Origin of the sequence: Flavobacterium channae (assembly GCF_021172165.1) — a bacterium.
Taxonomy (GTDB): domain Bacteria; phylum Bacteroidota; class Bacteroidia; order Flavobacteriales; family Flavobacteriaceae; genus Flavobacterium; species Flavobacterium channae.
In genome coordinates this window covers 288,357-346,027 of sequence record NZ_CP089096.1, presented here as the reverse complement: position 1 = coordinate 346,027, position 57,671 = coordinate 288,357, and the positions used below count along the sequence as shown (strand labels likewise).

Sequence of the window (57,671 nt, the reverse complement as noted above, 5' to 3'; positions counted from 1 at the left end):
AATTACACCTGCCTTTTTATAAACCGCACCTTCCTCATATAATTCTTTAAGCATCTTAATTGCCAATCCACTTATTGAAAAAGCAGTATTACTAGGAAACGACAATGTTTGCAAACGATAAAAACTATATTTTTCGCCATTAGCACGAAACCTATCTTTACTTAAATACAAAATAACACCGTAGCAACATGAATTTTGCTTTCGCAATTTTTCTGAACAAACACTAGCAAATGTAACTACGCGTTCTTTTAGTTCATCAAAATCACTAATATCCTTTTCAAAACTTCGAGTAACTGCAATATTCTTCTTTGCTTTTGGCTCTTCCATTTCCAAAACAGATTTACCTTCTAATTCGTATTTCAAACGCATTCCCACAACTCCCATTTCTTTTCTAATATACCATTCATTCTTTGGCAAAGTAAAATCGTAAGCAGTTATAATACCTTTGGCATGCATTTTCTTGGTTAAGCGATAGCCAATTCCCCAAACATCACCAATTTTAGTCCATTTAAGAGCTTTTATACGTTTTTCATCGGTATCAATAACATAGACACCTTGAGTACGCTCAGGGAACTTCTTAGCAATATGATTGGCCATTTTAGACAAAGCTTTCGAAGGTGCAAATCCAATTCCCGTTGGAATACTCAACCATTTTAAAATTCGCTTACGTATTTGCAAACCATATTCATGATAATCTGGTATGGTTTGTCCAGTAAAATTTAGGAAAGCTTCATCAATACTATACACCTCAACATTTGGTGTAAAATGCGCTAAAGTTGCCATTACACGATGACTTAAATCACCATACAAAGCATAATTCGATGAAAAAACATGTATGTCGTGTTGCTTAATCTCATCACGGACTTTAAACTCGGGAGCTCCCATAGGAACACCAAGTGCTTTAGCTTCATTACTACGCGAAATTACACAACCATCATTGTTAGATAAAACCACAACAGGTTTACCATTCAAATGAGGTTGAAAAACACGTTCGCACGAAACGTAAAAATTATTACAATCAACTAAAGCATACATAATGTAAAGTTACTTCAACTTTTACAAAAAGAAAATTGGTCAATTGTTAATGTTAATAAGTTATCTTTTTAAAGAAAAATGCGCTTTAAATATTCGCTTAGCAGTCGCGTTTTGTGGTAAGTATTCAACTGTAAACCAATAATCGGTTGATGGTAATTTCTCTCCATTATAAGTACCATCCCAACCTGAGCTAGTGGGCGACATTTGTTTTAGAAATTTACCGTAACGATCAAAAATATTAATCACAGCATCAGGCTGATGACTTAAATCCCAAATATTCCAATTATCATTAACACCATCATCATTTGGTGTAAAATAATTTGGATAATTAATAATATAAATTGGACCAACAATAGTTGGCGAACAATTTCCTAAAATATCATAAATATTCACATAGTATTCTCCTGTAGGCAAATTAGTAAATACATTACTTGATTGATATCCAGATAAACTACCACCTGGGTAAACTAATTGATAGAGATAATCACCAAAACCACCAGTTAAATTAACCGTTATAAAAGTGTTATTTTCAAAAGGAGTACTTACAGTAAAATCAGCAACGGCCGGTCCAGATTGAACAATAGTCACGGTAGTAGTATTGTAATTACAATTTGCTCCAACATCAGGAATAAGTTTTATAAATTCAACCGTATAAACACCAGCTAATGAAGCTTCATAGCTTGGACCAGTTCCCATCAAAGTTCCATTCAAATACCAATTCACCGTAAAAAAGGCAGGATTCAAGCCTGAATTCATAGTAAATGTTCTTAAGGGTTCATTTGTTTCAGAATCCACACAAATAATTCCTCCTTGAATTGTAATATCAAGTAGTGGATGAACTGTGAATGTAAATGAAATTTCATCATTACAGTTTGGATTACCAATAGCCGAAGCATACACAAAATAGGTATACGTCCCAGGTGTTGAAATATTCAAATTCGTAATTAAATCAGCCGCATTTCCACCAGATTGTGAATAATAACCAATATTATAAGTTGTTGTTGGTAGCGTTGGCAACACATAAGTTCCACATTCCTCATTGTCAAACACCAATCCTAAAGCGGCTAAGTTGGGTGTTTCTGAAACTACAATATCAAAACTATCTTCTTGTGTACAAATAATTCGGTCTCCATTTACTGCATAAACATAAATTGTTGTAGTAGTATTTGGAACATTAAAAACAGTTCCGTTTGGCAAAGGGTTTACTCCATTTGGATCATAAAAATAGCCAATAGTGTAATCAAAAGGTGTTGGAGCTACATGTGTTAATGCAGGCAATTGATAGTTTTCATACTCACAAACATTCACATTTTGATAATCTGGCAAGTTGATTCCATTATAAGTTACTGTAAATGGACGATTAATTTCACACCCTGTTGTAGTATCAATATTATACAAATAGAAAGTTTGAGTTGAATCAAAAGATTGTGTTGAAGAAACTACAGAACCTCCACCCGCAGGACCACCTGGAGCTGTATAAATTGTACCGTTGGTTGGTGCAGGAATAGTGTAAGGCAAACATTCTGTTCTACTGAAAACATTATCTGTTGGAGGGAATGGATTCAAATTAATTGTAAAACTTGACTCATTTTCGCAATTATTAGCATCTAAACCGTTATAAATATAATATGTTCCTGGTGCTAAATTTACTCCCGACAAATCAATTCTTTGTCCAGCACTTAAAGGTACTTGCCCTAGAACCGTTGGACCTCCTGGTAAAGTATAATAACTACCATTTGCTAAAACAGGTAAAACAAATTCACCACAATGCGTACCACTCGGAATTGTATCAACTAATGGTAATGGATTAATAGTGATATTATAATTTAAATTAGAAGTACAATTTGGCAAAGTCGTCGTATTTGTAAAATAATAAACAACTTGAGAAGAAGTTATATTCAAATCTGTAATTTGAGTTCCGCCACCATTTGGAGCAGTAAAATAACCTCCAAAAGGAACAGCAGGTAATGTATAAAATCCACAACCAGAAACAGCTGAAAACACAGATGTATCAACTAAATCAATTACAATATCATTAAAGTCTGTACATGTTCCAGGCTGTCCTTGACTATTTGTGTGACCTAGAGAATTAAAAACATAATAAGTACCTGGAAAATTAGGTCCATTAACACTTATTACATCTCCTGGATTTAAAGTTGTTCCACTTCCATCCGAAGAAGTATTATAAACTCCATTAATTAAAGCTGGTAATACATAAGAATCACAAGTGGTAACATCTGCCGGATCATCTACAAGTGGCAACGGGTGAACGTAAAAAACAAATTGCTCATCCCTACACAATATTCCATTTATTTCAGCATAGTAATACAATGTCTCTGTAAAAGTAGCTGCTGTGGTATTAACATATTCCGTTCCTGCAGGCACTACAACTCCAGTTCCAGAAGGACCTCCTGGCTGTGTATAAAAATTACCAATATTTTCTGGAGGCGTTGGCACAATAAAAGTACCACAATGATCTAATTGAGGAGTATATTCATCTATTAAAGTTAAATTAAAACTTGATTCATTTGTACAACCATTTGCATCAGGACCAGCAAAAATATAATAGGTACCACCATCTACTAAAATATCTCCTATATTGTACTGTACTTGCCCTGGAGTAGTTGGACCACCTGGTAAAAGATAATATGTCCCATTGGCAATTGTTGGTAAAGTATATTGACTACATTCAACTGGATCTGGTATATCATCAACAACAGGTAAAGGATTAACAGTAATTGTAACTGAAGTAACATCAAAACAGCTAGGATTTGAATTATCTTGCATTCTTATACCAACAGTAACTGTTGTCGTTCCGTTTGGAATAGACACCGACAACACAGGATTTGTACCTGAAGTTGCTTCACCAACAGAATTGTAATACGTAACCGTATAATTTGCTGGTGATTGCCCATTTAAAACTTCATTTGTAGTAACAGCACCAAAGGTATAACCCGTACTTCCTTGACCTTCACATACAGAAATTGGATTTGGTGGTGTTGCCACAACAGCATTAGTAACAATTAAATCAAAAGAGTAAACAGCATCACAAAAATTACCTGTAACAGTGTTTAGTATTTTTATATAAATTGTTTGTCCTCCAGAACTTGAATAAGAAGATAAATTTCCATTAGGAATTGGATTATTTGCAACAATATCTGCAGGAGATTCATAATATAAAACATCATAAATTGCTGTATCTATTCCTAATGCAGTTTCATCATTACTAGTTAAATTAAAACTATAAGTTCCAGCACCAGTATTACAAGTCAGTAAATCTTGAGGGGTATTCACAGCTAAATCAGTGAACTCAATTGTATCTGTAATCAAACAAGAACCTCTTACGGCTTCCACTGTATAAATTCCAGGATGAGTAACAGTGTAAGAAGAATTAACTTCTCCCGGAATTGGATTACCATTTTCGTACCAAGTATAGGTAAAAGTATTATCTAAGTCGGTTTCCAGAAAAAAAGTATCACCGGTACAAATAATCTGATCTGGTCCTAAATCTAAAGTAGTGGTAAAACTTCCTGCTGATAAAAAGACTGCTGAATCAAATCCTGAATTTGCATAATCACCAATAACCAAACGAATTCTATATGGTGTATTTGGAACAACAACTGAAGAAGCATTCATAACCACTGTTTGCCCTCTCATATTTAATGCAGAAGTAGGATTTCCAACATTATATGTTCCAAAAAAACTTGGATTTATAGAGGCACAACTGTTATTTGGACTTGATGGATCATTGTAAATGCTATTTCTAATTGTAGTTACGGAAACTGGTGTATTTGTTCCTGGAATAACCGCTAAATTAGTAGAAACTCCGGAAGATAAATCGGTTAATACAAAGGCAAAAACATCACTAAATTCACATTGATAAAATCCATATTCATTTGAAGCAAACAAAAAATTAAAGCTAAAACTATTTGAAAGCGGAATAAAATCAAATTCTAAAAACTCTGCATTTACAATTGGACTATTCCCTCCATTATTATCACTTAAATTTTGCAAAAAAGCATCTCCAGTTGGCGTTACCGAACTACTTAAGTTATTGCCTGTATAGGGTCCTTGAGTGTGTGTTGCAATACCGTTTCTAATAATAATTCCTTCTGCTATTGGAAATGAAGAACCATTTTGATTAAAATAAGCAACCGCTTGATTTGAAGAAACCGAAATATTAGAAACTTCAACACAAGAATTTCCAAGCAACAAATCAACTAATTGCGCAGGTGAATTTGAAGTGTTATCAACAGTTATTGCTTGTGAAAACAAAAAACCAGAATAAAAACAAGCAAATATTAACAGTATTTTTTTCATGATCCGTTTGGGGTTAAAATCATTGATATAAAAATAGTAAAAAAAGAAAAACCGAAATTAATCAGAATTAAAAAAGTTTGAATATTAAAAAATATTCAAACTTTTTGTTAATTATTTAATTTTTCTCTAATCGTTTAATTTCAAAACAGCCATAAATGCTTCTTGAGGAATTTCTACGTTTCCAACTTGACGCATACGTTTTTTACCTTTTTTCTGTTTTTCTAAAAGTTTACGTTTACGCGAAATATCTCCTCCGTAACATTTAGCAGTTACATCTTTTCTTAAAGCTTTGATAGTCTCACGAGCAATAACTTTAGCTCCAATTGCTGCTTGAATAGGAATATCAAATTGTTGTCTTGGTATTAATTCTTTTAGTTTTTCGCACATTTTTTTACCAATGTTGTAAGCGTTACTCTCATGAATTAATGCTGAAAGTGCATCTACTGGTTGCGCATTTAATAAAACGTCTAAACGAACTAATTTTGATTCGCGCATTCCTATTGGATGATAATCAAAAGAAGCATAACCCTTAGAAACCGTTTTTAATCTATCATAAAAATCAAATACGATTTCCGCTAATGGCATATCGAAATTCAATTCAACACGTTCTGGTGTTAAATACGTTTGATTTGTTATTAAACCACGTTTTTCGATACACAAACTCATTACGTTTCCAACGAAATCTGATTTTGTAATGATAGTCGCTTTGATATAAGGCTCTTCTACTCTATCTAATTTTGAAGGTTCTGGTAAATCTGACGGATTGTTTACGATTAAAACAGTATCAGGCTCTTTTTTTGTGAACGCATGATACGAAACGTTAGGAACCGTAGTAATTACAGTCATATCAAACTCACGCTCTAAACGTTCTTGGATAATTTCCATGTGTAACATTCCTAAGAATCCACAACGGAAACCAAATCCTAATGCAGCCGAACTTTCCGCTTGGAAAACTAATGACGCATCGTTCAATTGCAATTTTTCCATCGAAGCACGTAAATCTTCGTAATCTTCAGTATCTACAGGATAAATTCCAGCGAAAACCATTGGTTTTACATCTTCAAATCCTTGAATGGCATTTTGAGTTGGTTCTTTCGCATCGGTAATCGTATCCCCAACTTTTACTTCTTTTGCTTCTTTAATTCCAGAAACCAAATAGCCTACATCTCCAGCAGAAATGACATTTTTAGGCACTTGATTTAATTTCAAAGTTCCTACTTCATCAGCAAAATATTCATTTCCAGTTGCCATGAATTTAATTTTCTGACCTTTTTTCATTTCCCCGTTGACAACACGGAAAATTACTTCAATTCCTCTAAATGGATTGTAGTGCGAATCAAAAATCAAAGCTTGAAGTGGCTCATCTTTATTTCCTTTAGGAGCTGGAATTTTCTCAATAATTGCCGCTAAAATATTTTCTACACCAAAACCTGTTTTTCCAGAAGCGTGAATGATATCTTCTAAATCACATCCTAATAAATCGATAATATCATCACTAACTTCTTCAGGATTAGCACTTGGTAAATCTACCTTATTTAAAACCGGAATAATTTCCAAGTCATTCTCTAAAGCCAAATATAAATTTGAAATGGTTTGTGCCTGAATACTTTGCGCTGCATCAACAATCAACAAAGCACCTTCACAAGCCGCAATCGAACGAGAAACCTCATACGAGAAATCCACGTGACCTGGAGTGTCAATTAAGTTTAAGATATAATCTTCTCCTTTGTATTTGTACTCCATTTGAATGGCGTGACTTTTTATGGTAATCCCACGTTCGCGCTCTAAGTCCATGTTATCTAGCAACTGGGCTTTTTCTTCGCGAGCCGAAACGGTTTGTGTAGCACTCAACAATCTGTCGGCTAACGTACTTTTTCCGTGGTCAATGTGTGCAATTATGCAAAAATTTCTAATGTGTTTCATCTTTGAATGTAAAGTTCAAGTACAAGAGCCATTTTCATCTTCAAAACCCTTGTCGTTTAATCTGCAAATATAAACTAAAGTTTTGGATTTTAAACGTATGAAGACTATGTAAACCAATACGATTTAAAAAATTCATATCTTTGCAAAAAATTGATGCACAATGCCTAAAATTGGTAACATTATACTACCCGATTTTCCTTTATTATTAGCTCCAATGGAAGATGTAAGCGACCCACCATTTCGTCGTTTATGTAAATTGCATGGTGCTGACTTAATGTATTCTGAATTTATCTCATCGGAAGGATTGATTCGTGATGCTATGAAAAGCAAACAAAAACTAGATATTTTTGATTACGAACGCCCTGTTGGTATTCAGATTTTTGGTGGCGATGAAGAAGCAATGGAAATGTCGGCAAAAATTGTAGACACTGTTCAACCTGATTTGGTCGACATCAATTTTGGTTGCCCAGTTAAAAAAGTTGTTTGTAAAGGAGCTGGAGCAGGTGTTTTAAAAGATGTTGATTTGATGATTCGTCTAACAAAAGCAGTTATTAAAGGAACGAGTTTGCCAGTTACCGTAAAAACGCGTTTGGGTTGGGATGAAAATTCAATAAATATTGATGAAGTAGCCGAACGTTTACAAGATATTGGCGTGCAAGCTTTAACCATTCATGCAAGAACACGTGCGCAAATGTATAAAGGGCATTCAGATTGGTCGCACATTCAACGCGTGAAGGAAAATCCTAGAATTACAATGCCTATTTTTGGAAATGGTGATATTGATTCTCCTGAAAAAGCATTGGAATACAAAAACAAATACGGTTTAGATGGTATGATGATTGGTCGTGCTGCGATTGGTTATCCTTGGATTTTTAATGAAATTAAACATTATTTTGCTACAGGAGAAAAATTAGCTCCGCCAAGCATGAGAGACCGAATTGAAGCCGCAAGAAATCACTTAATTTGGAGTGTTGAATGGAAAGGCGAACGTTTAGGAATCAACGAAATGCGTCGTCATTACACCAATTATTTCAAAGGCATTCACGGTTTTAAAGAATACAAACAAAAATTGGTTACCACAGATGGAATCAATCAATTGTTAGATGTGTTTACTGAGATTGAGCAGGTTTATGCGGATTATGTTTTTGAGGGGTAACTAAATGTAAGTAAACAAAAATGAAAAATATCATTGATTATCTTACAATTAAATCTACAATTAATGAGTTAGCAAAAACTGAAAATATTGCTTTAGTAGATAAATTACTCGACATTTTGAATAACAACAAAATTGCTAAACCTGAAAAGCACAATAGAGAGGAAGACATAGAAACCAATCATTACAATATAGATTTATCAAAAAATCAATTAAACGATATAATTGATTTACTAATAGACTTAGAAGTTGAAAGTCTAACAATAGATGGAAAATCTACTCCACAAACAAGTCATTTCGCGTCTTTAGTTGATAAATGGTCATCTATAAAAGTTTAACATTATGTGATTTCTCCTTACGTCGAAATGACAAAAAAAGAATATCATTACCCATGATAAACCCTAGAAAACACAATTTTCCCATCTTTAATTTCTAAAACTTCGGCTACTAACATATCTGCTTCACCTGCTACTTGACGTGTGTATTCCATGAAAACTCGGTCGGTGTTGGCGGTTAACGAAGTTACTTTGTAATGTAACGTTGGTAATCTATCAAAAGCGTCTTGCCACCAAACGCGCATAGCTTCTTTTCCGATTATTAAACCATTGGTTTCGGGTTGACGAATTTTTAATTTCGGACTGAAATGTTGGGCTTCTTCGTCGTATAATTCTAATAATTTTTCTAAGTTTTTTGTATTGAAAGCATCGAACCATCGAATGGCGATTTGTTGTAGTTGATTTGGCATAGATTATTTTATTTTTTATTTGAAACACATAGGCATATAGGTTCCATAGTTTTAAAAAAAGTCGTTTCACTGCGCATAGAAAACATAGCGTTGTGAAAAATTCATAAAAAAAGACACATAAAATAATCTATGTGCCTATGTGTTTCAAAAAATACGTTTAAGCATTTTTAAGGTTGATGATTTCTTGCTCTGTTAAGAATCTCCAATCGCCTCTAGGTAAATTTTTCTTAGTTAAACCTGCGAATGTTACGCGGTCTACTTTTAAAACATCATATTTTAAATGTTCGAAAATTCTACGAACGATTTTTACGTTTGAAGTTTTCATTTTTAAACCGATTTCACTTTTCGGTTCATTTTCAATGTATGAAATTTCCTCAACGTAAACACGGTGTTCATCAATAGTTAATCCTTTTTGGATACGCTCTAAATCTTCAAACTTCAAATTTTTATCTAATGTTACTTGATACACTTTAGATGAACGTTGATTTGGCGCCGTGAATTTTTGAATGATTTCGTTATCATTAGTAAACAACAACAAACCGGTTGTGGTTTTGTCCATTCTTCCTACAGGTTGTAATTTGGCTTTAGTTGCATTTCGAACTAAGTCCAAAACATTAGCTGAGCCTTGCGAATCGTCTCCTGCTGTAGAGAAGTTTTTAGGTTTATTCAACAAGATATATTCTTTCTTTTCTGGTGTAATATTCACACCGTCGAACTGAACTGAATCGGTTAATTTTACTTTGTAACCCATTTCGGTAATTACCACACCATTTACCTTTACATTCCCACTTTGAATGTAAATATCCGCATCTCTACGGCTACACATTCCCGAATTAGAAATATAACGATTTAGACGAATTTCATCTGGATTAGATGGTTTTTTTGGAGATTTTGGCCCTTTAGCTGCAGCTGGTTTCGTTGCGTCAGGTTTTGATGCAAATTTAGATGGTGATTTACGAATTGGCGCATTACCTCTTGAATTACTATCTTTCTTGTACCCTCCTTGTCTTCCTGAACCCGGACGACTTTTATCGCTATCTTGATGACGTGACATATTCTAAACAATTTTTGCAAAGATATAACTAATATGTTGAAATCAATTTTTTGCCATGAATTAAAACAGAAGGTTCTATTAAAACTATACAAAAAACTCCTGAAACAATAATAAATTTCAATAAAAAATGAAGTTTTAAATAATCGGTTTTTGATGAAGATTTCCACAATAACAATGTAAAAAACAGCAAACCAATTAAACTTAGATAGAAGTAAATATCCATGTAACCTACATCATAAACTTCAATCAAAAAATAAACTGGAATTAAAGTTGAAATTGTTAAAACCGTCATTATTGTTTTTGCCATTTTTTCACCAAAAACTACCGGAATAGTTTTATAATCGGCAACCAAATCACCTTCAATATTTTCCAAATCTTTGATTAATTCGCGAATTAAAATCAACGACAACAAGAAAATCGCATGCGCAAAAATAACATTGTAAAAATTCTTGTAATACATTAAAATTCCAAAGAATGGTAATACTGCTAAAACTGCCGCCGTGATGTTTCCTATTAAAAACATTTTCTTCAACTTATGCGAATAAAACCAAATTAGAAAAATGTAAGTTGAAAAAAACAAAACCGCTCGCCAAGAAATAAAAAACATCAAAAAAGCGACCACGAAATTAATTCCAAAATAAACTTTTAATTTCGTTTCCTGACTCACCAAACGGTCTATCATGGCTTTTTTTGGACGATTAATTAAATCCTTTTTAGCATCGTAAAAATTATTGATAATATAACCCGAAGCAATTGTAAGTGTAGAAGCTAAAACGATTAGAAACAAACGCCAATCTAAAATAATATCTAAAGCTCTTTTTTCGGGAGCCAAGATGAATATAGCAGAAAGATATTGTGCTAATGCCACGACCCAAATATTATAACCTCTAATCACAGAAAAGAAGCTGAAGATTTTTGTAAGGACTAATTTGGATTTGCGTGTAAGCATTTCTTTAATGGTTTTAGGTTATGGGTGATTGGTAATTGGTATGAAAATATAAAACCCCATTACCTATTACCAATAACCTATTACCTATCTAAAAATTATAAACTACTTCCAATTTATAGTCTTTTAGTGATTCTTTCGCTTTATCTAAATCTTGCGTAAATCCTAAAATATAACCGCCACCGCCAGAACCACATAATTTTAAATAGTAATCGTTTGTGTCGATTCCTTTTTGCCAAACTTGATGGAATTGTTCAGGAATCATTGGTTTAAAGTTATTTAAAACCACTTTTGATAATTGCTTGGTATTTTCAAGTAACGATTTTACGTCGCCATGTAAGAAGTTTTCCACACAAGCATCTGTATATTTTATGAATTGTGATTTTAACATCGTACGGAAACCATTGTCTTTTAAGTTTTCCATAAAAATAGAAACCATTGGAGCTGTTTCACCTACGATTCCAGAATCAATTAAAAAAACAGCACCTTTTCCTTGTGTACTTTGCGTTGGAATTCCAGTTGGTTCAATGTTATCTTTCGAATTGATTAAAATTGGAATACTCAAATAACTGTTCAACGGATCTAAACCAGAACTTTTTCCGTGGAAAAACGATTCCATTTGAGAGAAAATCGTTTTTAATTGCAATAATTTTTCACGCGTTAAATTTTCTAAAACCGTGATTTTATCATTGGCATATTTATCGTAAATCGCTGCTACTAAAGCACCACTACTTCCTACTCCATATCCTTGCGGAATACTAGAATCAAAATACATTCCACTAGTAACATCTTGCTTTAAAGCACCTAAATTAAAAGTTACTAATTCAGGTTGATTTACTTGTAATTGCTCCAAATAATCAACGAATTTTTTTAAACTTTCATTAGATTTAATAGCGCTTTCAGATGTATTTCCATCATTTTTCAAAGCACCATTATAGAAATTATAAGGAATTGAAAGTCCTTTCGAATCTTGGATAATTCCATACTCTCCGAAAAGTAATATTTTTGAATAAAAAAGTGGTCCTTTCATAGTTTTTAATTGACAATTAATAATGAATAATTGATAATTATTTATTTTTTTGAAGTATTGATTATACTTGTAAGTAATTTCAATATCTCTATATTTTTATTTTTTACATTAAGAAACTCTTCTTCTGACAGATAATTTGTTTCATACAACAAATCTAACCAATATTCCGTTTCATTTGCTTCTTTAAGCGAAATTGACAATTTATGAACAAAGTCAGCTTTACTTTGAGCATGCTCAGATTCTCTAACATTAGCTCCAATTGAAGTTCCTGAACGTAATAATTGTTTTGATAAAACAAATTCTTTTTTATCTGCTAAAACCTCATAAAGGTACACAATTTCTTTAGCGAATTCAAAAGATTTTTCTTTTATAACATTTTTCTTCTCCATTATCAATTGTTAATTATCAATTATCAATTGACTTCCATTACCAATTTGGTCGCAAATATACTGACCATTTTGACAATAGCCAACTAATTCATATTGAATAAATTGCAACACATTTTCTTTTACATTTTCAGGATACAAAACATGCACATTTGCACCCGCATCTAATGTAAAACAAACCGGTATTTTAGTCTCGTTTCTGAACTTCCAAATTTTATTAATAATCTCCAATGTATTAGGTTTCATTAAAATAAAATACGGCATTGAAGTCATCATCATAGCATGCAAAGTTAAAGCTTCACTTTCTACAACTTTAATAAACTTTTCAATATTTCCAGAAGTTAAAATGGCTTTTATATTTGACAAATTTTCATGCGCTTGAGCAAATCTTCTTTCTGCATAAGGATGATTGTGCATTAAATCGTGTCCAACCGTACTCGAAACTTGTTTTTCACCTTTATCTACTAATAAAATCGTGTCTTGATAGTTTTTAAAGTTAGAATGCATTTCCGAAAATTCAGCTCCAAATAAATCCGAACTTTCACTAATTTCGGCATGATTACCCCAAACCACCACTTCTCCTTTGACACTTCTACAAGCGCTACCACTACCTAATCTTGCTAAAAAAGAAGCTTTTGAGTAGAAATAATCATCTGAAATAGTTGAATTGATTGCTTTTTCTAAACTCATAATATTCATTGCTAAAGCCGCCATTCCAGATGCAGATGAGGCAATACCTGAACTATGAGGAAAGGTGTTTTGTGTGTCGATTTTAAAATGATATTCTTTTAAAAACGGACAATATTTTTCAATTCTTTCGAAGAATTTTTGAATTTTTGGCTTGAAATCTTCTTTTGGTTGACCTTCAAAAAGTAAATCGAATGAAAAACTAGTGTTTTCCGATTTTTTGACTACTTCTAATTTTGTGATTGTTTTACAATTGTTTAATGTAAAACTGATTGAAGGGTTTGCAGGAATTTGATTTTCTTTTTTTCCCCAATATTTTACTAATGCAATATTGCTAGGCGCACTCCACTCGAAACTTGCCGATTCAATGGAATTATAGGATGTTGCTATAAAATCTTTTTCAGTAAGCATAGCTTAAAATTTTGACAAAAATACCGATTTTGATTGATTTGTTCCCTTGATATTTCGTTAATTTGCCTATAAAATTGAAAATATGAGCAAATATCTTAAAATAGTATATTGTGTTGCCATTTGTTTGGCCGTAGGTTACTTGTCAAGCAACGTAACGCAATCAAGCATAACCACTTGGTATCCATTAATTAAAAAGCCAATTTTCAATCCTCCAAATTCAGTTTTTGCACCAGTTTGGACAATCCTTTTCATCCTGATGGGAATAGCAGCTGGAATGGTTTGGAACAAATTAGAAAGCAACAAAGAATTGGTTAAAAAAGGTTTGTTGTTTTTTACCATTCAATTACTTTTAAACGCTTTATGGTCGTATTTGTTTTTTGGATTAAACAATATCCTATTAGCCTTAATCGAAATTATTTTGCTTTGGTTAGTTATTTATGAAACATATTATATTTTCAAGCAAATTGATAAAAGAGCTGGGTATTTATTAATTCCATACTTAGCATGGGTTGGATTTGCTACAATTTTAACGGGAAGTATTTATTGGTTGAACCGATAATTAATTTGCTTCAGAAATAGAATTTGCTACAATAAAACCACCTGTCCAAGCATTTTGAAAGTTGAATCCGCCGGTAATGGCATCGATATTTAAAATTTCTCCTGCAAAATACAGGTTTGGTAAAATTTTACTTTCCATTGTTTTGAAGTTCACTTCTTTCAAGTCGATTCCGCCAGCAGTTACGAATTCTTCTTTAAACGTACTTTTTCCGTTTACTTGAAATTCGGCATTGGTTAGTTGTTCAACTAAAGCATTCAATTGCTTTTTGTTGACATCAGCCCATTTGGTTTCATCTGAAATTCCTGAGGCTTTTACTGAAATTCCTGAGGCTTTTACCAGGTTTTCCCAAAGTCGCTTTGGCAAATCGAATTGGGCATATTTCGCAACTAATTTTTTAGAATTTTCTTCCTTAATTTCTTTCAACAAATCGATAGCTTCTTCAAAAGAAACTTCGTTTAACCAATTGACTTGGATTGCAAACTGATATTTTTTAACCGCTAATTCTCGAGCTCCCCATGCCGAAAGGCGTAAAATTCCAGGTCCACTCATTCCCCAATGAGTAATTAACAAAGGTCCAGATGCTTGCAATTTCGATTTCTTCACTTTTACCGAAGCCAAAGCCGAAAGTCCCATCAAATCTTTGATTCGAGAATCTTTAATATTAAATGTAAATAGCGATGGAACAGGTTGAATAATAGAATGCCCAAGATTTTGTAGCAGTTCCCACATTTTCGGATTACTACCGGTTGCCACTATCACTTTTTGACAACTAAAAACCTCTTGATTTGTAGATATTTTCCAATAATCACCTCCTTGATACAATTCCTGAACACTATGACTCGTTAAAACATCGATTTTAAGTTTTTGAGACGCTTTTAAAAAACAATCAATTATTGTTTGAGACGAATTAGAAACGGGAAACATTCTACCATCATCTTCAATTTTTAGTTCAACTCCATGTTTCTCAAACCATTCAATCGTATCGCCAGAACAAAATTGATGAAACGGACCTTTTAATTCCTTTTCGCCTCTTGGATAAAATTTCACTAAATCATTCGGCACAAAACACGCATGTGTCACATTACAACGACCACCACCAGAAATACGTACTTTTTCTAAAACGCTTTTTCCTCGTTCTAAAATAGCTACTTTCAGTTTTAAATTTTTCTCTACAATATTAATTGCAGTGAAAAATCCAGCTGCGCCTCCGCCAATGATGATAATATCGTATTTTGAGTTCAAATGATTTATTTTTTGCAAAGTTATAATTATTTAAATTGTTTAAATTTAATAATCGAACATAAAAAAACTACTATTTATTTTTTTATAAATAGTAGTTCAAGGCAATTATATTTTGTTTAAAAAATAAATTTAATCCAGTTTTCCTTTTCATTAGAAGTAACTCTAGCAAAGTAAATTCCTCTATCTGATAGCTGCAAGTTCAGTTCATTACCCGATAAAACCAATACCGATTTTATTTTTTGACCCGTAATTGAATAAATATCAAGATGAATGTCATTAGCAGATAAATTTAAAACATTTCCTTTTACGACGCTCACTTTTACCTCTTGTTGAAAATCAACTGAAGATAAGGTGCCCGGGGTAAATCCATAATTGGTTCCAATCAAATTCGCGGATTGTCTGCTACCATTAAAATTTCTTATGATAAAATACCAATTATTCACATAAGTAGACTGAGGAATTAATCCACTAGTTTGAGTAAACTCACTAAAATAATTTCTAGTTGCTAAATTTAAAGTTGCTACATATGCACCAACAGAGCTATTCCAAGTTAATGGAATTAAAGTTCCTGGATCAGTCCAAATATCATGATAATCCCATGTTGATGAAACCCCGTCTGTTTCTAAACCTGTATAGAGATATAAATTAAGGTTTCCTAATGGATCAAATAAAGAATAATCTCCTGTTGAACCATACGTTACAGTTAAAGTGCCACTATTCATTCCAAAAGGATTCGGAGTAACTATCAACTGAGATTGAACAAACTGAAAAAACAAGATAAGACTAATAAGTAATGTTTTTTTCATAATGATAATTAATTAAGTTAATAAATATTTAAACCAAAAAAGAAAACTTTAAAAATTACTAATTTACCAATACAAAGTATTGCCAAGGCAAAATTGTGTAAACTTGTTTTTCGTTTAGCCCCATCATTTTACCTGTCATATAATTTATAAATTCACCTGTAATCGCAATTTTTGTATTTATTGGATTGTTTGAAAAATTCGCAATATAAACTACTTTTTTACCATTTTTTTCACGAACAAAAGCTAAAACATTGGCATCATCATCCGTTTTAATTCTAGTATAGTTTGCTTTGCTTTTTCCACCATTTAAAGCCAGAGTTTCTGATTTTAATTTTCCTAATTTTGCTCTTAATTCCCAATCTTTTCCTTTTGTTTTTGGAATAGAATCTTTTTCAAAAAACTTCAAACTGTGATTCAAACCGTATTCATTTCCACTGTAAATTAATGGCATTCCAGGCATCACATAAGATAAAGCAGTCATTGCTTCTTCTGCTTTCCCTAATCTCCCTTTGATAGTACCGTTCCAAGAATTTTCATCGTGGTTATCTACAAAATTCATTAGGATATCATCAGAACTATATTTACTTTCATTTTCCGTCATGAATTTATCCCAATCTTTCACGGTATTTTTCCCTTGAGCGATTCTATTCATGGTATGATGTGCTTCCCAACCGTAAGCCATATCAAACAAACCCTCTTTTAATAATTCCGGTTCCCAAGCCTCGGCCAACATGAAAATATTTTTTTCTTTTCGTAATTGTGGGATAGCTTGTTGCCAAAAATCCGTTGGAACATTACTTGCCACATCGCAACGGAAACCATCGATGTTTTCGTTTTTGATCCAATGCAACATATCAGAAGTCATTTCCTTGCGAAGCTCTTTATTATCATAATTCAAATCGGCAACATCTGTCCAACCCCAAGATTCTCCAGTCTCTGGATTAATAGGATCGATAATTTCACCTTTTGCATTTTTTGTATAAAATTCCGGGTGTTCTTTAATCCAAACATGATCCCAACCTGTGTGATTTGGAACCCAATCTAAAATAACATAAATCCCATTTTCATGAGCTGTTTTAACTAAATTTCTAAAGTCTTCAATTGTTCCAAATTCAGGATTTACTTTTTTGAAATCGGAAACTGCATAATAACTTCCTAAGTATTTCTGTTGTTCCGCTTCAGGCATTTCAGAAGCAAATTTGCTATCATCGCCACCTGTTGCTTTTCTTTTGGTTTGAGAAATTGGAAAAATTGGCATTACCCAAATAATTTTCACTCCTAATTCTTTCAATTGCGGAATGTCTTTTGTAAAGGCATTAAAAGTTCCTTCAGGCGAATACTGACGAATGTTTACTTCGTAAATAACCGCGTTTTCTTCTACTTCAGGAGAAAATGCAACAATACTTTCTTCTTGTTTTTCTACTTCTTGTTTTTCTTCATTTTTACAACTGAATAAAGTTAAAACAGCTAATGCAGTAACAATTGTCTTTTTCATTTTGTTTTATTTTAATTCTAAAATTAAACTTGATTTTCCTTCAATTAAAATATCTTGTTTTAAATCGATTTTTCTACCAGAAATAACATCTATACCTGAATTGTATTTTTTTAAATTTTCTTCAAAATGACTGTTCTTAATTTGATGTTTATTTACATCATTATTAATTACAACCATCACGCTTTCTTTATCGTTGTGACGGAAATATACATACACGTTATTTTCCGGAATGTAATGCGTTAATTTCCCCGAATGAATTACTTCTTTATTCTTTCTCCAATTCAATACTTTTTTGGTGAAATCAAAAAATTTCTTTTGCATTTCAGTTCGTCCAGAATTGGTAAAAGCGTTATTAGTATCACCTTTCCAACCACCAGGGAAATCTTGACGAATATCAGCATCGCCTTTTCCTTTATCACCAGCCATTCCTATTTCGGAACCATAGTATAATTGTGGAATTCCACGAGTGGTTGCCAACAACGTAATTCCTAATTGGTATTTCGCAAAATCATTTTTATAAATCTGATTAAAACGACCTGTATCGTGATTCTCTAAAAATATCAACAAATTATTCGGATTTGCATACAAGAAATCATTGGTGAAATTCTCGTAAAATTTAATCATTCCGTTGCTCCAATCGGCTCTATCTTCATTGAAAACATTCCCAAAAACATCATGTAACGTAAAATCCATTACACTTGGTAAATACGAATTATAACTTTGAATTTTTGAAATAGGGCTATCTTTTTGCCAATATGAAATTTGGGCTTGATCGTGCATCCAAACTTCCCCAACAATATTAAAATAAGGATATTCGTCAGTAATCGCTTTTGTCCATTTTGCAATTCCGTCTTTATCGTTATACGAATACGTATCTACTCTATAACCATCTAAATCGGCATATTCTATCCACCAAATCGCATTTTGAATTAAGTAATTCAACACTAATGGATTCGACTGATTTAAATCGGGCATACTTGGTACAAACCATCCGTCCATGCAATATTTCGCATCGCGGTCAGAAGCGTTCGGATCAAACTGCGTAGTCATGCGATAATTGCTTTGAGCGTACCCCGGAAATTGATGAAACCAATCATACGTTGGCATATCTTTAAACATCCAATGTTCAGCGCCCCAGTGATTCGTTACATAATCTTTGATTAATTTCATGTCGCGTTTGTGCATTTCCGCAGCTAAACGTTTGTAATCTTCATTAGTTCCGTAACGCGCATCGATTTGATATACATCCGATTGTCCGTACGTGTGATACGAATAGCCTTTATCGTTGTCTTCGCAAAGTGGTGTTGACCAAATTGCCGTTGCGCCTAATTCTTGGATATAATCTAAATGATCGATGATTCCTTGAATGTCGCCACCATGTCTTCCACCTGGTAAACTTCTATTTCCTTTTTCTTGTAATTTTGAAGAAGAATCGTTGCTTTCGTCACCATTTGCAAAACGATCCGGCATTAGCAAATACATCACATCTGAAGCATCGAAGCTTTTTCTATTAGCTGAATTTTCTTTTCTCTTTTGGATTTCGAAATCTTTTGAAAATGATTTTTTACCGTTTTTAAATTGAAACTTCAGCGTTTGCGCGGCAACATTTTTAGTATCAATCGTAACGAAAAGATAATTTGGATTCTCAGTTTTAGTGACATTTGTAATCACAACATTATTCGAAACCGAAACTGAATTTTGCGCTATATTTTTTCCGTAAAACAGAATTTGAATTTCGCTTTTGTTCATTCCTTCAAACCAAAATGGCGGTTCCATTTTATCGATTTGAGCAGAAATTGAAATTGTAAATAGTGTTGTAAGTATGTACAGTAGTTTTTTCATAATCTAAAATTGTCTACTTAATAAAATCCCTCCAATCGCCAGCATGACAAAAGGAGGAATTTATGATTATTTTACCTCAACAATACTGATAGCGTAACCACCACCTGCAGCTGAAGTCATTTTTAGTTTTGTTTTATTGGTAACTTTTTGTTTCGAAATTACATAAGCTTGAGGATTTGTTTTATAGTCCGCATCTTTTGCATCAGCATAAATAGTTGCTTCATATTTTTTTCCTTTTTCTAAGAAATCTAAGCTAATTGTTGCATTTCTTTTATTGTATCCGTTAGTGTTACCCACAAACCAATTGTTTGAATTTTTATCTTTTCTAGCAATTGTTAAATAGTAACCCGGCTCAGCTTCTAAATATTTTGTTGTTGACCAATCAACCGGAACATCTTTAATAAATTGGAACGCATCTAAGAAACGATTGTAATTTTCTGGTAAGTCAGCAGCCATTTGAAGTGGACTGTACATGGTTACATACAATGCTAATTGGTTTGCAATTGTAGCGTTTACATGAGAATTATTATCTGGATTTATATTAGCAATATCCATTTCGAAAACTCCCGGAGTGTAATCCATTGGTCCACCAATTAATCTTGTGAAAGGTAAAATCGTAGTATGATTTGCTTTTGAACCGCCGAAAGCTTGGAATTCTGTTCCACGAGCTGATTCGTTTCCAATCATATTAGGATACGTTCTACAAATTCCTGTTGGACGAACTGCTTCGTGTGCATTAATCATAATTTTATAATCAGCCGCTTTTTCAACTACATATTGGTAGTGATTGATAATTGATTGCGAATAATGGTGTTCACCTAATGGTAAAATATTGCCCACATAACCTGTTTTAGCAGCATCGTAACCATGATCGTTCATAAATTGAAACGCTTTGTCTAAATGACGCTCATAATTTCTAGTTGAACCCGAAGTTTCGTGATGCATAATCATTTTTACACCTTTTGATTTGGCATAATTTTCAATTTCTACCACATTAAAATCAGGATAAGGCGACACGAAATCGAAAACATAGTCTTTTTCGTGTCCAAACCAATCTTCCCAACCTTGGTTCCAACCCTCTACTAAAACACCATCAAAACCGTGAAGCGCTGCAAAATCGATTAACTCTTTTACGTGTTTAGTAGTTGCTCCGTGTTTTCCGTTTGGTTTCGTTTTAGAATAATCTGTAATTCCTAATTGTACAGAAGGGACATCATCGGTGTAAGCCCAAGAACTTTTTCCGGTAATCATTTCCCACCAAACACCAACATATTTTACTGGTTTAATCCAAGACGTATCTTCAAGTTTACAAGGATCATTTAAGTTCAACGTCATACGAGAAGCTAAAATATCACGTGCATCGTAACTTGCAATAATCGTTCTCCATGGTGAAGTAAAAGGCGCTTGCATGTGACCTTTATCGCCACGAGCATCAGGAGTTAAATGCGATTTAAACACCATGTTTTTATCGTCTAAATCCAAATTCATTAACGAATAATCGATTAACGCTGCTTCGTGTAAATTGATATACAATCCATCAGCCGACTTCATCATTAATGATGTTTGCACGCCTGTTTCAGAAAATTGCGTTTGCGAAGCATTTGAAGTCAAAGCCGATTTAAATAACGATCTGATTTCTGATAATTTCGATTCCGTATAATCGTATTCTTGCGTATCATAATCACCCGGAATCCACAAAGCAGTGTGATCGCCAGTCATTGCAAACTCTGTACGTTCTTCCTTGATGATAAAATAGATCAACTCTTTTTGTTCAGGAAACTCATAACGGAAACCTAAACCTTCATCAAACAAACGGAAACGAACGATTAATTTTCTATTGGTTTCTTTCTGTTTAAGCGTTACCACTAATTCATTGTAATGATTTTTGATTGCTGATTCTTCTCCCCAAACTGGATTCCACATTTCGTTATGTGCACCTCTAGCTTCATTTACTAATTCAAAATCATTTACTAAAGACTTTTTATCATCTTTAATATAAAAACCCAATTTACTAGGCTTAATTACTTCTTTTCCTTTCAAATACAAAGCATACGTTGGTTCGCCACTTTTAGAAAGTGAAAAATTCATTTCAAATGCTCCGTTTGGTGATTTTAGTTTTTGTGCATAACCATTAAAAAGGTTTAGAACAACAACTAAGATTACTGCAATTTTTTTCATCTGTTTTTTTTGTTATTTAAGATGCTGAACCCAATTCAGCATGACAATTATGTTCTTCCCCATTTACCAAAACAGTAAAATCGTTTTCACCGTCTACTTTTATAGAAACTTCGTTTTGATTTACTTCAACTTTTACGATCGTATTTCTGAAATTCACTTTAAACGAAAATCCTTTCCATTGCGAAGGAATTTTTGGCTCGAAAGACAATTTTCCGTCTTTAACACGCATTCCTCCAAAACCTTCTACAATACTCATCCAAGTTCCTGCCATTGATGTAATATGTAAACCTTCATGAACTTCTTTATTATAATCGTCTAAATCTAAACGAGAAGTTCGTAAGTAGAACGTATACGCTTGTTCCATTCTGCCTAAAACAGCCGCTTGAATGGAATGAACACAAGGTGACAATGAACTCTCATGAACTGTAAATGGTTCGTAAAAATTAAAATGTTTCTCTAATTCTTCTTTTGTAAAATGGTCTTCGAAGAAATAGAAACCTTGCAATGTATCGGCTTGTTTGATATATGGCGAACGTAAAATTCTATCCCAAGACCATTTTTGGTTAATTGGGCGTTGCGCTTTATCTAATTCGGCAACAGTTACCAATTCTTTATCTAAAAATCCGTCTTGTTGTAAATATACACCATATTCTTCAGAATAAGGAAAATACATATTATCTGCAACTTCTTTCCATGAATCCATTTCAGTTTGCGATAATTTTACCTTATTCATAATTCTAGTAAAATCAGATTGGTAATCTGAATTCACTTTTTGAATTTGTTCTAAAGTATATTGAATACACCATTTGGCAATATAATTTGTATACCAATTGTTATTCACGTTGTTTTCGTATTCATTTGGTCCCGTAACACCAAGAATCACATATTGATTTCTGTAAGTTGAGAAAGTAGCTCTTTGATGCCAAAAACGCGCAATTCCAATTAACACTTCTAAACCTTTTTCAGGAATATAGGAATAATCACCTGTAAATCTATAATAGTTGTAAATAGCAAAAGCGATGGCACCATTTCTGTGAATTTCCTCGAAAGTAATTTCCCATTCGTTATGACATTCTTCACCATTCATGGTTACCATTGGATACAAAGCAGCACCATTTTTGAAACCTAACTTTTCAGCATTTTCAATGGCTTTATCCAATTGATTGTATCGATATGCTAATAGATTTCTGGCTACTTGTTGGTCTTTGGTTGCCATATAGAAAGGAATACAATACGCTTCGGTATCCCAATACGTAGAACCGCCATATTTTTCGCCTGTAAATCCTTTTGGACCAATATTTAATCTTGAATCTTTTCCTAAATAGGTTTGGTTTAACTGGAAAATATTAAAACGAATTCCTTGTTGCGCTTTTACATCGCCATCAATAGTAATATCGCTCATTTCCCAAATTTTAGCCCAAGCTTGTTTTTGGTTTTCAAATAATTGATTGTAGCTAATTTCGTTAGCTTTTTCAATTACTTTTTTTGAAGCCAAAATCAATTCATCAACAGGATGATTCATGCTTGAAACATAACCACCAAATTTTTGAAGTGTTACTTTTTGCCCTTTTGAAGCGGCTATTTCGTAAGAGAAAGAAATTTTTGAAGCTTCTTTTGCTACCTCAATAGGTTTTACATCAGAAAATGCATCATTTACCAAAACCGAATTGTACATATATGTTGAAACCGTAAACTTTGTTTTTAAAGTTCGAGCTACTACATATGCTTGATTATCTTGATTTTTAACTTCTAAGGTTTCCCAAAAACGTTCTTCCCAATTAGTATCTTCATTTTCGATTCCGGCATCAACATACGGTTTAAAAACAACCTTTGCATCTTGATTTAGTGGCGTAACTTCATATTGAATAGCTCCTAATTCATCGATTTCTAAAGAAAGAAAACGATTTACATTTACCGCAACTTCAACACCATTTTGCAATATAATTTCGAAAGAACGATTGTACCAACCTTCTTTCATATTTAACTCACGGCGGAAGTTTTTCACTACTTTACATGAAGCTAAATCAAGTTTTTCACCGTTAATTTCAACATTGATTCCAATCCAGTTTGGTGCATTTAAAACTTTTGCAAAATACTCTGGGTAACCGTTTTTCCACCAACCCACTTTTGTTTTATCTGGATAATAAACTCCGGCAATGTAAGAACCTTGAAAGGTTTTTCCTGAATAATATTCTTCAAAATTAGCGCGTTGCCCCATAGCACCGTTTCCGATACTAAACAAGCTTTCAGAAGATTTAACTCGCTCTGCATCAAATCCTTCTTCAATAATCGACCAATTGTCGGGTTTAATATAATCTTGATTCATTTTTGTAATTTGTCAATTTTGTTAATTTATCAATTGGCTATTTTTTAACCAATTAATTGAGATAAAAAGGCTTCATCTATAAAAGTGAAATCTTTGAAATTGTATTTTGCTTCATGTAGAACTGTTTTATCACCTATTCCTACACTTATCATGTTAGCTATATTAGCCGCTTGAACTCCGGCCACCGAATCTTCAAAAACGATAGCATTCTCATTTGAAACACCAACCAACTGAGCTGCTCTTAAAAAGACTTCAGGATCTGGTTTTGCATTGGAAACGTCATTACCATCCACAATAGCATCAAAAAAGTGCATGATGTTTGTTTTTTCTAAAATAGGTCGCGCGTTTTTACTAGCCGAACCTAAGGCAATGAATTGGTTTTTACTTTTCAAATATTCCAATACTTTTAGTACACCTGGAAGAATTTCACTTTCGTCCATGTCTACTAAATAGGAAAGGTATTCTTCATTTTTTTGAACCAACCATTTGTTTTTATCTTCTTGGGAAGCTTGTACGTTTCCCAATTCTAAAATAATGTCTAACGAACGTACACGGCTCACGCCTTTTAAACCTTCGTTATGTTCGTGCGTAAATTCGATTCCTAATTGGTTGGCCAACTTTTGCCAAGCTAAAAAATGATATTTAGCCGTGTCAACAATTACGCCATCAAGGTCGAATATGAATGCTTTTTTCATTGTCTAAATATCTTTTTGATCTTTAACTTTTAACACCAAAAGTGCTGCCAATAGGAAACTTACACCACTCATAACAATAGCATAAATAGCATGATCGTTATAAACGTATTTCACTAAAGGACCACCAATTAAAGCGTTAATAATTTGTGGAATTACAATAAAGAAGTTGAAAATCCCCATGTAAACGCCCATTTTTTTTGGTTGAATAGAACCCGCCAAAATAGCGTAAGGCATAGCCAAAATACTTGCCCAAGCAAATCCGACTAAAACCATTGAGAATATTAAAGCCTCTTTGTTAGGCATAAAATACATCGAGATTAATCCGATTCCACCTAAAACTAAAGAAAGTGCGTGTGTTTTTCTTCGTCCAATTTGTTTTGCGATGTAAGGCAACGCAAAAGCTACTACAGCTGAAACTGCATTGTAAACTCCGAAAATAATTCCTACCCAATCTCCAGCAGATTGAAATTCTGGACTTTTAGTATCACCTACTGATAACCCATAAATGTGTTGAGCAATCGCAGGAGTTGTAAAAACCCACATACCAAACAATCCAAACCAGGAGAAGAATTGTACCCAACTTAGCTGACGCATAGTTTCTGGCATTTTAGCGAAATCTGTAAAAACATCTGAAAGTTTGGCTTCTTTGGTTTCACCAATAGCTTCTTTGTGTTCTTTTTCGTCTCTAAATTGTTCTAATTCTTCTGGAGAATATTCTTTAGTAGTTAAAACGGTAACTAAAATAGAAGCCACTAAAATTAGAGCTCCAATAATAAAAGAATAAATTAAGTTTAATGGAACGGCAGAAGTTTCTGAAGGTTGATTACTGATTCCAAACCAATTGGTTAATACATATGGCAACCATGATCCTACCACGGCTCCAATTCCAATTAATGCGGTTTGAACGCTAAAACCTAACGTATGTTGGTCTGCCCTTAAATTATCTCCCACCAAAGCACGGAACGGTTCCATTGCAATGTTAAAAGACGCATCCATAATCATTAACATTCCGGCACCAACCCAAAGAGCAGGCATAAATGCAATGAATATTTCGGCTTGCGGCATTAAAATTAAACCTACTGATGCTAAGAGAGCTCCTGCTAAGAAATAAGGTTTCCTTCTACCAAATTTAGACCAAGTATTATCGCTATAATGTCCGATTATTGGTTGCACAATCAATCCCATTAAAGGAGCAATTATCCAAAACCATGATAATTCATGAACATCGGCACCAAAAAGCTGAAGAATTCTACTTGCGTTAGCATTTTGTAGGGCAAAACCCATTTGGATTCCTAAAAAACCGAAACTCATGTTCCAAATTTCCCAGAAACCTAATTTACGCTTTTCCATTATCGTAATTTATTTATTAATAAAACGATAAGCGTTTGTATGTGCTTATCAAAACTTATGTTTTAGAAGTGAAGTTATAAGCTTTGATTCTGTAAATTTAATATTATTTTTTTTAAACAAACAAAAAAAAAGTCAATATTATCATTATTAAAATCAGATTTTGAAAAATGCAAAATGTTGATTTTTAATAAATTAAACAAAACTATTTCGTTGTCGTAGATTCTCTAAAAATTAGATTTGTTTCGATTAATTCTGTCTTGTAATGTTCATCTTCTTCGTCTTCCAATTCCAATCGTTCAATTAACATTTGCGCAGATTTTCTTCCCATTTTAATACCATTCTGACTAACCGTTGATATGCTTGGAGTTGAAAATTGAGAAATAATCCCATCGGTAAAACCAATAACAGAAATATCTTCAGGTACTTTTAAATTGTTTTTAGCTGCCAATTTAATTGCTGTAACAGCAAACAATTCGTTAACTGCAAATATGGCATCGCATTTAACATTTTTAATGAGATTTTCTATTTTAACAGAGCAATTTTCGATGTCTTCAATCTTAACAATTAAATCTTCATCTATTGTAATCCCATTAGCCAAAAGTGCTTTTTTGTAACCATCGGTTCTTAATTTACCTACACTTACATAATCTATAGTAGTGATTAATCCAATCTTTTTAAATCCACTATCGATAAAAAATTGAACCGCATTAAACGCAGCTTCTTGATCATCAATAATAACTTTATCACAAAAAACATCATTGGTTACCCTATCAAACATTACAACTGGCATACCTTGATTGATAATTTCTTGAATATGATGAAAATCTTTCTTTTGCTGTGTCTCTTTAGATAAAGACATGATAAAACCATCTGTACTACCATTTGCCAATAATTCCATATTGATTACTTCTTTATCAAACGATTCATCGGATAAACATACAATTACATTGTAGCCACTTTCATTTGCAACTTGCTCTATACCACTAATTACTGTAGCAAAAAAATGATGAACTATTTCAGGAATGATAATCCCAATAGTTTTCGTTTTTTTATTTTTTAAACTTAGCGCAATATTGTTTGGCTTATAGTTATAAAGCTTTGCAAAAGCCTGAACTTTTAATCTCGTATCTTCACTTATTTCATGACTATCTCTCAAGGACTTGGAAACAGTTGATATTGAGACATCTAATTCTTTTGCAATTTGCTTTAAAGTTACTTTTTTTCTCATTGTAGTTTGTGGCAAAATATTAATATTAACTAAAAGTAGCTATTTTTTTTTATGTATCGTAAAATTTCAACGCAAAACATGTTAAAAAAATAAAGTTTTCAACACGAAAACGTTTTCGCAAAGCATTTCGTCGAGCATCATTTTTTTTATGCAATTTTTACATAAATTTAACATTAGAAGTGAATTTATAAGCAATTAAAAAACAATCTAATCTAAACAATTTGTATGAAAACACTGCAAAAAAAGCTGTTATTTTTCTTATTGATTTTGCCTTTGGGAATTCTAGCGCAAAGTACATTAAAAGGTACGGTGTTAGACGGAACTAATTCGGGTCCGTTACCAGGAGCAAACGTCCTTGTAGAAGGTACTAGCAATGGAACTACAACCGATTTTGATGGAAATTTTACGATTTCAAATATCAAAAAAGGGGATGTATTAGTAATATCTTATATTGGTTATAAAAACCAAAAAATCACTTACAACAATCAAAACAACATCACAATTACATTAGAAGAAGATTCTAAAGAATTAAAAGATGTTGTAGTTATTGGTTATGGAACAACAACTAAAAAAGATGCTACAGGTTCTGTAACTTCAATTACATCAAAGGAATTTAATAAAGGAGCAATTGTATCAGCAGATCAATTACTTACAGGTAAAGCACCTGGTGTTAGAATAACGAACAATGGAGGTCAACCAGATTCTGCACCAAATATTAGAATCAGAGGTGGATCTTCTTTAAACGCTAATAGTAGTCCTTTATTAGTTATTGATGGTATACCAGTTGATAATACAACTCCTGCTGGGGTTTCTAATCCATTATCATTAATAAACCCAAATGACATCGAAAGTTTTACCATTTTAAAAGATGCTTCAGCAACTGCAATCTATGGTTCTAGAGCATCAAATGGAGTTATAATAATTACAACTAAAAAAGGAAGTAAAGGAAGTCCAGAATTTAATTATTCTTCAAGTGTTTCTTTTGGAAAAGTTTCTAAAAAAATCAATGTAATGGATGGTAAAACATTCTCAAGATTTATTCAAGAATACCATCCAGACTTAGTAAATAATTTAGGTATTCCTGATCCTGATGCACCTATTGGTACAGTTGATGATCCAAGTACACCTGATATTATTGAAGGTCGTATATTATTTAACACTGACTGGCAAGATGCAATTTTTAGAAACTCTATTTCTACTGATCACAACTTAAGTGGTAGAGCTAATTTATTTGGATATTTACCATTTAGAGCATCTATTGGATATACTAGAAATGAAGGTATCGTTAAAACAAATGATTACGAAAGATATTCATATTCTATTAAAATGAATCCTACGATGCTTGATAGTCATTTAAAATTAGATGTTAATGCTAAAGGAATTATCACAGATAAAAACGCTATAGACGAAGGAAGTGCTTTAGCAGGAGCTGTCAACATGGATCCTACAAAACCAATCTACGATTCTAACAGTATTTTTGGTGGATATTATCAAACTATGACTTCAAGCAATCCAAATGTTGTTAGCGGTCAGTACAATCCTGTTGCTCTTTTAGAACAAAGAAGCAGACCTGAAAGAAGTATCCGTTTTTTAGGAAATATCGAAATGGATTACAAAATGCACTTTTTACCAGAATTAAGAGCGGTCGTGAATTTAGGATTGGATGCTTCAGAATCTAAAATTAGAGAAACTTTTACTAACAATGCTATTGCAACATACAACGGAACAAACGTTGTATTTAATCCTGGAAAAAATTATGAAGAAAATCAAACGATTACAAATACTACATTTGATGGTTATTTAGTTTATACTAAAAACATGACTGGTTTACTTAAAAAATTCGATATTCAAGGAGGTTATTCTTATCAAAACTTCAAAAACGATGGCAATAAAGAAATTTATCAATACAATCCAACAACCGGAGTTAGAGAACTTGTTATAAACCCAAATAATCTAAACAACAGGTATTATAACGAATTGAATTTGCAATCTTTCTTTGGAAGAACCAATCTTGATTTTGCAAACAAATACTTATTAACACTTTCATTCAGAGCTGACGGATCATCTTTATTTAGAGAAGAAGATAGATGGGGGTTTTTCCCAGCAGCAGCATTAGCTTGGAAAATAAAAGAAGAAGACTTTCTTAAAAACGTAACTTTTGTTAATGATTTAAAATTACGTTTGAGTGCGGGTAGAACAGGTCAACAAGACATTACTGGAAGTGTAGGCTTTTATCCATCAATTCCTTTATTCTCAATTGGTAGTACAACTAGTCAATACTTACCTGGTTCAAATTTATATTCGGCATTACCATTCAATGAAAATTTAACTTGGGAAAAAACTTCAACTGTAAATGCTGGATTAGATTTTAATTTCTTTAAAAACAGCTTAATCAGCGGTGCTTTTGATATTTATTATAATAAAACTTCCGATTTATTGGCAAGAGTTCCTACTGCGCCTGGACAGTATTTAAGTGATAGTTTCATTACTAATGTTGGAAAAACTGAAGGCAAAGGCTTTGAACTTAATTTAAATATTAAACCTATTTCTAACGATAATTCTACATTTGAGTTCTATTCAAATATTGCCTACAATAGTGTTGAAGTAACAGATTTAGGAGATGTTGAAAGATTAAACGCTGGAGGTGGATTACCTGTTGGAACTAATGTTAACTCTCAAGTAAATGCTGTTGGTTACCAACCTTATGCTTTTTGGTTATTCCAACAATTATATGACACTAATGGAAATGTAATCCCAGGAGCATTTGTTGACAGAAATGGAGATGGACAAATTACTAATGACGACCGTTACTATGTAGAAAGAACCCCAAAATGGACTTTTGGATTTGGATTTAACTACAACTATAAAAACTGGGATTTTGGAACAAGCTTTAGAGGACAATTTGGTGGACAAACTTATAACTCTAGAATTCTTACTTCAGGATGGATTAATGCAGCTGTACCAACAAACTCTAGCAGCTTATCAAATGTCTTAGATTTTTACGCAGGTGAAGCTAGTACATCTTTTATGAATTTTAATGGAAATGAAAAATTCTCAGACTACATGGTTGAAGACGCAACATTCTTAAGATGTGAAAATATAGTTTTAGGATATAGATTTAACAAATTCTATAAAGATGCTTCTTTAAGACTTTACGGAGCTGTTAATAACGCATTCCTTGTAACAAAATATGGAGGTCAAGACCCTGAAAATTTTGGTGGAATTGATAACAATTTCTATCCAAGACCAAGAGTATATACAGTAGGTTTAAGTTTAGATTTCTAAAAAAAATACTATGAAAAAAATAAAATTATTTAGCTTAATTGCATTACTATCAGTCTCAATTTCATGTACTGATGATTTAAATACTGAGCCAGTAGTAGAACTATCACTAGAACAACTTTTGGCACAAGACCCTAATGCAATAAATGGAATTATGTCAAAACTATATGGTTCATTTGCCTTGTCGGGACCTAATGGCCCAGGTAGCTCTGATATTAGTGATGACCCAGGAGAATCTCCATTCTTAAGAGGTATCGTAAATTTACAAGATTTTACTGCCGATGGAATGAAAAATAGATGGGGTGATGATGGTTTAGATCAATTAACAACTGCATCAAACTGGGATGAAAACAATAAATTCTTTAGATATTTATACAATAGAGTTTACTATACAGTACCTCAATGTAACAACTTATTAGTTGTATTAAACTCTGTATCTATAGACAATAAAGATCAAGTTATAGCTGAAGTTCGCTTTTTAAGATCTTTAGCTTATTACTACATGATTGATTGTTTTGGAAAAGGTGTATTAGTAACTGAAGCACAAAATGGTGTTTCAACTCCTTTACCTGAATCAACAAGAACAGAATTATTCAACTTTGTTGAAAGCGAGTTAATTCAAGCAATTGAAAATTTACCTCAAACTAATTCATATGGTAGAGCTAATAAATATGCTGCTTCAATGTTATTAGCAAAATTATATATGAATGCAGAAGTATATACAGGCACTCCTAGATACACAGACGCTTTAACATATATTAATAAAATCATTAATGAAGGTGGTTATGTATTAGATGACAACTTTGTAGAAGTTTTCTCTGCTGATAACTACATGTCTTCTGAAATTATTTTTCCTTTAATTGCTGATGCAATTGTAAGTCAAAGTTTTGGAAATACAACCTATATCATTAATGGTAGTATGAACAGTGCTACTATGACAACAACTCTATTTGGTAACCCTGGAGGTAATGATGCATGGGCAGGTCACAGAGCAACTAAAGCTTGGTATGGTTTATTTGGTCCATTAGGTTCTTCAACAGATGATAGAGCTGATTTATTTTGGACATCTGGACATACTTATGAAATGAATGATTATAAAGAATGGACTCATGGTTATCCTTCAACAAAGTTTAGAAATACAAATTTCCATTCTTCTTCGGGAACTCCTACTGTTTTTTCAAGCACTGATTTTCCACTTTATAGATTGTCCGATGTTTATTTAATGTATGCAGAATGTGCAATAAGAGGTGCAGGAGGAACATTAAGTCAAGCTGCAACTTATGTTAACTTGGTAAGAAATCGTTCAAATGCTACTTCAATAACTGAATCTGATCTTACATTAGACTTTATTCTAGACGAAAGAGGAAGAGAACTTAATTTAGAAGGACACAGAAGAAGTGACTTAATTCGTTTTGGAAAATTCACAGGTGGTTCATACCTATGGCCTTGGAAAGGTAACGTTCAAACTGGAACAAGCATCCCAAGCACATATAATGTTTTCCCAATTCCTCTAACTGCTTTACAAGCAAATCCAAATTTAACTCAAAACCCTGGTTATTAATATTAAAAGTATATCAAATATGAAAAATTTATTAAAAATAGGTGCATTAGCAATTTTATTTATAGCAAATGTGTCATGTGAAAATGATGATCAAACAATTATTAACCCTAGTGGTGGACCAGAATTATTAACTCCATTAACTGGAAGTGCTTATGTTCTTAATCCTGCCACAGCCTCTGCAGAAGTTACAACTTTAGTTTGGGATCATGCTGATTATGGTGTTCAAACTGAAATTAATTACGAAGTAGAAATGGCTCTTGCTGGAACTGACTTTGCAACAATTTACTCTGGAGGAACAACAAATAGTCGTTTTTACACATACACACATGAATCTTTAAATGCAATTGCTTTAGCAGCTGGTTTAGTACCTTATACAGCTGGAGATTTGGATGTAAGAATTAAATCATCTTTAGGAACAAATGGAGATGTAGTAGCTTACTCAAATGTAATTACTATTACAGTAACTCCTTATACAACCGATTTACCTAAACTTGCCGTAGCTGGTAATCATCAAGGTTGGAATGCTGGAAATGCTCCTCTAATAGCAGCTTCAGATTTTGGAAGAACTGACTTTGAAGGATATGTTTGGCTAGATGGTGAGTTTAAATTTGTTGCTCAAAGTGCTGATGGAACATTTAACTTCCCTCCCGCTGGCGGACCTGATTATGGAGACAATGGTGATTTCTCAGGAATCTTAGCTGAAACAGGAGAATCAAATTGTACTGCTATAGCAGGTTATTACAGAGTAAGAGCAAATACCGGTGCTATTACAGCTCAAAATCTTGATGGAATGACTTACTCAACAACTGCTGTAAGTTGGGGTATCATAGGAGCCGCAACTCCAACAGGTTGGGATTCAGACACTGACTTCACATACAATCCAACAACTAAAAAATTAGAAATTGCTAGTATTGCTTTAGTTCCAGGGAATTTCAAATTCAGAGGAAATAATGCTTGGAGCAATGGTTTTGACTTAGGAACTGTAAATGCTGATGGTTATTTAGTAGATGGTGGAGATTTAACATTCTCTGGCGCTGCTGGAAACTATAAAGTTATCTTAGACTTATCAAATCCAAGAAGATATACTTACGAGTTAATCGCTCTTTAATTATTAAATACAAAAGGGCTGCCTTAAAGCAGCCCTTTTTCCAATTTACAAGCTATGAGAAAAAAAATACTTTCAATATTATTACTATTTACAGCTTTTATTGTCAAAGCTCAGGTTACCATTACACCAAGTAGTTTTAATGTAACAGATCAAATTACAATTACTGTTTCTACAGCTGCTCAATCTTGCAATCTAATAGGAACTTCTCCTGCAAAAGTGTATATGCATGCTGGTGTTGGAGATGATACTAATGCTTTCGGTTTTGGAGTTGTTGGAAACTGGGGACAAGATGACAACGTGGGATTAATGACAAATAATGGAAATGGAACATGGAGTATTACATTAACTCCAAGTGTTTATTTTGGTTTAAATGCTACACAACAAGCAAATGCAACAAAACTTGGAATGGTTTTCAGAAACGCTAACGGAAGTCAAACATTAAAATTACCCCCTTCTTGTGGCGATTTTATTTTCAATGTTGGAACATTTCAAGTAAACTTAACTGCTCCAGCAATCAATAGCGCAACAATTATGAACTCTGGTGGTAGTTTAAACATTGCAGCTACAAATACTGGAGGTGCAGCAAGTTATAATTTGAAAGCTAACGGTGTAAGCATTAATACAAATACAACATCAAGTTATTCATTTAATCACACAAACATTACCACTAATACTAGTTATGATTTAGAGGTAACTTTAGGAGCATCAACCATAACAAGAAGATTTTCAGTTATTGTAAATCCTGGAATAATTTCTCAAGCTATGCCTAATGGACTTGAGAACGGAATTAATTACAATATCTCTGATAACACTAGAGCCACTTTAGTTTTAGAAGCTCCAGGAAAAGATTTTGTATATGTTGCAGGAAGTTTTAATAATTATACTCCAGACAGTAACTATGCAATGAAAAAAGATCCTTCTACTGGAAAATTTTGGTTAGAACTAACGGGACTTACTGCAGGTGTTGACAACACGTATCAATATTGGGTTGTTGATCAAACTCCAATTGCAAATTCGCCTTCATTAGTAAAAACAGCTGATCCATGTTCAAAAATGGTTTTATCACCATATGATGATTCATGGATTTCAAATACAACTTTCCCAAATTTACCAACTTACCCTGCGGGTCAAGAACGTGAAGTAACTTGGTTTAAAACCGGAGTAGCTCCATACAATTGGCAAGTAACAAACTTTGCAAAACCAGACAAAGACAAATTAGTAGTTTATGAATTATTAATCCGTGACTTTGATGGTGATAGAAACTTTCAAGATGTTATTGACAAAATTCAATATTTCAAAGATTTAGGAATTAATGCGATTCATTTAATGCCGATTATGGAATTTGAAGGAAATGAAAGTTGGGGATACAACACCGCTTTTCATATGGCGTTAGACAAATTCTATGGAACACCAGAAAAATTCAAAGAACTTGTTGATTTATGTCATCAAAATGGAATAGCTGTAATTTTAGACCTAGCATTCAACCATGCTTTTGGAAGAAATCCTATGGTTAGAATGTGGATGAATGACCCAGAAAATGATGGTTGGGGTGGTCCTGCAAGTGACAATCCTTTTTTTAACACTTCTGCTAGGCATAGTTATAGCGTAGGAGAAGATTTTAACCACTCTTCTACACTAACTAAAAACTATGTAAAACAAACCATAAAACATTGGATTACAGAATTTAAAATAGATGGATTCCGTTGGGATTTAACAAAAGGATTTACACAAAACTGTACTTCTGGAGATGATGCTTGTACAAATGCATATCAACAAGACAGAGTTGATGTATTAAAAGAATATGCAGATTATTCTTGGAGTTTAGACAACAATCATTATGTGATTTTTGAACATTTAGGAACAGATGCAGAAGAACAACAATGGGCAAATTACAGATTAGGGGAAGGAAAAGGAATCATGATGTGGGGTGAAATGTATACACAATACAAAGAACTAGCAATGGGATTCTCAACTCAAAACATTTCTAGAATGGGTCACGATAGTCGTGGTTTTGCTGGAAAGCGCTTAATGGGATATCCTGAAAGTCATGATAAAGACAGAATGATGTATGAAGCTGTAACTTACGGAAATGGTGGTGGAACAGCTCCAGTAAATGGAAACCTAACAAATGCTTTAGCAAGAATGGGAGCTATAGGTGCTATGAGTATTTTGGTTCCTGGACCAAAAATGATTTGGCATTTTGGAGAACTAGGAAACAACCAATCTATTTATACTTGTTCGAATGGTACAATTAACGATGAAAGTGCCTTTTTTCCTGGCGATTGTAAACTTGATACTAAAGAACAAGTACAATGGACGCAAAATTGGTTAGCAGATGCTAGAAGAACTGCTATTTTAAGTGATTGGTCTAAAATGATTAATCTTAAAACAACTGAACCTGTATTTAGTTCTGATTTTGCAATTAGTCCTGATGGAAGTAATATTCGTCAAAGATTATATGTTTACAACAATTCCTACCCTACTACACAATTGCGAAATGTAGTAGTAATTGCAAATTTCTCTGTTGGTAGCCAAAATATTAATCCAAGTTTCCCAACAGATGTTTATACCTATCCAATGACTTGGTATAATTTAATGGACAACACGCCAATTACTATTACTAGTCCAACAGCTACAATTGCCTTAGCTCCAGGTCAATTTAGAGTATATGGAAATAGACCTTCAACATTATCTTCAGATGATTTTGTAACTAATTTAAATAACGTTAGTCTTTATCCAAATCCCACAAAAAACAGTTTTGCTATTTCAGCAGATGTTAGTAATGTAGAAATCTATAATATAACTGGGCAACTAGTTAAATCATTTACAAATGTAATTTCAGATCAAGAATTAGATATTACCAATTTAAATAGTGGCATCTACTTGGTTAAAATGACAAATGGTAACGGTACAAGCCAAACAAAAAAATTAATAAAAGAATAAATTTATAGTTAGTTAACAAAAAAGCCGCTTACAAAATAAGCGGCTTTTTTAATATAATGATATAATAAAAAAAGCTCCAACCTAAGTTAGAGCTTTCAAGTGCGGGTAAAAGGACTCGAACCTTCACACCTTGCGGCACCAGATCCTAAGTCTGGCGTGTCTACCAATTTCACCATACCCGCGATAATTGGAGTGCAAATATAGATATTCGAATATATATATCAAACAAAAATGAAAATAATTTCATTAAAATTGATAAACTACTCCTACTCCTAATAATTGTTTCAATTGAATCTTAGGTCCTTTTATAACCTGAACACCTCCTTCTTCTTCCTTTGACTTAATATCATCGTCATATACAAGGTGAGTTCCTATGTTTGCTTTTACATATTGATTAACAACCATATCAAATTGCATTTGCCAATCAACATCTACATTTCCAAAGTTATTTAGATAATCGGTATACAGTGATATTCGGTGTTCAAAATTAATATTCTTATAAATTTCAGTTTTCCATTGATTTGTAATCAAAATACCGGTTTCGTTTCTAATATTTTTTCCTTCCCTAATTAATACTCCAAATTCATCATAAACTGCTTTTTCAACCCCAAAAGCTCCTTGGTTTGCCAATCTTTGATCAAAAACCATAGTAACTTTTTGTGTTAATGGAGATAAATATACATTTAGATTTAAATCTTTTCTAGAATATTCTGCTCCAACACCCAAGAAAGTATAAGCAGGTGCAAATGGTTGCGAAATTGCTAAATCAGTGTTTGGATAAGCATAACCGTTTGCAAATTGTGTATTAAAATTAAATTTTCCAGCATAATACCAATTTGAAATTGTATCAGTTCTATATCCAAAAGTAGAATTCAATTGAAACTGGTCATCTGTTTTTCTAACATCTTGTTTCTCTTGCTTATTTATTCCATAACGAGCAATTAATTCGTTTTTCCAAACCAAGTTATCATTAGTATACGTTCTTAAGAACTTCCCTTTTAATAATCCTGAAATCGAATTATTACCTCCAGCATTCCAGTTTACAAAAGTAATCTGAGAGATGTCTAGCCCAATAGCATTCTCCTTTTTCCAATTAGATGTTGAATCTGGTAATTTTGTTCTAACAATTTGTGATGAAGCTTGTAAGCAAATAAAAAATAATCCTAAGAAGTAAGCTTTTTTAAGCATTTGAAAAAGTATTAAATATTTGTATTAAATGATTAACGTCTATTTTGCAAAGTTGTTGTAACTCAAAAACCGTTCCATGTTCTACGAACATATCAGGAATTCCGAGATTTAAAACCTTTTTATTTAAATTATGATTAGCAACTACCGAATTAATTTGTTCTCCAAAACCTCCTTTAATAACACCATCTTCAATCGTAATGATTTCATCATGAGAATTTACAATTTCTTGAACAGCTAAATTGTCTAAAGGTTTTATAAATGGAAAATGATAATGTGAAAACAATTCTGAATTTCTCACTTCACTTAATGCTCTTGAAACATTATTAGCAATAGTTCCTGTTGATAAAATCGCAATTTTACTTCCTTTTTGAAGTGTTTTAATTTTACCCATTTCGATTTTCTCAAAAGGTTGTTTCCAATTTACATTTTCACCTCTTCCTCTCGGATATCGAATCGCAATTGGATGACTCAATCCTTCTGAAGCTGTAAACATTATATTTCGTAATTCCACTTCGTCTTTTGGAGATGCAATAATTAAGTTTGGAATACAACTTAAATAAGCAATATCAAAAACACCATGATGAGTTGCACCATCTTCACCAACCAATCCTGCTCTATCCAAGCAAAAAATTACGGGTAAATTCTGCAATGCTACATCATGAATTACTTGATCGTAAGCACGCTGTAAAAAAGTCGAATATATATTGCAAAAAACGACCATTCCTTGCGTTGCCATTCCTGCAGATAATGTAACTGCATGTTGCTCAGCAATTCCAACATCAATTGCGCGTTTAGGATAAGCTTCCATCATATATTTCATTGAACTTCCAGTTGGCATTGCCGGTGTTATTCCAATGATTTTTTCATTTTGTTTTGCTAATTCCACCAAAGTAAATCCAAAAACATCTTGAAATTTTGGAGGCAAATGCGATTCATCTTTAGGATGGATTTTTCCCGTTTCTGCATCAAATTTTCCTGGAGCATGATATTTTACTTGATCTTCTTCGGCCAACTGTAATCCTTTACCTTTTGTAGTAATAACATGCAAAAACTTAGGACCTTTTACCGTTTTTAATCGTTCTAATTCAGATATCAATTTTGGCAAATCATGACCGTCAATTGGTCCCGAATAATCAAAATTTAATGACTTGATAATGTTGTTTTGCTTTGGATTTTTCCCATCTTTAACTGCGGTTAAATAGTCTTTCAATGCTCCAATGCTTGGATCGATTCCAATCGCGTTATCGTTTAAAATCACTAATAAATTGGCATCTGTAACTCCTGCATGATTCAATCCTTCAAATGCCATTCCACTTGCAATCGAAGCATCTCCAATTACCGCGATATGTTGTTTGTTAATCTCACCTTTTAATTGTGATGCTAACGCCATTCCTAAAGCTGCCGAAATTGAAGTTGAAGAATGCCCAACACCAAAAGTATCATAAACACTTTCACTTCGCTTAGGAAAACCCGATATTCCATTTAATTCTCTATTGGTATGAAAAATAGCACGCCTTTCGGTTAGAATTTTATGTCCGTAAGCTTGATGACCAACATCCCAAACCAGCAAGTCTTCTGGCGTATTAAAAACGTAATGCAATGCGATTGTTAATTCAACCACACCCAAACTTGCTCCCAAGTGTCCTTCTTTTTTTGAAACAATATCAATGATAAAATCTCTCAATTCTTTGGCTAATTGAGGTAGTTGATTTTCAGGAAGTTTCCTTAAATCATTTGGGTTGTTAATTTTTGAAAGCAAATTTTTCATCACAGCACAAAAGTAAGAATTGGTTGTTGTATTTTTGTACTTATGGAGAATATTTTTACCGATGATTTTTTTATGAAAAAAGCCTTACAGGAAGCTGAAATTGCTTTTGAAAAAGGTGAAATACCAGTTGGAGCTGTTATTGTGATTAACAATCGTGTTATTGCTCGAACTCATAATTTAACAGAATTACTTCATGATGTTACGGCTCATGCCGAAATGCAAGCGATAACTAGCGCAGCAAATTTTATAGGTGGAAAATATTTGAAAGATTGCACTTTATATGTAACCTTAGAACCTTGTCAAATGTGTGCAGGCGCTTTGTATTGGTCTCAAATTTCTAAAATTGTTTTTGGCGCTTCAGATGAAAACAGAGGTTATCAAAAAATGGGAACGCAATTACACCCTAAAACTCAAGTAATATCAGGGGTTTTAGAGAAAGAATGTTCTGATTTAATGAAAGCTTTCTTTAAAAACAAGCGATAGTTTTTGTAAGTTTTTTATTTAAAAATATTTTTATCTTTACTGTAAGAATTTGCACGGTTTTTGTAATACTCAAATTGTGAACAAAAACAAACTAACTCTCTAATCTCTTTCCAAATGAAAACAAAACGTTTTTTACAATTAATGCTTGTATTGATTGTAGCTTTGTCGTGCTCTAAAAACGCTAAAGATTTTAATTCTGATTTCTCTCTTTTTAAAGCGTATATCCTCAACTTTAGCTCAGGATTGGTCTCGGCAAGTAGCGACATTAGAGTTGTTTTAGCATTTGATAAAAAAGAATGGACTGCAAATGAAGAGTTAGATGAAAATTTATTTAGTATCAATCCAAGTGTTAGTGGTAAAGTAGTTGCGCTTTCTAATAACACAATTGCTTTTATTCCTGAAAAAAAATTAGATCAGAACAAAGAATACCAAGTTACGCTTCATTTATCTCAATTAACGAATGTTCCTGATAAACTAAAGGATTTCAATTTTACAATCAAAACCATAAAGCAAGATTTTATGGTTACTACAAACGATTTACAATCGTATAGTAAAGATTATCAATATTTGAACGGAGTCATAACATCGAGCGATGATTTGGATTTTGAAACTGCTAAAAAGTTAATCTCTGTTAATCAAGAAGATAAAACAGTAAAAGTTAAGTTTGTAAAAGAGTTAAGCAACAAAAAAGAATACAAATTTGTAATAGATAGTATTAAAAGACAAGTTGAAGATAGTAAAATCAAAATTTCTTGGGATGGAAATCCTTTTGACATAGACCAAAAAGGCGAAATGCTTTATGATATTCCTGGGAAAAACAACTTTAAAATTGTTTCTGCAGAAGTTGAAAAAGACAACAATCAGGTATTGTTATTAAACTTTTCCGATCCTCTAAACAGAGATCAAGATTTTTCTGGCTTGGTACAAGTTGAGTCGGCTCTTAATTTACGTTTTGCAACTGCGGGAAATTTGCTAAAAGTCTTTTTTAATGAACCTTTAAAAGGAGAACTTTTAGTTGAAGTCTTTCAAGGAATAGAAAGCGAAGACGGCTACAAAATGAAACAAAATTTTTCGGAGAAAGTCACTTTTGAACAAGTAAAACCAGGAGTTCGTTTTATAAAAAGTGGAACTATTTTACCAAGTTCAAACAACTTAAAAATTAATTTTGAATCGGTAAATTTGAGTGCAGTTGATATTAAAGTGTACCAAATTTACAAAAACAACATTCTACAATTCCTTCAAGACAATGAACTGAACGGAAGTAGAAATCTAAGAAAAGTAGCGCAACCAATTGTTAAAAAAACTATTGCTTTAAATAAAAACAAATTGCAAAACTCGAGCAAATGGAATGCTTATGCTGTTGATTTATCTAAAGTAATAACACCAAATCCAGGAGCTATTTATCGAGTTGAAATATCTTATAAGCGTAAATATTCACTTTACAAATGCACCTCCGCATATGTTGACGAAGAAAACAACGAAGAACAAGAACAAGATGATGAAGTAAGAAGCAATCACGATTATTATGATGATTACTATTACGAAGGTTACGATTGGTATGAAAGAGAAGATCCGTGTACCGATTCGTATTATTACAACAATACCATTTTTACAAATGTTATTGCTTCAGATTTAGGCGTTATTACAAAACGTGGTGAAAATGGTTCTTATGTTTTTGCCGTAAACAATATCGTATCAACGCTACCAGAAGCAGCAGCAAAAATTGAGTTGTATAATTTTCAACAACAACTTTTAGGAACTATTACAACGGATAGCGATGGAATAGCTAAAACTGAATTAAAGAAATACGCCTATTTTGCTATTGTTACCAAAGATAAAAACACAACTTACGTAAAACTCGATGAAGGTCAATCTTTATCGGTGAGTAATTTTGATGTAAGTGGCGAAGAATTACAAAAAGGTTTAAAAGGCTTCATTTATGGCGAAAGAGGTGTTTGGCGTCCTGGCGATACTTTACACTTGGCTTTCATGCTAAATGATGTGGAAAGCAAATTAGAAAAATCGCATCCAATAACTTTTAGACTTAGCGACCCACAAGGAAAAATGCGCTACCAAATGGTTCAAAAATACAACAGCTTGAATCATTACAAATTCAAATTAGCTACAAAAGATAGCGATCCAACAGGAAATTGGGAAGCAAAAATTTCTATTGGTGGTGTTCATTTTTACAAAAGCATCAAGATTGAAACCATTAAGCCAAATCGTTTAAAAATCAAAAATAGTTTTGCCGACAAACAACTATCTGGTAATAGACTAAACGGTGGCGAAGTTGAAGTTGCTTGGTTACACGGAGCAATTGCAAAAAACTTAAAAGTTGAAATGCAAGCTAAATTCTTAGAACAGCAAACCGTTTTTAAAAAATATGAGAAATATGATTTTGATGACGAAGTACGCAAATTCCGCACTGAAGAAGTAAATGTTTTTTCAGGGAAAGTTGATGAGTTTGGAAAAGCAAAAGTAAATATTCAACCTAAAATAACGAGTCAAGCACCTGGAAAACTAAAATTGGTTTTTCAAACAAAAGCTTTTGAAAATGGTGGCGATTTTAGTACAGATGTGGCTACTTCAGTTTATTCTCCATATAAAACTTATGTTGGAATAAAAGCACCTGAACCAAACAAATATGGCTTGTTAGAAACCGATAAAGTAAATCGTTATGACATTGTAACTTTAGACGAATTGGGTAAAGCAAAATCAGTTAAGAATTTAGAAGTTCGAGTGTATAAAGTAGAATGGCGTTGGTGGTGGAATTCTGATGGTGATGATTTATCGCGTTATAATTCTTCAGAAGTAACAACAGCATACAAAAACTATGTAGTTTCTACTGATGCTTCAGGAAAAGCAAGTTTTCAATTTGTTGTTCCAGAAGCAGATTGGGGAAGATATTTAATTCGTGTAGAAGACACAAACGATGGTCATGCAACAAGTTTAACTTCGTATATCGATTGGCCATATTGGTCTGGAAAATCACGTCAAGGAGGAAGTGAAACGGCAAACATGTTAGTATTTACATCCAATAAAGAAAAATACAATGTTGGAGAAAAAGCAATTGTTTCATTCCCATCAAGCGAAGGTGGAAGAGCATTAATTTCAATTGAAAATGGTTCTAAAGTAATTAAAACGCTTTGGGCAACCACTAAAAAAGGAGAAACACAAGTAGAAATTCCTATCACCGGTGATATGGCGCCAAATGTGTATTTTCATATTTCGTTGTTAAAACCACATGCTTCTACTATAAACGATACTCCGATTAGAATGTACGGAATTTTACCAGTGGAAGTCATTAATAAAAATACTGTTTTAGAGCCAGAAGTAACCATTCCATCTGTTTTAAAACCAGAACAAAAGACAACTTTAAAAGTTAGTGAAAAATCGGGTAAAGAAATGACCTATACGATTGCTATTGTAGATGATGGTTTGTTAGATTTAACGCGATTTAAAACTCCAAATGCTTGGGATAAATTCTATTCTAGACAAGCGCTTGGTGTAAAAACTTGGGATGTTTATGATGATGTAATTGGTGCTTATGGAGGAAAAATAAATCAAATTTTCAGTATTGGTGGTGATCAAGATTTAGCTGGTGGAAATGCTAAAAAAGCCAATCGTTTTAAACCGGTCGTTATTTATTTAGGTCCGTTCAAATTGGAAAAAGGACAAACCAAATCACATACCATTACCTTACCAAATTATGTTGGTTCGGTGCGAACAATGGTTGTTGCTGGTGATGCCAAAACAAGTGCTTACGGAAGTGTAGAAAAAACATCTTTTGTGAGAAAACCGGTTATGGTTTTGGCTTCGGTACCAAGAAAAATTTCTCCAAACGAAAGAATCATGTTGCCAGTAACCGTTTTCGCAATGGAGAATCAGGTAAAAAATGTGAATGTTCAATTAAAAACAAATAATGGTGTAAGAATTATTGGGAATGCTACTCAAAATGTAAGTTTCAGTTCGCCTGATGAAAAAGTGGTGTACTTTAATTTAGAAGTGGGCAGCGCAACAGGAATTGGAAAAATTGAAGTTATTGCTACTTCTGGAAAAGAAAAATCAACCTATGCAGTGGAAGTTGATATTACGAATCCAAATCCAGTAACCAATGATTTTGTGGATATGGTAATTCCTGCAAACAGTTCAAAAACCATCAATTGGAAAACATTTGGAGTTTCAGGAAGTAACAAAGCAAGATTAGAAGTTTCGTCTTTCCCTACGATTAATTTCAACGGAAGATTGAGTTATTTGATTCAATATCCTCATGGCTGTGTGGAGCAAACGACTTCGGCGGTTTTTCCACAATTGTATTTATCTGATATTATGGATATTGATGTTAACAAAAAAGCAGAAATCCAACGAAATATCAATGCTGGAATTCAAAAATTAGGCAATTTCCAATTGTCAAATGGTGGATTGAGTTATTGGCAAGGAAATAATTATGTGGATGATTGGGCAACTTCATATGCGGGACATTTCTTAATTGAAGCAGAGAAAAAAGGCTATGTTTTACCAATAGGATTTAAAAACAAGTGGATTTCGTTCCAACAATCTGAAGCTAAAAAATGGCGATTCAACGCACAATATCGTAACGATTTTGCTCAAGCCTATCGTTTATACACATTAGCATTAGCAGGTTCGGCAGATATGGGTTCTATGAACCGATTAAGAGAAACTACTGGAATATCGAATGAATCGAAATTACGATTAGCTGCAGCTTATGCATTAGCAGGACAAAAGAAAGCAGCATTATCTTTGATAGGAACAACAACGAGTCAAGAAGACAAACGTTTTGTAAATTATTATTATGGTTCAGAAGAACGTAATAGAGCTATGATTTTAGAAACCTACATTTTGGTAGACAACAAAACGAAAGCCTACGAAATAGCTAACAAACTTGCTAAAGATTTATCTTCAAATCGCTACATGAGTACGCAAACTACAGCATTTGGTTTGTATGCGATGTCTAAATTTGCACTTAAAAATGGCGGAAAAGGCGTAAACATGACCTATACAATAGCTGGAAAATCGGAAACCGTGACTTCTAAAAAAGCAGTTGTAGATAGAAATTTAGTTGCAAAAACAGGTTCCAATTCGGTTACGATTCAAAATAAAAATAATGGAACACTTTATGTTCGTTTATTAAATAGCGGTATTTTACCTGTAGGAGAAGAAAGAGAAATTCAGAAAAACTTCTCTACTTCAATGGTTTATAAAGACCGACAAGGAAATGTTCTCAACTTAAGTTCTGTAAAACAAGGAACTGAAATTGTTGCGCAAGTAACTATTAGAAATCAATCGGATGAAACATTAGAAAATGTAGCACTTTCGCAAATTGTTCCTTCTGGATTTGAAATCATGAATTCACGCTATAGTGATTTTGGAAGTTATGCTGAAAACAAAGCCGATTACATTGATATTCGCGATGATAGAACGCAATTCTATTTCGGAATTAGAGCAGGAGAAACCAAAACGTTTACCATGCTATTAAACGCCTCATATTTAGGAAAATATTATTTCCCTGGCGTACAATGTGAAGCGATGTATGATGACAATTATTTGGCAAGAACTAAAGGACAATGGGTGCAAATAGTGAAAGAGTAAGTTGGTTTACTCGATTAAAAACTAAAATCAGGAATAATAAAATTAAAACTGCCATAAGCTTATTGCTTGTGGTAGTTTACTATTTTTCACTTCCAAAGCAACTTTTCGAAAACAAGTATTCAACCGTAATTGAAAGTCAAGACGGACAGCTTTTAGGAGCCAAAATCGCTTCCGATGGGCAATGGCGTTTTCCTGAAAGTGATAGTGTTCCGTATAAATTTCAGAAATGTATAATTGCTTTTGAAGATCAACATTTTCATAATCATTTTGGGTTTAACCCAATTTCCATGTATCATGCTTTTAAGCAAAATAGAAAAGTAAATCGTGTGGTTCGTGGTGGAAGTACTTTAACCCAACAAGTGATTCGTTTGCACCGAAAAGGAAAATCGCGTTCATATTTTGAAAAAGCAATAGAAATGATTCTCGCAACCCGATTAGAATTTCGTCATTCGAAAGATAAAATTTTAGAGTTATACTGCGCTCATGCTCCTTTTGGAAGCAATGTAGTAGGCTTAGAAATGGCTTCTTGGAAATATTTCGGATTGCAACCACATCAATTGTCATGGGCTGAAGCGGCAACTTTAGCGGTTTTACCTAATGCACCAAGTTTAATTTATCCTGGGAAAAATCAAGAACGTTTATTGGCAAAACGCAATAGATTACTCAAGAAATTATATGAAGACAAAGTCATTGATAAAGCAACTTACGAATTATCGCTACAAGAAAGTTTACCTCAAAAACCGTTTGATGTACCACAAATTGCACCACATTTAGTTCAAAAAGTAGCTAAAGAACATCCATCTGAAAAAATAAAAACCACTATTCAATTAGACTTACAAGAACGAACTAACGAAATTGTAAAACAATATTATAATTATTACAAACAAAATCAAGTCTATAACATTTCGGTTTTAGTCGTTGATGTAAAAACGCGTAACATAATTACTTATGTGGGGAATAGCCCAACAGACAAAGAACATCAAAAAGATGTTGACATTATTGAAGCGCCTCGAAGTACTGGTAGTATTTTAAAGCCCTATTTATATACTGCTATGCTAAATGATGGTTATATTTTACCGCAAACTTTAGTTCCAGATATCCCAACGCAAATTTCAGGGTATTCACCTCAAAATTTCAATTTAACTTATGACGGAGCGGTTCCAGCGAGTAGAGCTTTAGCACGTTCATTGAATATTCCGTCGGTTTTGATGTTACAAGACTATTCGGTGAATCAGTTTTATGAAAAATTGCAGCAATTGAAGTTACGAAATGTCAATCGACAACCTTCTAATTATGGTTTATCCTTGATTTTAGGAGGTGCTGAGTCTAATTTATGGGATTTATGCAAAGCGTATGCATATATGTCGTCTACACTAACCTATTTCAATCAAAATGATTCGAAATATCGAAAAAATGAAATGCTAAATTTGAATTACGATGCCAATATTAAACCTGATTTTGGAAGTAGCTCACGAAAGAAAAACATTTTTGGTGCTGGTGCTATTTGGCAAACATTTAATGCAATGAAAGAAGTTAACCGACCAGAAGGTGATGAAGCTTGGAAATTCTACGATTCTTCTTTAGAAATCGCATGGAAAACAGGAACAAGTTTTGGAAGTAGAGATGCTTGGGCAATTGGTGTTACCAAAGATTACGTAGTGGGAATTTGGGTTGGAAACGCCACAGGAGAAGGTAGACCATCTTTAACCGGAGTTGACAGTGCTGCCCCTATATTATTTGATGTTTTTAGGTTGTTGCCAAAATCAAAATGGTTTGAAATTCCATATAACGATTTAGATCCTGTAGAAGTTTGTGAACTTTCAGGATATTTAGCACAAGATCATTGTCCAAAAATAAAACAATGGATACCTAAAACAGCAAAAAAAACAGCTAATTGCCCGTATCATAAAATCATTCATTTGGATAAAAATGAGCAATTTAGAGTCAACAGTAATTGCGAAAGCGTGGATGATATAATAACCAAATCCTGGTTTGTTTTACCTCCGGTTATGGAATGGTATTATAAAAGTAAAAACACTAATTATCAAAATTTACCAACCTTCAGAAGTGATTGTGTAGATGCCTTACAAGACAAGCGCATGGATTTTATTTATCCAAAAGCCAATACCAAAATTATATTAACTAAAGATTTTGAAGGCAAACTACAACCTACTATTATCAAGGTTGCTCATTCCAATTCTAATTTAGAATTATTTTGGTATCTAGATAATCAATATGTAGGAAATACAAAAACCTTTCACGAGAAACCAATTTTTGCTACAACCGGATTTCATATCATTACTGTTGTAGATGAATTTGGTAATGAGATAAGAAGAAAAGTTCAATTTGAGAGTGAATAAAAACAAAAAAACCGCTATTCTTTCGAGTAGCGGTTTTTGTTTAATCGATTTTTTCATAATCTACTTGTAAAATATCATCGTTTGTAAAGGCATCATATGTTACTGTGTAAGTTGCTAAATGTTCTGTTTTAAATTCGTCTGAATAAATATGAATTAAATAACCATCAATAAAATTTCTTGCCCAAACTAATTCTTTAATAGATATAAAATACTTATACCATTGTCTTTCTCCAATTTTATTAGGATTGAGTTTGTTGGTTTTTAGTGCATTTAGAATTTTGGTTTGAAGGTTACTCATAAATATCAATTTGAATAATCAAAAAATAAATGTTTTATATTTCTTTGCGAATGAGATGATTCGTAGATTTTATGATTATTAATAATTAACTCTTTAAAGTCTATTTTTTCAGAACTGTTCTTTTGTAACTCAATTTTATTGTTTATTTTCAATAATAAATCATCTAATTTTCCATTTACAACATAGCCTAACATACACCCATTTTTGTCTTTAAAATGACCCGTTAAAAAACGTTCTATACCGTTGGTAATATATTCTGTTTGTTGTTGTGATGCATTTACTTTTTTTCCATTTGACTTTTTCCATTCAGTTGATGAAATATTTTTTGCTTCTATATTATAATCTAATCTCAAATTTTGCCAAATATTATGAAACCTAATATCAATTGGATTAGCTACCTTTGGAGATTTTAAACCGTTATCTATATCTTTATCCTCTAATTCTTCTTCTTTTGTAATTGTTAAATTATATTTTAAAGCCATTTCACAATCTTTCATTAAACTTACTAAATGTGAGGAGAAGGTTTTTTCTTCCCAATCTGAACTTACCTTGTTTAATATCTTTGAAGTACTATAGGATTTGATTAAAACTTCCAAACATTTTAATTCAAAACTTAAATTTATGGACTCAATTAGAAAATTACTTTTAGCCATTACCTTTTGATATTTCTATTAGTAATGTTCTATAATCTTCCATAGCAGCAGTTTCACTCCAAAACCTTCTCTGATTTGGTTTTATGATGTAAACATCTTCGTTATCATAATAATTTAATTTCTTTCTGAAATAAATATTTTGACCTTCTTCATACCAAAGTTTTTTTTCTATTTTTTTAAGTCCGAAATAAATATCTTCATTTGAAATTTTAGTTTCTTTTAGCTCATTTCCAAACGACAGTTTCACCATATATAATGGACAATTTGAATTGATATTATAATGCGTTGCTGAAACTTTTAAATTAACATCATCAAGCCATTTATTTAGCTCTTTAGTTATTCTTTTGGAATAAGTATCAATATCAATCACTGGAAAAACTGCTTTTGATTTTTCTTGGTTTTGAAATAAATCTAAACTGTAGTCTAACGTATCTTGAATGATGATTTGTTCGTCTTCTGTTAATTTTAAAATATCATTATAAATGATTTGGTCTATTTGTTTTTCTAAATCTGAAATGTCTGTTTTTGAACCATTCTCATTATCGATTTCTTTTACTTGAAAAATTTCATTAAATACATCTACTAAATTTAGCTTAACGTCTTCATTTATTGTATATGGTAAAGAAAGAAACTCACTCTTCATAATTTGTTCCCTCTCAATTCCATATGAAGATATAGTTAAGAACAGTAAGTAAGAACTGATTTTTGAATTTAGTAATGTTGTTAAAGCTTTTAAATAATTTTCGTTTTGGTCTTGTGAATAAAAACCATATACTCCATCTCTAAAAGTACAAATTTCATCTAAATATGAAGCACAAATTTGATTATCAATTAATCCTTTTTTAAGTAATAAATGTGGTGCAAAATAAGCTTCTAAATCACCTAATCTTCTAAAAAAAGATATATTTTTAAATTGATTTTGGTTTGTTAACACATTTTCAAAACCATAAAATTGTTTTGCTTTTTTCGTTTTTATTGAAGTATTTATTCCGTTTAAATTTGAAGAATTAGATGTAAATCTTTCAATATAATCTGCATCTAAATACTTGTTTTCGGATATAAATTTACTCTCCTTAATTTTATCTTTCTTATTTGTCAATAATTGAAACCCAACACCATTCTTGATATTGTTTTGTATTAGATCACTTTTTAAAGTTTTTGCATTAAATAATTTTTCAATCAACTCAAAATCAAAATAGCTTCCCCACATTGCTATTTTCCAAATTTTAGTATTAGGTTTTTGGCATTCAATTCGTGGCAAATGCTTTTCATCAGTGGTATCAATAACAATTCCTTCTAAAACATCATTTTTAATATATGTTTTTGGTGCGTAATAGGTTATTGTTTCTTTTTGGTCTTTTGGAATTTCGTTTTGATAAAAAACAATACTTATTGGTCCAACTGCAGAACCAAAAAGTTGCCCACCAAAATTGTTTTTAGCTTTTCTTAAAATAGAAAAATTATATACTTTCTCTACGTGATTATCATTAAATAACCATTTTCTAAAATTCTGATATGTTCTACCTGTGTTGGTTAATACTTTGGTATTAAAAATCAAGGCTATTTTACCTTTTGGAGCTAAAAGTGTTGCCTTATGCAAAAATGGCAAAACCATTTCTTGAGCAAAATTTTGTTTTTTGCAATAAGCCGTTATTGTTTGCAATAATTTATTTGTTCCAAATGGTGGATTTCCAACGACTAAATCAAAATTTTGTAATTCTTTAATACAAGACAAATCTGAAATAGTATCTCTTACAAATAGATTTTCTCCTTGTATTTTTAAGCTTTTATCTTCTGGGTCATTTATTAAATAAGGAAACTGGATTGCACCATTCCACCAGCCAGTTTTTGGGTCAAGATTATCTAATAAAGCTAAATACAAACTAAAAGCAGCTACTTTTATGGATTTTGGGTCAAGCTCAATGCCATAAATATTTGATTTTAGAATATCAACTAAATCTGTAAAATCATTTAGCTTAGAATTGTGTTTGTTTTCATAACGCTTTACTAATCTTTTAAAACTCTGAACCAAAAAAATTCCAGAACCACAACTTGGGTCTAATATTTTAACATTAAATTCAGTTTTATCCTTATCTATTGGAAGTTTTTCATTCAGAATTAATTCTACTAATGATGGTGGTGTATAAAAAGTTCCTGAATTTTTCTTTTCCCTTTTATCTAATTCCGATAAGAAATTTTCGTAAATTTCACTTAATAATTCAATTCTGATTATACTGAAATCAAATATTTTCCCACTGAATAATCGTTGTTGATAATCCTCTATATTTCCATCAAAAAAACATTTTTTAATTAAAAACAAATGTTCTTTTGTAATAAAATCTTTTTCGTTTTCTTCAAAATTAAAAAGACTTCCATTAAAATCTTTAGATAGTCGTTCAAAAAGATTATATGTTGCATCAACATCTTCTAATATATTAGAAAAAGATGTTGCTTCAGGCAAAAACTTTTGATAAAGTTCAATTGGAGTTGCTTTTCTGTCTTCTAAATAAAATAAAAACAAAGAACGCATTATTAATTTATGGATTATGAATTTATTTTCTAATCCATTTTCTTCTAATGCTCTAGCTGTTTTAATTAAACTATGAACTAGAAATTTATCGACTCTAGTCTCAAGATTTATTTTTTTTCTTATTTCCAAAGCCTTTTCAGAAGACCAAATAAAGCCAGTATCAATAGCAATTCTTGAAAAAAGAGTATTTAAGTTTTCTAACTTTAGGCTGTCAGATTTTTCCTCACAAGAATAAATTTCTAATCCTTCTAATTGTTCTCTAAATTTAGCTTCTGGTGTATTGTTGTCATAACCAAATGGTTTTTCAGAACAATTATAAATTCTGATTTCTGTTTTGGTGTAAACATATAAGAATAATACTTTTTGAAAATTCCAGCATGCCTTCTGAATCTCGGCAATTTGCTTTAAAGTTTTTAAATCAAAAGAATCAACTTCTTTTAAAAAAAGTGCAGGTTGGTCTTCGTTACCATAAACTTTTATAATTCCGTGTTTTTCAATATCAAACAAATCAATATCATATTCTTTGCAATTTTTTGCAAATTCTACTATATCTAATTGATTAATAAATGAGTTGGACATTGAATTTAGTTTATAAGCAAAAATAAAACAATTTGTCTCAAGTTTATAAAGTAAAGTAAAATTTATAAATAAAAAAACCGCCAATCTTTCGAAAAGCGGTTTAGTTTTTATTTAATTTCATTTCCTTGTCTATCAAAGAAATGATATTCAAGATACGTGTAAGCGTCACGAGGTATAATTTTCACCCATTTCTTATATTCGAAAAACCATTTCGAACGTAAGGATGGAAAACCTTTAGTAAGGTATGCTGCCACAAAAGGGTGTGCGTTTAGAACAACCTTCTTATGGTCTTTAATAATGCGTTCAAGGTCAGATGCTATTTTGTCAATAATTAAAATTGGAGCTTCAATTTCCCCGTTTTCTTTATTAGGGTCTTCTTCTCTTGTTTTAATATTAACTTCTGGTCTAACTCTTTGTCTAGTAATTTGAATTAATCCAAATTTACTAGGGGGCAAGATTTTATGCTTGGCCTTATCGTCACTCATTTCTTCTTTTAAGAAATCGTACAATACTTTACGATTTTCTGGATTTTGCATATCAATAAAATCCACAACAATAATTCCGCCCATGTCTCTAAGTCGTAATTGACGTGCAATTTCAGCTGCAGCAATCATATTTACTTCTAGAGCAGTATCTTCTTGGCTAGTTGCTTTGCTTGAACGATTTCCGCTGTTTACATCAATAACGTGTAAAGCTTCTGTATGTTCAATAATCAAATAAGCACCTTTGCTCATGGAAACTGTTTTTCCAAAAGACGTTTTTATTTGTCGTTCAATATTGTATTTCTCAAAAAGAGGCAGTTCCTTAGACTGATAGTGTTTTACGATAGACACTTTATCGGGAGCTATTTCTTGCAAATACTCCTTCGTTTCAAGATACAAATCTTCATCATCTACATGAATCCCAGTAAAGGTATCATTAAAAACATCTCTTAAGATTGAAGAAGCTTTATTAAGTTCTCCTAATACTTTTGATGGATGATGAGCAGTTTGTAATCTTCTGCACATTGCCGACCAGCGGTCTAACAGTGTTTGCAGATCTTTATCAAGTTCGGCTACTTTTTTGCCTTCGGCTACTGTTCTCACAATAACACCGAATCCTTTTGGTTTGATAGATTGAACCAATCGTTTTAATCGATCTTTTTCTTCTCTTGATTCTATTTTTTGAGAAACAGAAACACGATCTGAAAAAGGAACTAAAACTACATATCTACCTGCTAAAGAAATCTCAGAACTAATTCTAGGACCCTTTGTGGAAATAGGTTCTTTTACTACTTGAACTAAAACTGATTGATTGGCACTTAGAATGTCGGTTATAGCACCATCTTTATCAATTTCAGCTTCAAAAGGAAAATTTTTGAGTGAATAATCTTTTAATTTACCTGCGCTTACAAGTTTAATAAATTTCATCAAAGAAGATAAATTCGGACCTAAATCATGATAATGCAAAAAAGCATCTTTTTCATATCCTAAGTTTACAAATGCAGCATTTAATCCTGCAACAGGTTTGCGTATTTTGGCAATAAAAATATCACCTACCGCAAAATTGCTTTGCTTTTCTTCTTCTTTGTGTAATTCAATTAGTTTTCCATCTTTTAATAAGGCAAAATCTACAGCGTCTGAACCTGATCGAATAATTAACTCTTTGTTCATGCAGTACATTTTTATCCATTCGTTAAAACGAACAGATGGATTAAACATTTTTTACAGGCAGTTGAACCTGGTAATCAATAATAAATTGATTAATTTCAATGAACTTTTTTTCTAAAAAAGAAAAAGTAGTTTTAAACTACTTTTTCTTTTTATGACGGTTTGCTCTCGCTCTTTTCTTACGTTTGTGAGTTGCTACCTTATGTCTTTTTCTTTTTTTACCACTTGGCATAACATGTTGGTGTTTAGATTAATAAATAGTTTTTATACTGTAACTTCTGTTTTTTCTTTAACGCTTTCAACAAACACTTTTGCTGGTTTAAATGCTGGAATGTTGTGAGCAGGGATTTTAATTGTAGTGTTTTTAGAAATGTTTCTTCCAGTTTTTTCAGCTCTTGTTTTGATAATAAAACTTCCAAAACCTCTTAAATAAACATTGTCACCAGTTTCTAACGAGTTTTTCACTTCTTCCATAAAAGTCTCAACTGTTGCTTGAACATCTCCTTTTTCAAGTCCTAATTTCTCTGAAATTTTCGCTACGATATCTGCTTTCGTCATTTTCTTTCGTATTTTTATTTTGTGTATTTTTTTGAGTTTGCAAATATAAGAATTAAAAAAACAATAAATCAACGTTAATTGATTAAATTTTAATTACTAAAGATTTATTTTTGTCGTCTCATTAAAAAACATGGAATTTTCTAACTCTTTAATTCATTGGTATTTACAGAACAAGCGCGATTTGCCGTGGCGAAACACAACCAATCCCTACTGGATTTGGCTGTCTGAAATCATGCTTCAACAAACGCGAGTAGCGCAAGGTTTACCCTATTTTTTAACATTTACCGAAGCTTTTCCAACCATTTTTGATCTTGCAAAAGCAGATGAAGAACAAGTTTTAAAATTGTGGCAAGGACTTGGCTATTATTCAAGAGCAAGAAATTTACATGCTACAGCTAAGTATATTGCCTTTGAATTAAATGGAGAATTTCCATCATCTTATAAAGAATTATTAAAACTTAAAGGAGTTGGTGAGTACACAGCAGCTGCCATTGCTTCTTTTTCATATAACGAACCGGTTGCTGTTTTAGATGGAAATGTCTTTCGTGTTCTAAGCAGATACTTTAATGTTGACAGTGATATTTCGTTACCAAAAACAAAAACCGAATTTCAGAATCTAGCTCAAGAAGTTCTTGCAAAAGACAATCCCGCTCTATTTAATCAGGCGATTATGGAATTTGGTGCATTGCAATGTGTTCCTAAAAATCCCGATTGCAATTCTTGTGTTCTAAATTCGAGTTGCGCTGGTTTACAAAATAAAAGGGTTGATGAATTACCAGTAAAGAATAAAAAAATTAAAATCACAAAACGCTATCTAAATTACCTTGTTTTAAAAGATTTAGACAACAAGATGATAGTTCAAAAAAGAGAAGGAAAAGGAATTTGGGAAAATCTTTATGAATTCCCACTTCTTGAAACTAAAACACAACTAAGTGATTCTGAAGCGATAAATCAAATTGAAGATTTGGATTTTTTCAATCTTAAACCAAGTGAAATTATTGTTTTGAATCCTAATATTATTGTCCACAAATTATCGCATCAACACTTACATATTCGTTTTGTAGAACTTCATTTCGATTCCAAATTACCTGATTCAAAATCGATTAGCGAAATTGAAAAATTACCTTTTCCTATTGTAATTCATAATTTTATGGCTTCAAATTATTTTAATTCGCTTTAAATTACTATTTTTGATTAACCCTAATAAATTTACAAGCCATGAACGGAACATTAAATAAGGTAATCTTAATAGGTCATTTGGGTGATGAAGTTAAGATGCATTACTTTGAAGGAGGCAATTGCATTGGTCGCTTTCCTTTAGCAACAAACGAAGTTTACATCAACAAAACTACTGGAGAAAAAATCACTTCAACAGAATGGCACAATATTGTTGTACGCAATAAAGCAGCCGAAATCTGTGAAAAATATCTTTCAAAAGGAGATAAAATTTACATCGAAGGAAGAATCAAATCACGTCAGTGGCAAGCCGAAGATGGCGCAACAAAATATACAACCGAAATTCAGGTAACCGAATTTACTTTTTTAACTACTAAAAAAGAAACCGATTTAAGTAAATCTTCTTTACCAACAGGTAGCGCACCAGAAGATTTTTAATGTTTAACTAAATTATATCAAATTTGGATCCTGATCCTGCCAGTTTACTTAATACAATAGACTTTGAATTCCTTTTCGGAATTACAGCAATTGTTTTGCTACTTATTTGTTCTGCCTTCATTTCTGGCTCAGAAGTAGCGCTATTTTCACTTTCTCAAAAAGATGTCGATGAAATTCTTGATAAAGATTTCAATAAAGGCACTTTAATTTCAAGATTACTAGAAAAACCTAAAAAACTTTTAGCCACTATTTTAGTAGCCAACAACTTTGTAAATATTGCTGTAGTAATACTGTTCTCCTCTATAAGTGGTCGTTTTTTTAACGGAATTGAATCTTCTGTTTTACGATTTGCAGTAGAAGTAGTTTTGGTAACCTTTTTCCTGTTGTTATTTGGCGAAGTTTTACCTAAAATTTATGCTAATCGTAATAACTTATTTTTCTCTCAAAAAGTTGTTGTTCCTATCACAATTCTAAATAATGTATTAGCACCTATAAGTGTTCCTATGCGAAACAGTATTCTTTTTATTGAAAAGAAATTAAATGTTCAAAAAGGAAATTTTTCGGTAGACCAACTTTCACAAGCACTAGAATTGACTTCACAATCCGATACGACTGACGGTGAACAAAAAATTCTTGAAGGAATTGTAACGTTTGGAAACACTGAAGTTAGACAAGTAATGAGTCCTCGTATTGATGTTTTTGCTTTAAATATTGAAGAATCATTTGAGGAAATTATGCCTAAAATTGTTGAGAAAGGCTATTCACGAATTCCAGTTTATAGAGAAAATATCGACCAAATAGAAGGAATTTTATTTATTAAAGATTTGATTCCTCACATTGATAGCGACAAATTTGATTGGGTAAATTTACTTCGTCAACCTTTCTTTGTTCCTGAAAATAAAAAATTAGACGATTTATTGAAAGATTTTCAAGGAATGAAAAGTCATTTAGCTGTTGTGGTTGATGAATATGGCGGAACATCAGGAATTATTTCATTAGAAGACGTATTGGAAGAAATTGTTGGTGATATCAGCGACGAATTTGACGATGAAGATTTGATTTATTCTCAAATTGATGAAAAAAATTTCTTGTTTGAAGGAAAAATTAGCTTGAAAGATTTCTATCGAATATTGGATGTTGATGAAAATGAATTTGAAAGTAAAAAAGGGGAAGCAGAGACTTTAGCTGGATTTTTACTTGAGATATCAGGAAATTTTCCTAAAAAAAGACAAAAAATAACGTTCCATAATCTTATTTTTACCATCGAAAACGTCGATAAGAGAAGAATAAAACAAATAAAAGTTACGTTATAGTAATCATGATACAAAATATAGTAAAATTAAGTTGTTTGGGATTGTTTTTGAGTTTGGTTTCTTGTGGAGATGAAACCTTGCCAAAACCTAAAGGGCAATTAAGTTTAGAGTATCCGAAAGCAAAATATTCTAAATTAAATTCGGATTGTTCATTTACTTTTGATAAAAATGATTTAGCAAACATTACAAATAAATCATGTGCTTTTGAGATTAATTATCCGAAAATGAAAGCTACTATTTATCTTACGCACAAACCAGTAAACAACGATATTGACAAATTATTACGTGATGCACAAACGCTTACTTATAATCATGTAGTAAAAGCTGACGACATATCAGAACAACCATTTATTAACGACAAAAAGAAAGTGTATGGAATGTTTTATGAAGTAGGAGGAAATGCGGCTACAAATGCGCAGTTTTATGTAACTGATAGCACTAAGAATTTTATTGTTGGAAGTGTTTATTTTTATGCTAAGCCTAATTTTGATTCAATTTTACCTGCAGCAAAATATCTAAAAGACGACATGCGACGAATAATGGAAACATTAGAATGGAAATAAAAAAAGCCCTGAAAATTTCAGGGCTTTTTTTATGATTACATTTTCTTCGATTCTGTTACTTTGTAAGAATCACCACCAGCAACGCCTTCAATGGTTTTTGTTAATGATTCTAAGGATTGTTTTTCTGCGTCGAATTTAACCGTTGCAATTTTAGTATCGAAATCAACTACAGCTTGACCAACACCTTCTTGACCCGCTAA

40 protein-coding genes and 1 tRNA gene (2 of these 41 cut by a window edge) are annotated in these 57,671 nt (G+C 32.4%); 14 read left to right on the top strand and 27 right to left on the bottom strand.

Features of this window, described 5'->3' with window-relative positions:
• From LOS89_RS01405 to lepA, 3 genes are all read right to left on the bottom strand, one after another.
• A protein-coding gene (locus tag LOS89_RS01405) for a Y-family DNA polymerase (RefSeq protein ID WP_231835947.1) crosses the window boundary here: on the bottom strand, positions 1-1,035 show its 5' portion. 231 nt of this gene lie to the left of the window's left edge; only the first 1,035 of its 1,266 coding nucleotides appear in the window; the start codon lies at positions 1,033-1,035; the stop codon falls past the left edge of the window.
• A 60-nt stretch (positions 1,036-1,095) separates the two neighbouring features.
• Entirely contained in the window at positions 1,096-5,355 is a 4,260-nt protein-coding gene (locus tag LOS89_RS01400; RefSeq protein WP_231835946.1) for a T9SS type B sorting domain-containing protein, read from the bottom strand.
• Between the two features lie 126 nt (positions 5,356-5,481).
• On the bottom strand, positions 5,482-7,278 hold the full coding sequence (lepA, locus tag LOS89_RS01395; RefSeq protein ID WP_231835945.1) for a translation elongation factor 4: 1,797 nt from the start codon (positions 7,276-7,278) through the stop codon (positions 5,482-5,484).
• Between the two features lie 160 nt (positions 7,279-7,438).
• Between lepA and dusB the strand changes: the two genes are divergently transcribed.
• Complete coding sequence (gene dusB / locus LOS89_RS01390; RefSeq protein ID WP_231835944.1) at positions 7,439-8,434, top strand: tRNA dihydrouridine synthase DusB; 996 nt, start codon at positions 7,439-7,441, stop codon at positions 8,432-8,434.
• A 20-nt stretch (positions 8,435-8,454) separates the two neighbouring features.
• A complete protein-coding gene (locus LOS89_RS01385) occupies positions 8,455-8,769 on the top strand; it encodes a hypothetical protein (protein ID WP_231835943.1) in 315 nt (104 codons plus the stop codon).
• A 47-nt stretch (positions 8,770-8,816) separates the two neighbouring features.
• Here the strand turns inward: LOS89_RS01385 and LOS89_RS01380 are convergent, their stop codons facing one another.
• From LOS89_RS01380 to LOS89_RS01355, 6 genes are all read right to left on the bottom strand, one after another.
• Complete coding sequence (locus LOS89_RS01380; protein ID WP_231835942.1) at positions 8,817-9,176, bottom strand: nuclear transport factor 2 family protein; 360 nt, start codon at positions 9,174-9,176, stop codon at positions 8,817-8,819.
• A 157-nt stretch (positions 9,177-9,333) separates the two neighbouring features.
• Positions 9,334-10,230, bottom strand: coding sequence for a pseudouridine synthase (locus LOS89_RS01375; protein WP_231835941.1), 897 nt, complete (start codon positions 10,228-10,230; stop codon positions 9,334-9,336).
• A 28-nt stretch (positions 10,231-10,258) separates the two neighbouring features.
• On the bottom strand, positions 10,259-11,179 hold the full coding sequence (locus LOS89_RS01370) for a geranylgeranylglycerol-phosphate geranylgeranyltransferase (RefSeq protein WP_231835940.1): 921 nt from the start codon (positions 11,177-11,179) through the stop codon (positions 10,259-10,261).
• Between the two features lie 88 nt (positions 11,180-11,267).
• Positions 11,268-12,206, bottom strand: a complete 939-nt coding sequence (locus tag LOS89_RS01365) for a mevalonate kinase family protein (protein ID WP_231835939.1) — start codon at positions 12,204-12,206, stop codon at positions 11,268-11,270.
• 41 nt (positions 12,207-12,247) lie between these two features.
• On the bottom strand, positions 12,248-12,595 hold the full coding sequence (locus LOS89_RS01360; protein ID WP_231835938.1) for a four helix bundle protein: 348 nt from the start codon (positions 12,593-12,595) through the stop codon (positions 12,248-12,250).
• Positions 12,596-12,604: 9 nt separating this feature from the next.
• Positions 12,605-13,690: a diphosphomevalonate decarboxylase gene (locus LOS89_RS01355; protein WP_231835937.1), complete on the bottom strand. Its 1,086-nt coding sequence runs from the start codon at positions 13,688-13,690 to the stop codon at positions 12,605-12,607.
• A gap of 82 nt (positions 13,691-13,772) precedes the next feature.
• Here LOS89_RS01355 and LOS89_RS01350 point away from each other — a divergent pair, with 82 nt between their 5' ends.
• A complete protein-coding gene (locus LOS89_RS01350; protein WP_231835936.1) occupies positions 13,773-14,249 on the top strand; it encodes a TspO/MBR family protein in 477 nt (158 codons plus the stop codon).
• On the opposite strand, the gene LOS89_RS01345 is transcribed toward LOS89_RS01350, so the two are convergent.
• The 9 genes from LOS89_RS01345 to LOS89_RS01305 form a co-directional block, all read right to left on the bottom strand.
• Positions 14,250-15,491, bottom strand: a complete 1,242-nt coding sequence (locus LOS89_RS01345; protein WP_231835935.1) for a BaiN/RdsA family NAD(P)/FAD-dependent oxidoreductase — start codon at positions 15,489-15,491, stop codon at positions 14,250-14,252.
• Positions 15,492-15,607: 116 nt separating this feature from the next.
• Complete coding sequence (locus LOS89_RS01340) at positions 15,608-16,297, bottom strand: T9SS type A sorting domain-containing protein (RefSeq protein ID WP_231835934.1); 690 nt, start codon at positions 16,295-16,297, stop codon at positions 15,608-15,610.
• Between the two features lie 58 nt (positions 16,298-16,355).
• Complete coding sequence (locus LOS89_RS01335) at positions 16,356-17,792, bottom strand: alpha-amylase family glycosyl hydrolase (protein ID WP_231835933.1); 1,437 nt, start codon at positions 17,790-17,792, stop codon at positions 16,356-16,358.
• 6 nt (positions 17,793-17,798) lie between these two features.
• Positions 17,799-19,634, bottom strand: a complete 1,836-nt coding sequence (locus LOS89_RS01330) for a glycoside hydrolase family 13 protein (protein ID WP_231835932.1) — start codon at positions 19,632-19,634, stop codon at positions 17,799-17,801.
• A gap of 66 nt (positions 19,635-19,700) precedes the next feature.
• Positions 19,701-21,812 (bottom strand): glycoside hydrolase family 97 protein, encoded by a 2,112-nt coding sequence (locus tag LOS89_RS01325; protein ID WP_231835931.1) that lies wholly within the window; start codon positions 21,810-21,812, stop codon positions 19,701-19,703.
• A gap of 16 nt (positions 21,813-21,828) precedes the next feature.
• Positions 21,829-24,138 carry a maltose phosphorylase MdxK gene (gene mdxK, locus LOS89_RS01320; RefSeq protein WP_231835930.1) on the bottom strand — a complete coding sequence of 770 codons (2,310 nt, stop codon included), beginning with the start codon at positions 24,136-24,138 and terminating at the stop codon, positions 21,829-21,831.
• Between the two features lie 44 nt (positions 24,139-24,182).
• Positions 24,183-24,833, bottom strand: coding sequence for a beta-phosphoglucomutase (gene pgmB, locus LOS89_RS01315; RefSeq protein WP_231835929.1), 651 nt, complete (start codon positions 24,831-24,833; stop codon positions 24,183-24,185).
• Between the two features lie 3 nt (positions 24,834-24,836).
• Positions 24,837-26,183, bottom strand: coding sequence for an MFS transporter (locus LOS89_RS01310; RefSeq protein WP_231835928.1), 1,347 nt, complete (start codon positions 26,181-26,183; stop codon positions 24,837-24,839).
• A gap of 202 nt (positions 26,184-26,385) precedes the next feature.
• On the bottom strand, positions 26,386-27,411 hold the full coding sequence (locus tag LOS89_RS01305) for a LacI family DNA-binding transcriptional regulator (protein ID WP_231835927.1): 1,026 nt from the start codon (positions 27,409-27,411) through the stop codon (positions 26,386-26,388).
• Positions 27,412-27,636: 225 nt separating this feature from the next.
• Between LOS89_RS01305 and LOS89_RS01300 the strand changes: the two genes are divergently transcribed.
• The 4 genes from LOS89_RS01300 to LOS89_RS01285 are packed head-to-tail and all read left to right on the top strand — an operon-like array spanning position 27,637 to position 36,305.
• Positions 27,637-30,696, top strand: coding sequence for a SusC/RagA family TonB-linked outer membrane protein (locus LOS89_RS01300; protein WP_231835926.1), 3,060 nt, complete (start codon positions 27,637-27,639; stop codon positions 30,694-30,696).
• Positions 30,697-30,706: 10 nt separating this feature from the next.
• The gene (locus LOS89_RS01295) at positions 30,707-32,254 is read left to right on the top strand and encodes a RagB/SusD family nutrient uptake outer membrane protein (RefSeq protein WP_231835925.1); all 1,548 of its coding nucleotides are present in this window, start codon (positions 30,707-30,709) and stop codon (positions 32,252-32,254) included.
• Between the two features lie 19 nt (positions 32,255-32,273).
• On the top strand, positions 32,274-33,362 hold the full coding sequence (locus LOS89_RS01290; protein WP_231835924.1) for a SusE domain-containing protein: 1,089 nt from the start codon (positions 32,274-32,276) through the stop codon (positions 33,360-33,362).
• A 54-nt stretch (positions 33,363-33,416) separates the two neighbouring features.
• Entirely contained in the window at positions 33,417-36,305 is a 2,889-nt protein-coding gene (locus LOS89_RS01285) for an alpha-amylase family glycosyl hydrolase (protein WP_231835923.1), read from the top strand.
• A 100-nt stretch (positions 36,306-36,405) separates the two neighbouring features.
• On the opposite strand, the gene LOS89_RS01280 is transcribed toward LOS89_RS01285, so the two are convergent.
• The 3 genes from LOS89_RS01280 to LOS89_RS01270 all read right to left on the bottom strand — a co-directional run bounded on the left by LOS89_RS01280 (position 36,406) and on the right by LOS89_RS01270 (position 39,261).
• Positions 36,406-36,487, bottom strand: a tRNA-Leu gene (locus tag LOS89_RS01280).
• A gap of 64 nt (positions 36,488-36,551) precedes the next feature.
• Positions 36,552-37,493 carry a DUF3078 domain-containing protein gene (locus LOS89_RS01275; protein ID WP_231835922.1) on the bottom strand — a complete coding sequence of 314 codons (942 nt, stop codon included), beginning with the start codon at positions 37,491-37,493 and terminating at the stop codon, positions 36,552-36,554.
• The gene (locus LOS89_RS01270; protein WP_374107737.1) at positions 37,486-39,261 is read right to left on the bottom strand and encodes a 1-deoxy-D-xylulose-5-phosphate synthase; all 1,776 of its coding nucleotides are present in this window, start codon (positions 39,259-39,261) and stop codon (positions 37,486-37,488) included. The genes LOS89_RS01275 and LOS89_RS01270 overlap by 8 nt, the downstream gene beginning before the upstream one ends.
• 42 nt (positions 39,262-39,303) lie before the next feature.
• Between LOS89_RS01270 and LOS89_RS01265 the strand changes: the two genes are divergently transcribed.
• The 3 genes from LOS89_RS01265 to pbpC all read left to right on the top strand — a co-directional run bounded on the left by LOS89_RS01265 (position 39,304) and on the right by pbpC (position 47,714).
• Positions 39,304-39,744 (top strand): nucleoside deaminase, encoded by a 441-nt coding sequence (locus LOS89_RS01265; protein WP_231835920.1) that lies wholly within the window; start codon positions 39,304-39,306, stop codon positions 39,742-39,744.
• 114 nt (positions 39,745-39,858) lie between these two features.
• Positions 39,859-45,354, top strand: a complete 5,496-nt coding sequence (locus tag LOS89_RS01260; RefSeq protein WP_231835919.1) for an alpha-2-macroglobulin family protein — start codon at positions 39,859-39,861, stop codon at positions 45,352-45,354.
• Positions 45,330-47,714: a penicillin-binding protein 1C gene (gene pbpC / locus LOS89_RS01255; protein WP_231835918.1), complete on the top strand. Its 2,385-nt coding sequence runs from the start codon at positions 45,330-45,332 to the stop codon at positions 47,712-47,714. The genes LOS89_RS01260 and pbpC overlap by 25 nt, the downstream gene beginning before the upstream one ends.
• A 40-nt stretch (positions 47,715-47,754) precedes the next feature.
• Here pbpC and LOS89_RS01250 read toward each other — a convergent pair whose 3' ends face one another.
• The 5 genes from LOS89_RS01250 to LOS89_RS01230 form a co-directional block, all read right to left on the bottom strand.
• Positions 47,755-48,012 (bottom strand): hypothetical protein, encoded by a 258-nt coding sequence (locus LOS89_RS01250; RefSeq protein WP_231835917.1) that lies wholly within the window; start codon positions 48,010-48,012, stop codon positions 47,755-47,757.
• Positions 48,013-48,017: 5 nt separating this feature from the next.
• The gene (locus LOS89_RS01245; RefSeq protein WP_231835916.1) at positions 48,018-48,665 is read right to left on the bottom strand and encodes a hypothetical protein; all 648 of its coding nucleotides are present in this window, start codon (positions 48,663-48,665) and stop codon (positions 48,018-48,020) included.
• A complete protein-coding gene (locus LOS89_RS01240) occupies positions 48,658-51,774 on the bottom strand; it encodes an HsdM family class I SAM-dependent methyltransferase (protein ID WP_231835915.1) in 3,117 nt (1,038 codons plus the stop codon). Before LOS89_RS01240 ends, LOS89_RS01245 begins: the two co-directional genes overlap by 8 nt.
• Before the next feature lie 107 nt (positions 51,775-51,881).
• The gene (locus LOS89_RS01235) at positions 51,882-53,426 is read right to left on the bottom strand and encodes an Rne/Rng family ribonuclease (RefSeq protein ID WP_231837094.1); all 1,545 of its coding nucleotides are present in this window, start codon (positions 53,424-53,426) and stop codon (positions 51,882-51,884) included.
• A 261-nt stretch (positions 53,427-53,687) separates the two neighbouring features.
• Positions 53,688-53,993, bottom strand: coding sequence for an HU family DNA-binding protein (locus LOS89_RS01230; protein ID WP_255671098.1), 306 nt, complete (start codon positions 53,991-53,993; stop codon positions 53,688-53,690).
• A gap of 118 nt (positions 53,994-54,111) precedes the next feature.
• Between LOS89_RS01230 and mutY the strand changes: the two genes are divergently transcribed.
• From mutY to gldD, 4 genes are read left to right on the top strand one after another with little or no spacing between them, the layout of a single operon-like run.
• Positions 54,112-55,161, top strand: a complete 1,050-nt coding sequence (mutY, locus tag LOS89_RS01225) for an A/G-specific adenine glycosylase (RefSeq protein ID WP_231835914.1) — start codon at positions 54,112-54,114, stop codon at positions 55,159-55,161.
• A gap of 38 nt (positions 55,162-55,199) precedes the next feature.
• Complete coding sequence (locus tag LOS89_RS01220; protein WP_231835913.1) at positions 55,200-55,595, top strand: single-stranded DNA-binding protein; 396 nt, start codon at positions 55,200-55,202, stop codon at positions 55,593-55,595.
• A gap of 23 nt (positions 55,596-55,618) precedes the next feature.
• On the top strand, positions 55,619-56,908 hold the full coding sequence (locus tag LOS89_RS01215; protein WP_231835912.1) for a gliding motility-associated protein GldE: 1,290 nt from the start codon (positions 55,619-55,621) through the stop codon (positions 56,906-56,908).
• A 5-nt stretch (positions 56,909-56,913) separates the two neighbouring features.
• Positions 56,914-57,471 (top strand): gliding motility lipoprotein GldD, encoded by a 558-nt coding sequence (gene gldD / locus LOS89_RS01210; protein WP_231835911.1) that lies wholly within the window; start codon positions 56,914-56,916, stop codon positions 57,469-57,471.
• A 35-nt stretch (positions 57,472-57,506) separates the two neighbouring features.
• Here the strand turns inward: gldD and LOS89_RS01205 are convergent, their stop codons facing one another.
• Positions 57,507-57,671, bottom strand: partial view of a heavy-metal-associated domain-containing protein gene (locus tag LOS89_RS01205; RefSeq protein ID WP_231835910.1) — the end only. 204 nt of this gene lie beyond the right edge of the window; only the last 165 of its 369 coding nucleotides appear in the window; the start codon falls outside the window, past its right edge; its stop codon occupies positions 57,507-57,509.

Coding starts and splice junctions, on each gene's coding strand:
- LOS89_RS01400 (WP_231835946.1), bottom strand. CDS start 5,355: ATGAAAAAAATACTGTTAATATTTGCTTGTTTTTATTCTGGTTTTTTG.
- lepA (WP_231835945.1), bottom strand. CDS start 7,278: ATGAAACACATTAGAAATTTTTGCATAATTGCACACATTGACCACGGA.
- dusB (WP_231835944.1), top strand. CDS start 7,439: ATGCCTAAAATTGGTAACATTATACTACCCGATTTTCCTTTATTATTA.
- LOS89_RS01385 (WP_231835943.1), top strand. CDS start 8,455: ATGAAAAATATCATTGATTATCTTACAATTAAATCTACAATTAATGAG.
- LOS89_RS01380 (WP_231835942.1), bottom strand. CDS start 9,176: ATGCCAAATCAACTACAACAAATCGCCATTCGATGGTTCGATGCTTTC.
- LOS89_RS01375 (WP_231835941.1), bottom strand. CDS start 10,230: ATGTCACGTCATCAAGATAGCGATAAAAGTCGTCCGGGTTCAGGAAGA.
- LOS89_RS01370 (WP_231835940.1), bottom strand. CDS start 11,179: ATGCTTACACGCAAATCCAAATTAGTCCTTACAAAAATCTTCAGCTTC.
- LOS89_RS01365 (WP_231835939.1), bottom strand. CDS start 12,206: ATGAAAGGACCACTTTTTTATTCAAAAATATTACTTTTCGGAGAGTAT.
- LOS89_RS01360 (WP_231835938.1), bottom strand. CDS start 12,595: ATGGAGAAGAAAAATGTTATAAAAGAAAAATCTTTTGAATTCGCTAAA.
- LOS89_RS01355 (WP_231835937.1), bottom strand. CDS start 13,690: ATGCTTACTGAAAAAGATTTTATAGCAACATCCTATAATTCCATTGAA.
- LOS89_RS01350 (WP_231835936.1), top strand. CDS start 13,773: ATGAGCAAATATCTTAAAATAGTATATTGTGTTGCCATTTGTTTGGCC.
- LOS89_RS01340 (WP_231835934.1), bottom strand. CDS start 16,297: ATGAAAAAAACATTACTTATTAGTCTTATCTTGTTTTTTCAGTTTGTT.
- LOS89_RS01335 (WP_231835933.1), bottom strand. CDS start 17,792: ATGAAAAAGACAATTGTTACTGCATTAGCTGTTTTAACTTTATTCAGT.
- LOS89_RS01330 (WP_231835932.1), bottom strand. CDS start 19,634: ATGAAAAAACTACTGTACATACTTACAACACTATTTACAATTTCAATT.
- LOS89_RS01325 (WP_231835931.1), bottom strand. CDS start 21,812: ATGAAAAAAATTGCAGTAATCTTAGTTGTTGTTCTAAACCTTTTTAAT.
- mdxK (WP_231835930.1), bottom strand. CDS start 24,138: ATGAATCAAGATTATATTAAACCCGACAATTGGTCGATTATTGAAGAA.
- pgmB (WP_231835929.1), bottom strand. CDS start 24,833: ATGAAAAAAGCATTCATATTCGACCTTGATGGCGTAATTGTTGACACG.
- LOS89_RS01310 (WP_231835928.1), bottom strand. CDS start 26,183: ATGGAAAAGCGTAAATTAGGTTTCTGGGAAATTTGGAACATGAGTTTC.
- LOS89_RS01305 (WP_231835927.1), bottom strand. CDS start 27,411: ATGAGAAAAAAAGTAACTTTAAAGCAAATTGCAAAAGAATTAGATGTC.
- LOS89_RS01300 (WP_231835926.1), top strand. CDS start 27,637: ATGAAAACACTGCAAAAAAAGCTGTTATTTTTCTTATTGATTTTGCCT.
- LOS89_RS01295 (WP_231835925.1), top strand. CDS start 30,707: ATGAAAAAAATAAAATTATTTAGCTTAATTGCATTACTATCAGTCTCA.
- LOS89_RS01290 (WP_231835924.1), top strand. CDS start 32,274: ATGAAAAATTTATTAAAAATAGGTGCATTAGCAATTTTATTTATAGCA.
- LOS89_RS01285 (WP_231835923.1), top strand. CDS start 33,417: ATGAGAAAAAAAATACTTTCAATATTATTACTATTTACAGCTTTTATT.
- LOS89_RS01275 (WP_231835922.1), bottom strand. CDS start 37,493: ATGCTTAAAAAAGCTTACTTCTTAGGATTATTTTTTATTTGCTTACAA.
- LOS89_RS01270 (WP_374107737.1), bottom strand. CDS start 39,261: ATGAAAAATTTGCTTTCAAAAATTAACAACCCAAATGATTTAAGGAAA.
- LOS89_RS01265 (WP_231835920.1), top strand. CDS start 39,304: ATGGAGAATATTTTTACCGATGATTTTTTTATGAAAAAAGCCTTACAG.
- LOS89_RS01260 (WP_231835919.1), top strand. CDS start 39,859: ATGAAAACAAAACGTTTTTTACAATTAATGCTTGTATTGATTGTAGCT.
- pbpC (WP_231835918.1), top strand. CDS start 45,330: ATGGGTGCAAATAGTGAAAGAGTAAGTTGGTTTACTCGATTAAAAACT.
- LOS89_RS01250 (WP_231835917.1), bottom strand. CDS start 48,012: ATGAGTAACCTTCAAACCAAAATTCTAAATGCACTAAAAACCAACAAA.
- LOS89_RS01245 (WP_231835916.1), bottom strand. CDS start 48,665: ATGGCTAAAAGTAATTTTCTAATTGAGTCCATAAATTTAAGTTTTGAA.
- LOS89_RS01240 (WP_231835915.1), bottom strand. CDS start 51,774: ATGTCCAACTCATTTATTAATCAATTAGATATAGTAGAATTTGCAAAA.
- LOS89_RS01235 (WP_231837094.1), bottom strand. CDS start 53,426: ATGAACAAAGAGTTAATTATTCGATCAGGTTCAGACGCTGTAGATTTT.
- mutY (WP_231835914.1), top strand. CDS start 54,112: ATGGAATTTTCTAACTCTTTAATTCATTGGTATTTACAGAACAAGCGC.
- LOS89_RS01220 (WP_231835913.1), top strand. CDS start 55,200: ATGAACGGAACATTAAATAAGGTAATCTTAATAGGTCATTTGGGTGAT.
- gldD (WP_231835911.1), top strand. CDS start 56,914: ATGATACAAAATATAGTAAAATTAAGTTGTTTGGGATTGTTTTTGAGT.